Annotated in this window: 58 protein-coding genes and 1 rRNA gene (1 of these 59 running past the window's edge); 4 read left to right on the top strand and 55 right to left on the bottom strand. The window is 43.6% G+C overall.

What is annotated here, in order from left to right:
- The 31 genes from E4K67_RS18495 to yabP all read right to left on the bottom strand — a co-directional run.
- Positions 1-309 (bottom strand): 16S ribosomal RNA (locus tag E4K67_RS18495); the annotation flags it as partial.
- Positions 310-912: 603 nt separating this feature from the next.
- Positions 913-2409 (bottom strand): lysine--tRNA ligase, encoded by a 1497-nt coding sequence (gene lysS / locus E4K67_RS18500; protein ID WP_135549411.1) that lies wholly within the window; start codon positions 2407-2409, stop codon positions 913-915.
- 266 nt (positions 2410-2675) lie between these two features.
- Positions 2676-3146, bottom strand: a complete 471-nt coding sequence (gene greA / locus E4K67_RS18505; RefSeq protein ID WP_135549413.1) for a transcription elongation factor GreA — start codon at positions 3144-3146, stop codon at positions 2676-2678.
- Positions 3147-3568: 422 nt separating this feature from the next.
- Positions 3569-4534, bottom strand: coding sequence for a tRNA dihydrouridine synthase DusB (gene dusB, locus E4K67_RS18510; RefSeq protein ID WP_135549415.1), 966 nt, complete (start codon positions 4532-4534; stop codon positions 3569-3571).
- Positions 4535-4549: 15 nt separating this feature from the next.
- Complete coding sequence (locus E4K67_RS18515; RefSeq protein ID WP_135549418.1) at positions 4550-5320, bottom strand: type III pantothenate kinase; 771 nt, start codon at positions 5318-5320, stop codon at positions 4550-4552.
- A 33-nt stretch (positions 5321-5353) separates the two neighbouring features.
- On the bottom strand, positions 5354-5893 hold the full coding sequence (locus E4K67_RS18520) for a biotin transporter BioY (protein WP_135549420.1): 540 nt from the start codon (positions 5891-5893) through the stop codon (positions 5354-5356).
- Between the two features lie 129 nt (positions 5894-6022).
- The gene (locus tag E4K67_RS18525) at positions 6023-7003 is read right to left on the bottom strand and encodes a biotin--[acetyl-CoA-carboxylase] ligase (protein WP_135549422.1); all 981 of its coding nucleotides are present in this window, start codon (positions 7001-7003) and stop codon (positions 6023-6025) included.
- Positions 7004-7876, bottom strand: a complete 873-nt coding sequence (gene nadC / locus E4K67_RS18530) for a carboxylating nicotinate-nucleotide diphosphorylase (protein ID WP_135549424.1) — start codon at positions 7874-7876, stop codon at positions 7004-7006.
- On the bottom strand, positions 7842-9491 hold the full coding sequence (nadB, locus tag E4K67_RS18535) for an L-aspartate oxidase (RefSeq protein ID WP_199242591.1): 1650 nt from the start codon (positions 9489-9491) through the stop codon (positions 7842-7844). Before nadB ends, nadC begins: the two co-directional genes overlap by 35 nt.
- An 18-nt stretch (positions 9492-9509) precedes the next feature.
- A complete protein-coding gene (gene nadA, locus E4K67_RS18540; RefSeq protein WP_135549428.1) occupies positions 9510-10442 on the bottom strand; it encodes a quinolinate synthase NadA in 933 nt (310 codons plus the stop codon).
- A gap of 66 nt (positions 10443-10508) precedes the next feature.
- Positions 10509-10892 carry an aspartate 1-decarboxylase gene (panD, locus tag E4K67_RS18545; RefSeq protein WP_135549430.1) on the bottom strand — a complete coding sequence of 128 codons (384 nt, stop codon included), beginning with the start codon at positions 10890-10892 and terminating at the stop codon, positions 10509-10511.
- A complete protein-coding gene (gene panC, locus E4K67_RS18550; RefSeq protein WP_135549432.1) occupies positions 10885-11742 on the bottom strand; it encodes a pantoate--beta-alanine ligase in 858 nt (285 codons plus the stop codon). The genes panD and panC overlap by 8 nt, the downstream gene beginning before the upstream one ends.
- Positions 11743-11887: 145 nt before the next feature.
- Positions 11888-12898 (bottom strand): Rossmann-like and DUF2520 domain-containing protein, encoded by a 1011-nt coding sequence (locus tag E4K67_RS18555; protein WP_420841567.1) that lies wholly within the window; start codon positions 12896-12898, stop codon positions 11888-11890.
- A gap of 280 nt (positions 12899-13178) precedes the next feature.
- Positions 13179-13646 (bottom strand): 2-amino-4-hydroxy-6-hydroxymethyldihydropteridine diphosphokinase, encoded by a 468-nt coding sequence (gene folK / locus E4K67_RS18560; protein ID WP_135549437.1) that lies wholly within the window; start codon positions 13644-13646, stop codon positions 13179-13181.
- Positions 13643-14020: a dihydroneopterin aldolase gene (folB, locus tag E4K67_RS18565; protein WP_135549440.1), complete on the bottom strand. Its 378-nt coding sequence runs from the start codon at positions 14018-14020 to the stop codon at positions 13643-13645. Before folB ends, folK begins: the two co-directional genes overlap by 4 nt.
- Entirely contained in the window at positions 14007-15221 is a 1215-nt protein-coding gene (gene folP / locus E4K67_RS18570) for a dihydropteroate synthase (protein WP_135549443.1), read from the bottom strand. Before folP ends, folB begins: the two co-directional genes overlap by 14 nt.
- 14 nt (positions 15222-15235) lie before the next feature.
- Complete coding sequence (locus tag E4K67_RS18575) at positions 15236-15718, bottom strand: HD domain-containing protein (RefSeq protein ID WP_199242592.1); 483 nt, start codon at positions 15716-15718, stop codon at positions 15236-15238.
- Between the two features lie 204 nt (positions 15719-15922).
- Positions 15923-16618, bottom strand: coding sequence for a DUF881 domain-containing protein (locus E4K67_RS18580; protein WP_135549914.1), 696 nt, complete (start codon positions 16616-16618; stop codon positions 15923-15925).
- On the bottom strand, positions 16618-17322 hold the full coding sequence (locus E4K67_RS18585) for a DUF881 domain-containing protein (protein WP_135549446.1): 705 nt from the start codon (positions 17320-17322) through the stop codon (positions 16618-16620). Before E4K67_RS18585 ends, E4K67_RS18580 begins: the two co-directional genes overlap by 1 nt.
- A 61-nt stretch (positions 17323-17383) precedes the next feature.
- Entirely contained in the window at positions 17384-17833 is a 450-nt protein-coding gene (ndk, locus tag E4K67_RS18590; protein ID WP_135549448.1) for a nucleoside-diphosphate kinase, read from the bottom strand.
- A 150-nt stretch (positions 17834-17983) separates the two neighbouring features.
- The gene (ftsH, locus tag E4K67_RS18595; RefSeq protein ID WP_135549451.1) at positions 17984-19888 is read right to left on the bottom strand and encodes an ATP-dependent zinc metalloprotease FtsH; all 1905 of its coding nucleotides are present in this window, start codon (positions 19886-19888) and stop codon (positions 17984-17986) included.
- 79 nt (positions 19889-19967) lie between these two features.
- A complete protein-coding gene (tilS, locus tag E4K67_RS18600; RefSeq protein ID WP_135549453.1) occupies positions 19968-21392 on the bottom strand; it encodes a tRNA lysidine(34) synthetase TilS in 1425 nt (474 codons plus the stop codon).
- Entirely contained in the window at positions 21337-21807 is a 471-nt protein-coding gene (locus E4K67_RS18605; RefSeq protein WP_206752214.1) for a threonine/serine exporter family protein, read from the bottom strand. The genes tilS and E4K67_RS18605 overlap by 56 nt, the downstream gene beginning before the upstream one ends.
- A gap of 235 nt (positions 21808-22042) precedes the next feature.
- Complete coding sequence (locus tag E4K67_RS18610; RefSeq protein WP_135549916.1) at positions 22043-23803, bottom strand: formate--tetrahydrofolate ligase; 1761 nt, start codon at positions 23801-23803, stop codon at positions 22043-22045.
- 314 nt (positions 23804-24117) lie between these two features.
- Positions 24118-24882: a threonine/serine exporter family protein gene (locus E4K67_RS18615; RefSeq protein ID WP_135549458.1), complete on the bottom strand. Its 765-nt coding sequence runs from the start codon at positions 24880-24882 to the stop codon at positions 24118-24120.
- Positions 24883-24888: 6 nt separating this feature from the next.
- Positions 24889-26976, bottom strand: a complete 2088-nt coding sequence (locus E4K67_RS18620; protein ID WP_135549460.1) for a SpoIIE family protein phosphatase — start codon at positions 26974-26976, stop codon at positions 24889-24891.
- A 256-nt stretch (positions 26977-27232) separates the two neighbouring features.
- Positions 27233-27622: a S1 RNA-binding domain-containing protein gene (locus E4K67_RS18625; RefSeq protein WP_135549463.1), complete on the bottom strand. Its 390-nt coding sequence runs from the start codon at positions 27620-27622 to the stop codon at positions 27233-27235.
- A 100-nt stretch (positions 27623-27722) separates the two neighbouring features.
- The gene (locus E4K67_RS18630) at positions 27723-28034 is read right to left on the bottom strand and encodes an FtsB family cell division protein (protein WP_135549465.1); all 312 of its coding nucleotides are present in this window, start codon (positions 28032-28034) and stop codon (positions 27723-27725) included.
- On the bottom strand, positions 28009-28251 hold the full coding sequence (locus E4K67_RS18635) for a sigma factor-like helix-turn-helix DNA-binding protein (protein ID WP_135549469.1): 243 nt from the start codon (positions 28249-28251) through the stop codon (positions 28009-28011). Before E4K67_RS18635 ends, E4K67_RS18630 begins: the two co-directional genes overlap by 26 nt.
- Positions 28252-28399: 148 nt before the next feature.
- Entirely contained in the window at positions 28400-28894 is a 495-nt protein-coding gene (gene yabQ, locus E4K67_RS31595) for a spore cortex biosynthesis protein YabQ (RefSeq protein WP_135549472.1), read from the bottom strand.
- 48 nt (positions 28895-28942) lie between these two features.
- Positions 28943-29221 carry a sporulation protein YabP gene (gene yabP / locus E4K67_RS18645; RefSeq protein WP_135549475.1) on the bottom strand — a complete coding sequence of 93 codons (279 nt, stop codon included), beginning with the start codon at positions 29219-29221 and terminating at the stop codon, positions 28943-28945.
- A 161-nt stretch (positions 29222-29382) separates the two neighbouring features.
- Here yabP and E4K67_RS18650 point away from each other — a divergent pair, with 161 nt between their 5' ends.
- A complete protein-coding gene (locus E4K67_RS18650) occupies positions 29383-29625 on the top strand; it encodes a hypothetical protein (RefSeq protein ID WP_135549477.1) in 243 nt (80 codons plus the stop codon).
- A 203-nt stretch (positions 29626-29828) separates the two neighbouring features.
- Here the strand turns inward: E4K67_RS18650 and E4K67_RS18655 are convergent, their stop codons facing one another.
- The 8 genes from E4K67_RS18655 to pth form a co-directional block, all read right to left on the bottom strand.
- Positions 29829-30092, bottom strand: a complete 264-nt coding sequence (locus E4K67_RS18655) for an RNA-binding S4 domain-containing protein (protein WP_135549480.1) — start codon at positions 30090-30092, stop codon at positions 29829-29831.
- A 95-nt stretch (positions 30093-30187) separates the two neighbouring features.
- Complete coding sequence (locus E4K67_RS18660) at positions 30188-30463, bottom strand: HU family DNA-binding protein (protein WP_135549483.1); 276 nt, start codon at positions 30461-30463, stop codon at positions 30188-30190.
- A gap of 85 nt (positions 30464-30548) precedes the next feature.
- Positions 30549-32006, bottom strand: coding sequence for a bifunctional methyltransferase/pyrophosphohydrolase YabN (yabN, locus tag E4K67_RS18665; RefSeq protein ID WP_135549486.1), 1458 nt, complete (start codon positions 32004-32006; stop codon positions 30549-30551).
- Positions 32007-32168: 162 nt separating this feature from the next.
- A complete protein-coding gene (gene spoVT / locus E4K67_RS18670; RefSeq protein ID WP_135549489.1) occupies positions 32169-32732 on the bottom strand; it encodes a stage V sporulation protein T in 564 nt (187 codons plus the stop codon).
- Between the two features lie 227 nt (positions 32733-32959).
- The gene (locus tag E4K67_RS18675; protein ID WP_135549492.1) at positions 32960-33925 is read right to left on the bottom strand and encodes a peptidylprolyl isomerase; all 966 of its coding nucleotides are present in this window, start codon (positions 33923-33925) and stop codon (positions 32960-32962) included.
- A 39-nt stretch (positions 33926-33964) separates the two neighbouring features.
- On the bottom strand, positions 33965-37495 hold the full coding sequence (gene mfd, locus E4K67_RS18680; RefSeq protein WP_135549494.1) for a transcription-repair coupling factor: 3531 nt from the start codon (positions 37493-37495) through the stop codon (positions 33965-33967).
- 255 nt (positions 37496-37750) lie between these two features.
- The gene (locus tag E4K67_RS30200) at positions 37751-37927 is read right to left on the bottom strand and encodes a hypothetical protein (protein ID WP_199242593.1); all 177 of its coding nucleotides are present in this window, start codon (positions 37925-37927) and stop codon (positions 37751-37753) included.
- Positions 37928-37986: 59 nt separating this feature from the next.
- The gene (gene pth, locus E4K67_RS18685; protein WP_135549497.1) at positions 37987-38544 is read right to left on the bottom strand and encodes an aminoacyl-tRNA hydrolase; all 558 of its coding nucleotides are present in this window, start codon (positions 38542-38544) and stop codon (positions 37987-37989) included.
- A gap of 151 nt (positions 38545-38695) precedes the next feature.
- Here pth and E4K67_RS18690 point away from each other — a divergent pair, with 151 nt between their 5' ends.
- Entirely contained in the window at positions 38696-39421 is a 726-nt protein-coding gene (locus E4K67_RS18690) for a PRC-barrel domain-containing protein (protein WP_135549500.1), read from the top strand.
- Between the two features lie 15 nt (positions 39422-39436).
- Here the strand turns inward: E4K67_RS18690 and E4K67_RS18695 are convergent, their stop codons facing one another.
- The 8 genes from E4K67_RS18695 to E4K67_RS18730 form a co-directional block, all read right to left on the bottom strand.
- Positions 39437-40372 carry a ribose-phosphate diphosphokinase gene (locus tag E4K67_RS18695; protein ID WP_135549502.1) on the bottom strand — a complete coding sequence of 312 codons (936 nt, stop codon included), beginning with the start codon at positions 40370-40372 and terminating at the stop codon, positions 39437-39439.
- Positions 40373-40379: 7 nt separating this feature from the next.
- On the bottom strand, positions 40380-41750 hold the full coding sequence (gene glmU / locus E4K67_RS18700; RefSeq protein ID WP_135549505.1) for a bifunctional UDP-N-acetylglucosamine diphosphorylase/glucosamine-1-phosphate N-acetyltransferase GlmU: 1371 nt from the start codon (positions 41748-41750) through the stop codon (positions 40380-40382).
- A gap of 177 nt (positions 41751-41927) precedes the next feature.
- Positions 41928-42182 (bottom strand): septation regulator SpoVG, encoded by a 255-nt coding sequence (gene spoVG, locus E4K67_RS18705; RefSeq protein WP_135549508.1) that lies wholly within the window; start codon positions 42180-42182, stop codon positions 41928-41930.
- Between the two features lie 128 nt (positions 42183-42310).
- A complete protein-coding gene (gene purR / locus E4K67_RS18710) occupies positions 42311-43129 on the bottom strand; it encodes a pur operon repressor (RefSeq protein WP_135549511.1) in 819 nt (272 codons plus the stop codon).
- 5 nt (positions 43130-43134) lie between these two features.
- Positions 43135-43827: a GntR family transcriptional regulator gene (locus tag E4K67_RS18715; protein WP_135549514.1), complete on the bottom strand. Its 693-nt coding sequence runs from the start codon at positions 43825-43827 to the stop codon at positions 43135-43137.
- Positions 43828-43840: 13 nt separating this feature from the next.
- Positions 43841-44704 (bottom strand): 4-(cytidine 5'-diphospho)-2-C-methyl-D-erythritol kinase, encoded by an 864-nt coding sequence (ispE, locus tag E4K67_RS18720; protein ID WP_135549516.1) that lies wholly within the window; start codon positions 44702-44704, stop codon positions 43841-43843.
- A gap of 133 nt (positions 44705-44837) precedes the next feature.
- The gene (gene cphA / locus E4K67_RS18725; protein ID WP_135549519.1) at positions 44838-47495 is read right to left on the bottom strand and encodes a cyanophycin synthetase; all 2658 of its coding nucleotides are present in this window, start codon (positions 47493-47495) and stop codon (positions 44838-44840) included.
- A gap of 97 nt (positions 47496-47592) precedes the next feature.
- Positions 47593-48393, bottom strand: a complete 801-nt coding sequence (locus E4K67_RS18730; RefSeq protein ID WP_135549522.1) for a cyanophycinase — start codon at positions 48391-48393, stop codon at positions 47593-47595.
- Between the two features lie 112 nt (positions 48394-48505).
- Here E4K67_RS18730 and E4K67_RS18735 point away from each other — a divergent pair, with 112 nt between their 5' ends.
- On the top strand, positions 48506-48844 hold the full coding sequence (locus E4K67_RS18735; RefSeq protein WP_135549525.1) for a L,D-transpeptidase: 339 nt from the start codon (positions 48506-48508) through the stop codon (positions 48842-48844).
- Positions 48845-49103: 259 nt separating this feature from the next.
- On the opposite strand, the gene yabG is transcribed toward E4K67_RS18735, so the two are convergent.
- Positions 49104-49940: a sporulation peptidase YabG gene (gene yabG, locus E4K67_RS18740; protein ID WP_135549527.1), complete on the bottom strand. Its 837-nt coding sequence runs from the start codon at positions 49938-49940 to the stop codon at positions 49104-49106.
- Between the two features lie 151 nt (positions 49941-50091).
- Between yabG and E4K67_RS18745 the strand changes: the two genes are divergently transcribed.
- Entirely contained in the window at positions 50092-50940 is an 849-nt protein-coding gene (locus tag E4K67_RS18745; protein WP_135549530.1) for a glycosyltransferase family 2 protein, read from the top strand.
- A gap of 107 nt (positions 50941-51047) precedes the next feature.
- On the opposite strand, the gene E4K67_RS18750 is transcribed toward E4K67_RS18745, so the two are convergent.
- The 7 genes from E4K67_RS18750 to E4K67_RS18780 all read right to left on the bottom strand — a co-directional run.
- Entirely contained in the window at positions 51048-51653 is a 606-nt protein-coding gene (locus E4K67_RS18750) for a hypothetical protein (protein WP_135549532.1), read from the bottom strand.
- A gap of 339 nt (positions 51654-51992) precedes the next feature.
- On the bottom strand, positions 51993-52817 hold the full coding sequence (gene rsmA / locus E4K67_RS18755) for a 16S rRNA (adenine(1518)-N(6)/adenine(1519)-N(6))-dimethyltransferase RsmA (protein ID WP_135549534.1): 825 nt from the start codon (positions 52815-52817) through the stop codon (positions 51993-51995).
- Complete coding sequence (gene rnmV, locus E4K67_RS18760; protein WP_135549536.1) at positions 52801-53352, bottom strand: ribonuclease M5; 552 nt, start codon at positions 53350-53352, stop codon at positions 52801-52803. Before rnmV ends, rsmA begins: the two co-directional genes overlap by 17 nt.
- 134 nt (positions 53353-53486) lie before the next feature.
- Entirely contained in the window at positions 53487-54656 is a 1170-nt protein-coding gene (locus E4K67_RS18765) for a glycosyl hydrolase family 18 protein (RefSeq protein WP_135549538.1), read from the bottom strand.
- A gap of 168 nt (positions 54657-54824) precedes the next feature.
- A complete protein-coding gene (locus E4K67_RS18770; protein WP_135549540.1) occupies positions 54825-55526 on the bottom strand; it encodes an N-acetylmuramoyl-L-alanine amidase family protein in 702 nt (233 codons plus the stop codon).
- 231 nt (positions 55527-55757) lie between these two features.
- A complete protein-coding gene (locus tag E4K67_RS18775; RefSeq protein ID WP_135549542.1) occupies positions 55758-56930 on the bottom strand; it encodes a 3D domain-containing protein in 1173 nt (390 codons plus the stop codon).
- A gap of 78 nt (positions 56931-57008) precedes the next feature.
- Positions 57009-57671: the 3' portion of a 3D domain-containing protein gene (locus tag E4K67_RS18780; RefSeq protein WP_135549544.1), read on the bottom strand. It continues 282 nt past the right edge of the window; the window shows 663 of its 945 coding nt (coding positions 283-945); its start codon lies beyond the right edge, outside the window — the gene reads right to left on this strand; it ends in the stop codon at positions 57009-57011.

The raw sequence follows: 57671 nt of genomic DNA on the forward strand, positions 1-57671 counted from the left end.
GCTACTGATCGTCGCCTTGGTAGGCCTTTACCCCACCAACTAGCTAATCAGACGCGGGTCCATCCATAATCGGTAGCATATACAGAGGCCACCTTTCCTTAAAGACTGATGCCAATCTCTAAGATTATCCGGTATTAGCCCTCGTTTCCAAGGGTTGTCCCGGGTTTATGGGTAGGTTACCCACGCGTTACTCACCCGTCCGCCACTAAAAATTTCTCAAAGCAAGCTTCTTGAAATTCTCCGTTCGACTTGCATGTGTTAGGCACGCCGCCAGCGTTCGTCCTGAGCCAGGATCAAACTCTCCAAAAAAAGTTATTTCACTTCTCTATTGAAGAAGATGATTCGCTCATTGTTTTTTTGAAACTCCTTAGAGTTTCTCTCATTGGCTGTCCTTGTTGTTTAGTTTTCAAAGACCATTGTTCCACTTGGGCCAGAGCAACATCTTAGCATTTTCAACTTACGTTGTCAATACTAACTTACTCCGTTTCTTCCTTTTTTATGATCCCAATTGCAACACTCATTCGATCGTTATTATGTCGAACGAACAAATAGTACTATACCACGATTTAGCTCTTCTATTCAAGCACTATTATAAGTCAATATACTTGATTTAAGGTTTTAGGAGTAGTTTATCTCCATCATCCTTCGTTTACCCAATAAATACAATAATATTCACCTGAATAACGATCACCACTTCCCTCCCATAACGATAACTGGGGAGTGCCAAGCTTAAGATGATGACCAGGGACTCAAGGTTTAGGGTTAAGTAGCACGGCCAAAGATTGGCAAGGCCTGTGATGGTGATAAGGAATACTCCAGATAGTATACAGACCCAAGTTTATACTTTCAGGAAGTAAACAAGAGCTGGTCACTCATGAGCCAGCTCTTGTTTACTCCATCTTTTTTTCTATATCACTCTTCTGCGCCTTCATCTTCGTCTTGAACTGTTTCATCTCTGGGGCGCATCGTCGGAAAAAGAATAACGTCCCGAATCGACGCAGAATCCGTTAAGAACATAACCAAACGATCGATCCCAATTCCAAGTCCTCCCGTAGGCGGTAACCCGTATTCTAAGGCCTGGACAAAGTCTTCATCCATCAAATGAGCCTCATCATCCCCTTTAGCGCGTTCAGAGGCCTGTGCTTCAAATCGTTGCCGTTGATCAATAGGATCGTTTAACTCCGAAAATGCATTGGCAAGCTCACGCCCAAATATAAAAGCTTCAAAGCGATCAGTATATTCTGGCTGATCAGCATTACGCTTAGCTAATGGAGAAATTTCTACGGGATGTCCAGTAATAAACGTAGGTTGTATCAAATTCGGTTCAACAAACTCTTCGAAAAACTCATTTATAATTTTTCCACGTGTTGCATCCGCTTCAACATGAAGGCCTTTCTCTTGAGCAGCTTGATACGCTTGCTCGTCTGTTTTGATACTCCGAAAGTCTACTCCTGAATACTCTAATATACCATCTAACATTGTAAGACGGCGCCAAGGAGTTTGAAAATGAAGGTTTTGTCCCTGATAATTTATCTCTAAGGTGCCGTGTACTTTATGTACTATATGGGCAATCATTTCTTCTGTTAATTCCATAATATCTTCGAAATTCGCGTAAGCTTGATAGAGCTCCATCATTGTAAACTCTGGATTATGCTTGATCGAGATTCCCTCATTTCGGAAAGTCCGACCAATTTCAAATACCTTCTCAAAGCCGCCAACAATAAGACGTTTTAAGGGGAGCTCGAGGGCAATCCGCAGATAAAGATCGATATCAAGAGCGTTGTGATGGGTGCTGAACGGGCGTGCTGCCGCTCCCCCTGGAATTGTATGAAGTGTCGGTGTCTCCACTTCTAAAAATTCCCGTTCCTCTAGGAATTCTCTCATAACCCGTATGATTTTGCTCCGTGTTACAAACACTTGACGAACATCCGGATTCATGACCAAATCCAGATACCTTTGGCGATATCGGGTTTCTACATTCGTCAAACCATGGAACTTTTCAGGAAGCGGTCGCATCGCTTTAGAAAGTAATGTTAAATTTCGTGCATGAATGGATATTTCTCCTCTTTTTGTACGAAAAACTTTTCCTTCTACTCCAACAATGTCGCCCACGTCAAATTTCGTAATTAAATCAAACATTGTCTGCCCTAATTCATCCATTCGGATATAAATCTGGATACGTCCACTGAAATCCTGAACATGTGTAAAGATTACTTTTCCTTGATCACGCTTGCTCATGATCCGCCCTGCAACACTAACTTCCTGACCTTCTAACTCTTCGAAACGCTCCAAAATCTCAAGTGTTTTATGCGTGCGAACATAGCGATCAGCATAGGGTTCAACATTGGCTTGGCGTAACAACTCAAGCTTTTCTACCCGAATGCGCCAAAGATCGTTAGTATTATCCATTCTTAATTCCTCCATCATTTATTCTTATCTTATCAATTTTACCGAAATTATACACTACTAAACAAGAAGAGAGAATTGATCTAGGGAGTCTACCTCCTCCGAAGCAGGGTACGGTACGATTCTACTTGAGAAGTGAGAGTCTCACAATTACATAAAAAACAAAGCGCAGCATCCTGTTTTCCAGAAATACTGCCCTTCGAACAATCTAATTTTCTTACCGTATTTCGTCTTATTACTTTATAAGCAGTCCTTCAGATCAACAGTCCTTACTTGATATTTAAAATCTGATAGTGCAATATACCTGCAGGAACATTAACCTCAACGATAGCTCCTTTGGGCTGTCCTAGAACCGCTCTTCCGACTGGCGATTCATTGGAAATTTTATTGGTGCCAGGATCGGCCTCTGCAGAACCAACTATGAAGTACTCTTCTTCATCCCCAAAGTCCAGGTCCTTCAGTCGAATTTTTGCGCCTAATGCCACGATATCTGTTCCTTCAACTTCATCAATAACTCGTGCATTCCTAAGCATTTTTTCAAGAGTTATAATTCGTCCTTCGATAAAGGCCTGATCGTTCTTGGCATCATCGTACTCTGAGTTTTCACTAATATCTCCAAAGTCAATGGCCTGCTTAATGCGTCCGGCAACTTCCCGCCGCTTCACAGTTTTAGATAGTTCCAACTCTTCTTCAAGTTTTTTGAGACCTTCTAAAGTTAGAATGACTTCTTTTTCAGCCATATTTTTCTCGCTCCCTTTTCTCGTACTAGTCAGAAAGTATAAACTGACGTTTACCTACCTTCTGAAACATAAGTGCAACTAAGACTACCGCCGTCGCCTGAAGGCCTGGTGTTAGCCAAGTTCTCTTAATACTAGTCAGAAGCATAAACTGACGTTTATATACTTTCTGGAAGCATAGGTGAAACTAGGACTACCGCCGTCGCTTGAAGGCTTGGTGTTATCCAAGTTTTCTTTAGCCCGCATTGCTCGTTTTGTGATGCCACGCTACTCTAAAGCTGGTACTCCCTGTAATCTAGAAACTCCTTGAAAGATTCCCAATTACATTACTCGTTATTATAAGGACCTTGCAAAATATTGTCAAGGATGCTGCCCTTCTTCTTTGACAAGGAATACTAGCATATTTTTTCTTTTTTCAACACAAACTATTCAATACCTTCTAAGATTCGACTAAGAACTGACCGCATTTCTTCCGCTGATTCCGAATGCATAATCTCATCGCGCAGTTGGGCTGCCTTCTTAACACCTTTTATATACCACACTGCGTGTTTCCGCATTTCATTAAGACCGATTCGCTCACCCTTATAACGCAATATTCGATCGAAGTGCTGCAAAGCAACCTCCATGCGCTCTTCCATGGGTGGTGCTGACATTAAGATTCCATATTTTAAGAAATGTTGTGTACGCGGAATGAGCCATGGGTTTCCGAGAGCACCGCGTCCAATCATAACTCCGTCACATCCCGTTTGTTCGATCAGCCTGCCAGCATCTTCTGGATTGAAAATATCCCCGTTCCCAATGACTGGAATACTTACTTCCTTTTTCACTCGACCAATCCATTCCCAATCGGCATGTCCTGAGTAAAATTGTTCACGGGTTCGCGCATGAACCGTAAGCATTTGAACACCTACTGACTCGAGACTTTTCGCTAGTTCAATGGCCACGATTTCATCGTCGTTCCATCCAAGACGAATTTTAACTGTAACGGGTACATTAACCGCTTTCACAACAGCTGAAGCGATAGCCTGAGCGCGAGAAAGATCCTTTAGCAGTGCCGATCCTTCTCCATTCTTGACAATTTTCGGAGCAGGACATCCCATGTTGATATCAATGACATTGGCACTACAATCTATAGCTAGTTGAGCTGCACGAGCCATTGTTTCGGGGTCTGAACCAAAAATTTGCACGATCCTCGGTTCCGCTTCCCCACGCAAATCCAACATATCCAAAGTTCTTGAGTTTTGATAAGTCAATGCCTTATCACTGATCATTTCAGTCCAAACATACTCTCCACCCACAGCACAGACCGTTTCTCGAAAAGCCTTATCCGTCACCCCAGCTAAAGGCGCTAAAAATACCGGAACTCCAAGTTCATAGTGTCCTAACTTCATGTCTAATTCCTCATATTACAATTTTTGGTTACGTTCATAGATCAACAATAGTCCCTCAAGTGTTAAAAATGGATCTACTGTCTCAATCGTTTCCGATTCTTGAGAGATCAATTTAGCTAATCCACCCGTTGCAATCACTTTAGTTTCTGGTCCCAATTCTTCTTTCATTCGTTTGACAATTCCGTCCACTTGACCCGTGAAACCATAATAGATCCCAGATTGCATGCCGGCTACCGTATTTTTTGCAATAACAGATGTTGGCTTCACTACTTCAATACGAGGTAACTTTGACGCCCTCAGAAACAGCGCTTCTGTCGAAATTCCGATTCCCGGAGCAATAGCCCCGCCCAAGTATTCTCCGCGTTTCGATACCACGCAGAACGTTGTTGCCGTCCCAAAATCTACAATAATAAGCGGTCCTCCGTATTTAGCATAGGCCGCCACGGCATTCACAATGCGGTCAGCCCCAACCTCTCTAGGGTTGTCATATATAATAGGCATCCCTGTTTTTACGCCCGGGCCCACAACAAGAGGTTCTACTCCAAAGTACTTTCGGACAAGGGCTTCTAAAGTTGGCATCACCGGCGGAACTACTGAGGAAATAACAACTGCGCTGATTTCTTGAAACGTTAAACCGCTAAAATCGAATAAATTTTTAATAACGACCGCATATTCATCCAATGTTCGAGATTTATCTGTGGATACCCTCCAATGGTGGGTCAGAACCCTCTGATCATATACCCCCAACACAATATTTGTATTCCCAACATCAAATAAAAGAATCATACTAACGCTCCTTTTGACTAAGTGAGCTCCCTATTAGGCGGCTTTACGCCGACGAACCACTTCCTGGCCGACCCAGACGGCAATTCCTGCCTTAATTAGATCCCCCAAGATAAAGGGAACGAAACCGATCATCATAACACCAGCGACACTTGTCGGACGGTGCAACACCCAGTTTAACATTATATAAAGATAACTTAGCCCGAATAGGTACAAGGCGACAATTCCCGCCAATACGCCGAGAATTGCCCGCAGCAAGCTGCCTTCACCATACACCTTCCCCACAACATACGCTGCAGCCACATTGCCCAAAAGGAAACCAAAGGTGGGCTTGAGGATGTAACCTATTCCTCCAAACGGAGCGGCTGAGAAGACGGGCAGTCCAAAGAGCCCTAATACCAGATACACCAACATGGCCATAGCTGCATACTCTGCGCCAAGAATAATGCCAGACATCAAGACAAAAACAGGCAACACACTAAACGGAACCAAACCAGGTGACCAGTGAAGTAACATTCCTGCCAAACACATTAGGGCTGCAATTACGGACGTCATAGCTAATTTTTTAGTTTTCATAATAAGTCCCCCTTCTATTGTAAACCAGTAATATGTTCAAAGTTTACAATAGAACTTAGCAACTTACAATAACAGTCCTTCAAGTATACAAAAACCTTTTCATTTATCGTTTAATCATTCAAAAGCTACTTAAAAATACTTACCCGCTTTGGAACGTAGTTGTACTTCTCCTGCCGAAAAACTTTTTTCTCCATCGTTCGTTTCAAGAAGTAGGGCTCCATCGATGGTGATCCCCTTAAAGATACCCTGAATTACTTGTTCTCCTCGAAGAATTCTAACTTCCTCACCCAAACCAGTAGCTCTATCCGACCAATTCTCCCTTAACTCCTCGAAGGCCCTCTTTTCAAGGGATAGTACCTGTTTTTCTAAATGCTTCAAAATCCCAGCGGCCAAAATATTGAGATCTACTTCATACCCTAGAATTTCAAAAAGAGTCGTTGCGTTTAATAAAGGACTTAATTGTTCACGAGAAAAATTTACATTTATCCCCATCCCTAAGATAATTGTTTGAACGGTATTCCATTCCCCTACCACTTCTCCGAGAATTCCGGCGATTTTCAAGCCATTGAAAACAAGGTCATTCGGCCACTTGATTCCAATACGAAGAGAAAAGAGTTCTTCCAATGCATCGACAATCGCGACACTTGCAGCGAGGGTCAATTTCGAGGCGTCCGCTAAGGACAGATTTGGGCATAGTACCACGGACATCCAAAGTCCACCTCGAGGAGAATCCCACGGCCGCTGTAGCCGCCCTCGCCCTGAGCTCTGGAGCCTTGCTAAGACAACTTGACCATGAACGCTACCCTGCCTGGCAAGCTCTTTTGCTCGAACATTTGTTGATTTCAACTCATCCTCAAGGGTTATCTTGCTCCCCAACGAGGACGTGCTTAAAGCCCTCTTTAAAACCCACTCATTCAAGGCAAAAGGAGTTTTCAATAGGCAATATCCATTTTTAGACTGTCCCTCAATTTCAAATCCTTCTTCTTTCAAAACCTGAATCTGTTTCCAAATAGCTGCCCGAGTGACATTCAATTGTTGACTTATCCTTTCGCCAGACACATATTTTTCAGGGTGCTGGGCAAGAAAATCAAGGATTTGATGACGTAACATTTAGATTCCTCTTTCCCAATTCGCCCTTGTTGAAGCTTTAATGTCGCCGAGATCAAGACTAAAGTCTAGAGCTTGGACCGAATGGGTTAAAGCACCAATCGAGATCAGGTCGACCCCCGTCTCAGCCACTTCACGGAGACGTTCTTCCCCCATCCCCCCCGAAGCTTCAACGATTGCTCGCTTATCAATGTAGAGTACCGCTTCCCGCATTTCTTCTAAACCCATATTGTCGAGCATAATCACATCGACACCACAGCTTATTGCTTCCTTCACCTGGTCGATCGTCTCACACTCAACTTCGATCTTAGTCATATGTCCTACTTGATCCTTGACCCGTAGCACAGCTTCCGTTAAACCACCCATGGCTGAAAGATGATTATCCTTTAACATTACTGCATCATAAAGTCCAAATCGATGGTTCTTTCCACCACCGACTCTAACAGCATATTTCTGTAAAGTACGCCATCCAGGGAGGGTCTTTCGAGTATCTACAATGCTAACCGAGAGCCCTGCGACTTGATCGACCGCTCGTTTAGTGGCTGTGGCGATTCCTGATAGATGTTGTAAAAAGTTCAAAGCCGTCCGCTCCCCTTGCAAAATACTGCTTAAAGGACCGATTAGCTCGAGCACAACCCCTCCGACATTTACTTCATCCCCATCTTTGAGCAACCTGTGGACCTGAATCAGAGGATTCACTCTCTGAAAAACCTGCTCAACAAGCCACAAACCAGCGACCATCCCTTTTTGTTTGGCGTAAAGTTTTGCCACCCCTGTTAAGTCTATTGGCAAAATCCCGGAGCTGAGATCCCCTGTCCCGATATCTTCCTTCAGCCCTTGATCAATCATCTCCTGAAACTGGAATGTAGCGAACATAAAATCCCTCCTTACATTGCAGAGAGTGCTTCTGCCAGGGTTCGTCAATCTTCAATGGATAGTCTGTTCGATTGTGCGCACCACGACTTTCCAAACGGTCTTTTGCGGCTTGGGCAATGACTCCCCCAACCGCTAACATGTTGGCTGTTTCAAAATCATCCACACAGTGCATGGACAGGTCGTCACTCTCCCAAGCCATCAATAGCTCGGTGGCCTTCTCAAGACCCACTTCATCTCGTAAAATTCCAACACTGTTCCACATTAAATCTTGGATTTGATTCCGCAAACCTCGGTCGTTTGATTGTTTTACAAATCCATTCATTTCAGTTCTGGGTACACTTAGAGCGCCATTAGGACAAAGGACCTCTTCCCAGGAAGGCCGTTTCCCCTCAATCTTATCCCCCATTTTCTCTACGATGCGTGCCCCAAAAACTAATCCATCCAGCAAGGAGTTACTCGCTAATCGATTTGCGCCATGAACTCCATTACAAGCGCATTCCCCTGCAGCATAAAGGTGAGGAAGGCTTGTTTCTCCAAATGAGTTTGTCGCAACCCCACCCATCATATAATGGGCAGCTGGAGCCACTGGCAAAGGCGTGGTTAAAACATCCACCCCGTAATTCACACAAGTTTGATAAATACTCGGGAATCTCTCGAGGATTCGTTCTTTACCAATAGGCCGAAAATCCAAGTAAACGGGACCTCTATTCATCTCCTGCCAGATTTTCCGAGCCACAATATCACGTGAAGCAAGCTCTTTACCCGGTACACTTTCCATAAAACGTAGCCCTGCGGCGTTAATTAAATGTGCGCCTTCTCCACGCACTGCTTCCGATATGAGAAAACGGGGTGCATTAGGAATTAACAATGCCGTAGGATGAAATTGTACAAATTCCATGTCCATCAAGTCTGCCCCAGCACGCAAGGCTATAGCCATTCCATCCCCTGTGGCAACACTAGGATTGGTCGTAAAACGATACACTTGCCCTACTCCCCCAGTTGCCAGAACCACTGCATTGGCTAAATGTCCTTCGAGTTCCCCAGTTTCCTCGTTTAGAACTAGGGCACCTACAATATCCCGTTGATCGTTCTCTAATAGATCAACCACAAAACGCCCTTCAAAGGCGGTGACATTGGGGCTTTCCTTCACTTTGGCAACTAAAGCTCGTTCGATTTCCCAACCCGTGGCATCTCCCTGAGCGTGCAGTACTCTCCGCTGGCTATGCGCGCCTTCACGCGTGAAGGCAAGCGCCCCGTTCTGCCGGTCGAACTGAGCACCCATGCCCATGAGTTCTTCCACACATGGAGGCCCCTCTTCTACCAGAATCCTTACTGTCAAAGGATCGCAAAGCCCAGCACCTGCCCGCAACGTGTCCTCAAGGTGCAGTGCCGGGGAGTCTGCTTCATCAATGGCTACCGCAATGCCACCCTGAGCATGCTCGGTATTACTTTCTTCAATCTTCTTCTTCGTAAGAACAGTTACCTGAAAGTGTTGACTCGCCTTGATCGCCGTATACAATCCAGCAATTCCGCTTCCCAACACAAGTACGTCTGAGTCAAAGACCTTCACCTCAGATTTGGACCAAGAAAATAAATAACGTCTCAATATGCCCATCCCCTGCTTTTTTGCTGCTTACAAAGCCAGCATTCGATCTAGTGCTGCTTTTGCTTTAACTCGTATTTCTTCTTGCACCGTAATACGGGGAGAGAGAGCAATAAGTGCATCTCTTACTTTGTCTAACGTTGTTAGTTTCATATTCGGGCAAACCAAGCGTTCCGAAGCGAGATAGAATTCTTTACCTGGGCAAGCCTGATGGAGACGGTGTAAAATTCCAGACTCCGTCCCCACAATAAACTCTCGTTTCTCAGAGTTCTGAGCATATGCAATTAAGCCAGCCGTTGAACCTATATAGTCTGCCTCCTGGCAAACATCCTCTCGACATTCTGGGTGCACAATAACTTTAGCTAACGGATGTTCTTCTCTGGCCTTAAGAATGTCTTCCTTCGTCAATCGGTCATGCGTTTTACAGTACCCAGGCCATAGCTGAATTGGACGGTCAAGGATATTTGCAGCGTAACGACCAAGATTTTCGTCAGGGATAAATAGGATATCTTCTCCCTTTAGAGACTGTAATACTTTTACCGCGTTGGAGGAGGTACAGCAAATATCGCTCTCCGCTTTGACTTCAGCAGATGTATTTACGTAGCAGACCACCTGAACTCCGGGAACTCTTTTTTTATAAGCTCTCAAGCCCTCGGCATCCACCATGTCCGCCATGGGGCAGCCCGCGTTAGCATCGGGTAATATCACAATCTTATCTGGTGAAAGAATAGCTGCACTTTCCGCCATGAAATGAACACCGCAAAACACAATGACTTCAGCATCTGTTTTGGCTGCTTGTTGACTTAGTTGCAGGGAGTCCCCCACAAAATCTGCTATATCCTGAATCTCAGGTCTTTGATAATAGTGAGCTATGATAATTGCTTTACGTTCTTTTTTCAGTACTTCTATCTCCTCAGCTAAAGTCTGAAACAAGTCCTCGTTCATCCTCTTTCCATGATCCATAGACTGCCATCTCCTTCATAACATAACAGAATCTTTTCTAAATACTAGTCATTTCGACTCACCTTGTCAAGATTTTTGTCCATGGAGTTCTTCTGAAGCAATTTTTGTTCTAATGTTCGCATCATTGACAAAAACTACTTTAGGGTTATACTGATGGGCTACTTCATCCGTTAGCATTGCATATGAAATAATAATGACTTGGTCGCCGACTTGCACCTGACGAGCAGCTGCACCATTTAAGCAAATAACCCCTGAGTTGCGTTCTCCGGGAATAACATAAGTTTCCAGCCTTGCCCCATTGTTGTTGTTCACGACCTGAACCTTCTCATTCGGCAAGATATCGGCAGCTTCCAGCAGCGCAGTGTCAATCGTTATACTTCCTACATATTGAAGATTAGCCTCAGTCACGGTCGCTTTATGAATTTTAGATTTCATCATTGTTCTAAACATGGCGATCAACCTCCACCACTTTATTATCGATCAGACGCGTTGATCCGAACTTAACCGCTAGAGCGATAAGCACCGGGCGCTCAATAGTGGTTACTTCAGATAAGTCTCCCGCATCTCGAACTTCCACATAGTCAATTATCCCCTGGCAATGACGTGAGATTTTCTCCCGCAACTGATTTTCAATTTTCCGAGCTGATCGTTCTCCCGCTTGCAAGCATGCCTCCGCCTCGTTAAGACTCTGGGACAAAATCTTAGCTTCAAGCCGCTGTTCTAAAGTCAAAAAGACATTGCGTGAGCTTAGAGCCAACCCATCTTCCTCGCGAGCAATGGAGACAGAACATATCTCAATTGGAAGATTCAGATCGCTCACCATGCGCCGGATGACCAAATATTGTTGATAATCCTTCTGTCCAAAAAAGGCCAAGTCGGGTTGAACAATATGAAACAACTTACTTACAATCGTTGCCACTCCTCGAAAATGTCCAGGACGCTTTGCTCCACAGAGCACCGAATCCAATTGACCCACCTCAACATAAGTGACCATCGGACGAGGATACATTTCCTCAGAACTTGGATGAAAAAGTACATCTACCCCTGCAACTTCTACCAAGTTGGCATCTCGCTCCAAGTCCCTAGGGTAACTTGCATAGTCTTCATTTGGACCAAATTGTAAGGGATTTACAAAAATGCTCAATACGACGAAGGCTCCAGTTTTTTTGGCCCGCTCTACTAATGACAGATGTCCCCTATGCAAATAACCCATAGTAGGGACAAGGGCAATAACCCGTCCACGTTTTTTCTCCAAGGCAATTATTTCACGTAGCTCAGAAATATGCGTTGCTCTCTTCAAATCGCTCTCTACCTTTCTTTAAGTCGAGGTTCGAGGCTCGAACTTCAAACTTTAATTAATGTTTAAGTATTGCGCATTACTATGTTTGCTTAGGCTTTTCGACACGCTACGCTCCTACGCATAAGCCATTACCCATAATCAACCATCACTTCGGTTTTAGCAAAAGCTTTAACGCGTTTAATTCATCCTGTGGATAGCTCAATCCCTGTAGATTCTTCTTATTTTCAGCTAACTCTAACGCTTTTGACCCTAAGCACTGATAAATCTCTACCAGTTTCGGCGGCAAGTGGTCTAAGTGGCCTCGGACAACTTGCACATCTCCACGTGCAACCGGCCCAGTCAAAGCTTGGGGTAGTCCTACCTGTTCTAAATTATAAAGTGACCCTCTCATTAGCGGCAACAAGGATGCCAGAGCTTCCTCCCCACAAATCCCTGCTTCAGCAAAAAGTTCTACTGCTAAAGAAGCAAGAACCACCAAATAATTAGAAGCTACAACTGCCCCTGCATGATAGAGCGTCTTCTTTTCCGCCAAGATGTGATGTGGAATTCCGCCCAAATCCTTGACGATGCCCTCTCCAAGTTCCTCGTTGTCTCCTTCGATCCCAAAATGTGTTCCCGAAAGGATAGTCAACGCCTTCTCCACACTTGCAAAGGCCTGAAGGGGATGCAGCGATAAGCACTGTATGGATTCACTCTCCTTGACCCGTAATATCTCTGAAGGGAGTGATCCAGAACAGTGTATCCACACTTGTCCCGGTTTTACAAGGACATTTGTCAAATTCTCAGCCACCGTTCGAATCATACCATCCTGTGTTGTAATAAATAAAATATCCACTGCGGGAACAAGCTCTTCTAAAGGAAGGTGGCCTATATTTAAATAACTACGAAACCGTTCATATGAGAGACGACTTCGGGTGTGAACCCCTATACACTCATGCCCCACTTCGACTAATCGCACGGCTAGGGCCGTTCCTACAATTCCGGCTCCAATAATCCCGAATTTCATCTCGTCCCTCCTTACTCTATTAATTCTCAGTCTTGACGCTGCTCCAACGCGATTCCGCTTTCCATTCTCTCGTAGGGGCAGGGCAATTTCCTGAATTGCTCCTACGCTTCTTCTAGCTTGTTCATCGTGGTAGCTATGACTAAGAGACATAGCTCGTGCAGTTTGCGAACTAGTCTTCAAATTTGTTTACTTGAAAATAAAAAACACCTTAACTGAGAGTGAAGGTGTTTTTGTCTAACCCTCCGTCTCGGTCATTTAGATCCAAGCGGCAATTATTTCTGTATTCACTTAAGGTCTATTCGATTTTTGTATCTGCCATAAATTAGTCAGCCACCTAGAACAGTACAGTACAACTCTTTCGATATTGTCTGGTTAATTAGGTGTTGGGCACTAAGCCTTATCCCAATATCTGAAGCTAGGGCAATACATCTCAAATGCTAAGTGGGTGCACCTTTCCTTCTCCTGATACCTCCGCAATGGATCTTCCTGATGGCAATACAAGTTCTGGGGCTAGCTCTCGTAAAGGGGCAAGTACAAATGCCCGTTCTTCTAGATAAGGATGAGGCAAGATTAATTCTTTAGATTCACTAACTGTATTATCATAAATAAGCAGGTCAATGTCAATCGTTCGTGGACCCCAATGTACCAGACGTTCGCGTCCAAGTTGATGTTCAACTGCCTGACAAACGTGAAGGAGTTCCAAGGGCTCAAGTGATGTTTCAACCTCAATGACCAGATTCCAGTACAAGGGCTGGTCCATTAAACCCCAAGGTTCTGTTTCATAAATGCGGGAAGTAGCCTCAACCTTTATTAAGGGACCCGCCAAGGCAGAGATTGCCTCTTCTAGATAATGTGCTCGGTCTCCTAAATTACTACCCAACCCCAAAAAAGCTCTCATACCCTATCTCCTGCTGTCCGCCAAATCTCCACCGAAACATCTCTGAAAATCCCGGGAATCGGGGCTTGGGGTTTATGCACTTCAACCCTGACAGACGTACAGGAAAACTGCCTCAACACACGTTGCGCAATATCCTCTGCCAAACGTTCCACCAACTGGTGGCGCTCTCCTGTAACACAGGTCTTGATGACTTGATACACCTCTCCATAATGGATCGTATCTTCGACTCGATCCGAAGACCCTGCCTGGCTCAGATCTGAGAAAAGGTCCATATCGATCAAAAATCTTTGTCCTAAAACTTGTTCCTCGGGCAATGCCCCATGGTACGCATAAAATTCCAGTCCACGAAGATGAATAACGTCATGCCCCAACATAGTGACCGCCTCTCTGCATCCGCACAATGGCATCGGCCATTTGCACTGCCCTGCAATTTGCTTGAACATCGTGGACACGTATTATATCTACGCCCGCGACAACCCCTAGAATGCTCGTGGCAAGGGTACCTTCTAACCGCTCGTCCACCGAAAGATTCAAGGTTTTTCCAATCATAGATTTGCGAGAAGTTCCCAGGAGTACCGGATGTCCAAGTGTTCTAAATTCTGCCAAACGAGCCATAACCTCAAGATTCTGTTCCGTTGTTTTCCCAAATCCAATCCCCGGGTCAACAATAATTTGATCTCCAGATAAGCCATGTTCTTCTGCTAATTCGATGCTTTTCCTTAGAAAGGCCAACATATCTCCCATGAGATGGTGATAATTTGTGCCTTCTTGATTATGCATTACGATCACAGGAACCTGGTATTCTCCGACAACCCTGGCCATATCTGGGTCTCTTTGCATCCCCCAGATATCATTAATCATATGCGCCCCCGCATCGAGCGCTCTATTTGCTACGCTCGCCTTATAGGTATCAATCGAAACCGGGGTCGCAACCTGCTCTAATAGAGTCTTGAGTACAGGTTCTATGCGTCGCCATTCCTCTTCGGCACTTACGACCTCATGCTGAGGTCGCGTTGACTCAGCCCCAATGTCTATAATATCTACGCCTTCTTCAATCATGCGTTTAGCTTGAGCAATGGCATTTTCAATAGAATAGTACTTACCCCCATCAGAGAATGAATCCGGTGTCAAATTCAAGATTCCCATGATCAGGGTACGCTCTCCAAGCTTTAGTTCTGTACCTCGACATTTCAAAATACGTGTTTTCGAAGGTTCTAAGGCAGCCAACAACTGCTTGAGGTCGTGCCCTACCTTCTTTAGCCCGAATGGTTGGGCTAATATTTTGCTGGAAAGTTGCCCGAGTTGTCGTACTGTGCCGAGCAACATAACATCCGTGGCCTCTACTTTATTGATAATAACATTCCTATGTACAGCTGCATCCCCGCCTACTGACAACATCTCTTGTTTCAAGATATGGGCTACCCATAACGGTACTTGTTCTAATTTAATCGCACGCCCTAAAGCCTTTCCAGCCATATGCGCAATTCCTCCAGGATCGGAGCCAATTTGGGCCAAAGCTATTTTTGCTTCTTCCAAATTATCTAGACTAACCCAGCGCATACCATACATTTGCATTGCCTTATCCTCCCTTAATACATGACCTGATTCATGGTCTGGTTATATTTATAACATAGGTCCTGTAAGGAACAATGACGGCAATCCCTTGCCCAATCGTCAGCTAAGGCCAACGCCTCTCCTAAAGTGGTCAAATTGTCCTCTGGATGCCGACGATGTTCAAGAATTCCGTTTAAGATCACTTGAATATCGTCCGAATTAAATCGACACACTTCAAGCAAGGGGAGCGCCAATCTTGCGCTTGCCACCGCGTGATCTTCACCCGTTTCGTATTCTACCCAACGCCCAATATCATGAAGGAAAGCCGCTGCATATATGCTTTCCTTGGAGAGAAGCAACTCTCCTTTTTCCAGCAAATACGCATAAGCAATGCGGGCAACATTTAATCCATGTTCAAAACCATGCTTGCAAAAACGACGTTCCTTCTCCAACCCGTCGATCTTTTCCATATAGGAAATATAATCTTCATGTTCTAAGAGCTGGTTAACGCGAGTCATTGAATGTAAAATATTGTCCCACTCCCAACTAGAGCAAAAGCCCTGGGATTCTCCCAGGGCCAACTTCACTCATCAAACGAGCCCATGCATCCCATGTCATCGCCACGGTATTCGAACATTTCCACAATGATCATAATAGTAAGATTTCGATAGAAAAAGGGTAATTCCTGCACGTAATAGAGAATTTTCAACATCTTAGAATATTTAAGGAATCAACGGTTTCGCATGTTTAAACACATACGCTTTCTTGTAGGATGGGATACGCACTGTTTTTCTCGCAATGCTCACAGTCGAACCGTTTTGCTTTAGCACAGTAGCCTCTAATTGAGAAAAATAATCCAAGAGAGTTGCTTGATCCCCAATCGCATTCAGTTCAAAAGGGATTCCCTCTACACGGTTTATGGGCACCGTGTTCGCTAAGAAGATCGAACTTCCGCTTAGCACAATGGCCGTCGAGCTAACGACGCGTTGGCCGTTAATGCTGATTGCCTCAGCACCGGCATACTTCAAAGTGTTAATCAACCTAGCAATGTCATCTGGCGCAAGCGGAAAAGGAGCCTTACGGTCGTCAATGCTAACTTGAATCCCAGGACCCTCTACTGCTTGCGTCCCTTCGAGCATTTGCAATTGAACCAGTTCAGCAAGCAATGCAGGATCCGTTCCAACCTTCTTCCGCGCCTTCTCCAATTGTTCTACTAAGACGCGATTATCTTTTTGGAGTTGGGTATTTTGGGTCTGAGAATTTGACAGCACAGATCTCATTTGGGTCATACGCTCTGCACCAATTTGCTCTGCTGCCGAGACATTCTTTTGGGTTTGAGCCTGAAGGGATATCAGAAAGCCGAGGGCAATCGCCACAAGGGTGACAGGTAGCGCTAAGGTCCTTTTCCAATGTTGCATCATGTCCCCTCCTTAACGGGTTCTGAATACTGATAATCTCGTAGTCTGCCTGCCGGAATTACAACCTTATCCAAGACCTCGAGTGTACGGGTAATTCCATATTGTTTTTGGAGATCGGCAAGTCGATGCCAGACATAGAAGTCTAGTGCAGACGAAAAATGACTTGTTTCTCCGATGGCCTGAATCACATAAGGAGGCATTTGGCGAGACCCATTAATTTGAATATACGATCCGGCACAGAATACCTCTGTATTTGTCGTTACTCGCTGATCATTGACCGCAATAGCCTCCGCGCCCCCATTCCATAGAGCGTTCAAGATTGCGGTAATGTATTGTTCATGAATATAATTATTCTCATTTACCTCTTTAGCAATGTTCTTCGAATCATCCAGTATAATCCGTATACCTGGACCAGTAACAGCAATCAGTCCAGCATTCATTTTAGCCTCTTGAAGCTGTTGATTTGCCAAATCTGAGGCACTCTGACCCTGAGCATATTTTACTAATTCCTGTTGTATCTTAGCATTTTCGTCAGAAAGCTGTTGATTCTCTTGTTCAGATTGAATTAGACTAGGTACAGCTGTTTCTTGCTGTGTTAGTATACTGCCAGCAACTCCCTGAGTTTTAAGCAGAATAACAAAAAGAAATCCTAGCAAAATTGCTGCCAACCCAAGTAGAGATCCCTCTCTTTTCGCCAACTTCATATATCACACCTCCATAGTGTCTACTTTGGAAAAAGGACACCCCTGCGGGCGTCCCTATTTCTTATTCACTCAACCATTCATCGCCCACTTTGGGATAGTCTATAATCTCTCCGGGTTTGAAATAAAGTGCAATCTCACGTTCAGCGCTTGTAACCGAGTCCGAGCCATGAACAATATTACGGCTGACATCCAACCCATACATCCCACGAATGGACCCGGGACTCGCTTCCACTGGCTTGGTTGACCCCATTATTTGTCGGGCCGATGCCACTGCGTTTTTCCCTTGCCATACCATTGCAACGACCGGTGAAGACATAATGTAAGTGACCGTTGGCTCAAAGAACCCTTTGCCTCGATGTTCCGCATAATGTGCTTCAGCCAAAGCTCGATCCACTTGAATTAGCTTCATTCCAGCGAGCTTGAAGCCCTTTTTCTCAAAACGCTCGATAATTTCTCCGACCAACCCTCGCTGAACCGCGTCCGGTTTTAGCATAATAAATGTTTTTTCCATCCTTAACTCTCCTTTAAGTCAAAACCTAGGTGCCTTCTACGTGGACACCTTTAATTTCGCCCCTTTGCTAAGATGCATCCATCGGTTGTACTTCCATCGGTGATATTATTGGAGTTATATTGAATTCGTCTTCTACGGCTATAGTTCTACCTATACATCTTGCTGATCTTTAGGTTTTACCATATCTGGCGAACTTTCCACGTTCTTTTCTAGACTTATCGAAACCTCAGTATCGTCTCCAGCATCTACTACAACATCAAATTGGGCCATTAAAGCGGCAAAGCTTGTGACATCTAGTGTTTCCTTTTCCATCAGAGCTTCCGCGATAGCATGCAGTTTATCAATATTTTCCTTAATTAGGTTTTGAGCCTTCAGGTAACACTCATCGATGATCCTGCGCGCCTCTTTGTCAATTTCATAAGCAACAGCATCGCTATAACTTCGGTCACGTGAAATATCTCGACCAAGGAAAACTTGTTCTTCCTTGTGACCGAACGTGATCGGACCGAGTGCCTCGGACATGCCCAACTCAGTAATCATTTTACGAACTATCCCAGTGGCTCGCTCTAGGTCATTTGAGGCACCAGTACTAATTTCTTGAAGCACCAAGGCCTCAGACACTCGACCGCCAAGTAACATGACCACCTGGTCCATCAACTGAGATTTAGTCATATAATTACGATCTTCTTTCGGAAGAAGAAGCGTATATCCTCCAGCTCTACCGCGTGGAATAATTGAAACCTTGTGTAATGGATCCGTGTGAACGAGGAGTTCTCCTAGTAAGGCATGCCCAGCTTCGTGATAAGAGACGAGTTTCTTTTCGAATGGACTTATAACCCTACTCTTCTTCTCAGGTCCTGCAATTACCCGTTCTATGGAATCTTCCATTGCCTGCTGTCTAATCGTAGTTTCACTTCGACGAGCAGAAAGAAGTGCTGCTTCATTAATTAAGTTCGCCAAGTCTGCGCCAGTAAAACCAGAGGTGCGTCGCGCAAGAACTTCAAGATCGACATCTTTTGCTAACGGCATACCTTTTACATGCACTTTTAGGATCTCTTCGCGTCCTTTAACGTCCGGAACATCAACTACTACTTGCCTGTCGAAACGACCTGGGCGTAGAAGCGCTGGGTCAAGAACATCAGCCCTATTTGTAGCGGCAATAATTATAACTCCATCATTTCCGTTAAATCCATCCATCTCCACAAGAAGTTGGTTAAGTGTTTGCTCACGTTCATCGTGTCCACCACCTAAGCCAGCCCCCCGTTGCCGTCCAACCGCATCGATTTCATCGATAAATACGATGCAAGGTGCACTTTTCTTGGCTTGTTCAAATAAATCTCGAACCCGGGAAGCCCCGACCCCAACAAACATTTCTACAAAATCAGACCCACTGATGCTGAAAAATGGAACGCCTGCTTCTCCAGAGACAGCGCGGGCGAGTAAGGTCTTACCTGTTCCAGGAGGTCCAAATAGTAGAACCCCTGTAGGAATCTTGGCCCCTAATTCTTGAAATTTCTTTGGAAACTTCAAGAATTCAACCACTTCCTGAAGCTCTTCTTTCACCTCGTCGGCACCGGCAACATCCGCGAATGTCACCTTTTTCTTATCTTCTCCGATAAGTTTTGCCTTGCTTTTACCAAACTGCATCACCCGATTGCCACCACCCTGGCTTTGTTGCATCATAAAGAAGAACAATAGGACGATAACGAGTATGGGAAGCATTGTAGTAAGTAATCCCACCCACCATTGAGGTTTCGGAGGTGGATCAACTTTGTAAGGAAGACCGTGGGCATACAAATCCGCCGTAAGTTGTGGATCGTCCCCAAGTCCTACTACCACGTGCGTCTTATCATCTTTCATGGTTACTGTATACTTAATGGTATTGTCGTCAACTACAGCCGCGACGTTTTTTACTTGATCCTCAACAACAGCCCTTTTAAAAGCGTTATAATCTAACCCTACCTCTTGATTAACGGGAGGGGTTGACCATTTTATTAACACAATCGCCATTAGAATTATCAGTAAATAGATTGCAGCATTTTTAAAGAACTTCAAGTATGGTCCTCCTCTCTAGTGAGCAAACTGCTTCATTTTAAGAAGCAATTCCACATATTATACCATGCAGTATTGGGTTTTACAATGAATTCAAATTAGAACCCTCAGTCTGCAATTTGAGTACACAATAGACCTTATCAGTGCTCTGATCCGGCCGACACAAGCCACTCTGGCGAACACCTGGAATCCATAATACCTCGGCGCCGAGGGCAATCAAGGGTAGTCCATCTCTTACTTTATTAGAAACTTTTTCTTCTTGAAAAACCTTTTTTAAAGACTTATGACCAACACCCTGCAACCACATTTTGTCTCCTTGACGCCGAGTACGACACACCAACTGACCTGAAAACTGTCCTAAGAATTTCCGACTAAAAACCGCTACCTGGTTCCCAAATCTATCAGAATTTCCGTTCGTCGAGGCAAGATTCCATTCCTCAAACAATCCGATATCCAGCTTAAAATTTGGGATTTCGGTCCAACCCATGTCTAAAGCGATTTCCGGGAAGGCTAGATTCAAAACCTGTATAGGTACAGCATAACAGTTAAACCAAATTCCCTCGTCTGTAATCTTAACTGTCATACCCGGTAAATCCTGCATCCAACCAGGCTTTCCTTTTGAACCCATGATTTTCGCGACATATGTAAAGCCTAACCCTCTACGTTCTCCCGTAACCAGCATTGCGGCTTTTCGTAATAAGCGAGAAAGAATCGCTGCAGACTCAGTGAAGACTTCCCGACTTAATCCGATGGTACCTATAGAGTCTTTGATGTGATGCTGTTTCCAGGCTACCTCCACTTGCTGCGCCAAATATTCTTCATCCCAGCGTAGAAGTTCTCCCGTACGCCCAAGTGCTTCCTGAATTCGAGGATTGTAACCTCTCTCTAATTCAGGTAACAACTCAAGGCGAATTCGGTTACGAATATAAACTGGTTCTTCATTTGAACGATCAAGTGCATATGGCAGATCTTCTCGCGCACAGTAATTTAAGATATCCGTTTTCCCAAACATCAATAGTGGGCGAATGATTGAGTCCTTGCAGGGATATATTCCCGCTAATCCTGCAGATCCACTCCCTCTCAGTAGCCTATAGAGAATGGTCTCTGCTTGGTCACCTAAGTGGTGGGCTGTTGCAAGAAGGGTGCACTCCTCTTTAAGCATATCCTCTTTCCAACGAGAGTAACGCCATTCTCGGGCCGCCTCTTGGAACGATTGTCCCATAGTTTTGGCATACTTTTTTGCGTCAAAACGATGCACAATGCATGGAATCTCCCACTTCGCGGCCATATCCTGAACCAGGAGCACTTCATTATCGGACTCTTTTCGAACCCCGTGATGAACATGTGTTAATAACAACGAAATGTTTCTTAACCGTTCCTCTCGTACATATCGCCAAAGAATATGGCTTAAAGCTATTGAATCTGGTCCACCAGAGACTGCCACCATTACTTTAGCGTTTGGGGGAATTAATTGAGGTAATACGTGTGTTCGCAGTTTTTCGTATATGTCTCTCGCCCCCTTTCCGAACCAAACGCAAAGGAACTGTCGCTAAAGCAATTCCAACTGCAATTGCGCCCGCGGCGAACAACGTTTCCGTCCCGATGGTCAGTGCCCCGATAAAATCGCCTTTGACTAAAGCTAACATCGTAGAGTAAGCGCCTGCCCCCGGTACCAAAGGAATAATCCCAGGCACTGCGATGATCAAAACAGGAACGCGAAACATACGGGCTCCCCCTTCTGCCAAAAGTCCAATTCCTACAGAAGCAAAAAAAATTGCCGTATTCGTACCTCCGAGAGACCTGAAAATCAGCCACCCAAATGTACCTGCCAAAGCGCCAAGTAATAAGTAACGTACAGGAACATTAAAAACTACTGCAAATGCGAGCGAAGAAATGAAAGCCACTGTCAATTCGATAAACATTCGTTCTGTCTCCATTGCGTTTTAAATTACCAACATTTATTACCTTAACATTCTCTCCATGTAAACACAACGTCATACGTGGGACAATTCACGAATTGCCCCTACATATCTCGAAATTTACCCTACAATAAATCCAGAAACGAAGAAAAGGCCTGATTGCTCAAGGCCTTGCGAACTCTTTCTGATAATAACGTAGTAGGGCCAATTCATAATTGACCCTACTATAAATCCAGTTCTAGAACAATCCGCTAACTTTACCAGTTTGAGTATCAACATCAATTCTTCTATAAGCAGGGTCCGAACCTGTACCAGGCATTAAAGTGATGGTTCCAGCCATTGGGCAAAGGAACTTTGCTCCGCCATACACTAAGATGTCACGAATTGGAAGTCTCCAGCCTTTCGGCACTCCTTTTAAAGTAGGATCATGAGATAGGCTTAAATGGGTTTTGACCATCATTGTGGAGAAATCAGCATAATGTGAATCCGCTTCAAATCTCTTAGCCTTAGCTTCGGCTTCAGGAGACCAATCTACGCCGTCCGCTCCATAAACTTCTTTGGCAATAAGTTCAACGCGTTCCCGGAGAGGCATTTCCAACGGATAAAGGCATTTGAATTTAGACTCTTCTTTACAAGCATCCATAACGGCATCTGCCAATTCTAAAGCACCGTCTCCACCCTTGAGCCAGTGATCCGAGTGGGCACAGCGAGCTCCTGCAGCTTTGACGATTTTCTTAATTAAATCAATTTCTGCTTGTGTATCCGTATAGAAACCGTTGATACAGACAACAGGTACAATCCCAGATTTCTTAATAATACCCAGATTGTGAAGTAGGTTAATGCACCCTTTTTCCACGAGTTCCAGATTTTCAGTCGTGTACTCTTCAGGTAGAGGACGACCAGGAACCACTGAAGGACCACCACCATGCATCTTGAGGGCACGGATTGTTGCTACGAGAACTGAAACATTTGGTTTCAAGCCTCCCAAACGAGCTTTAACATTCCAGAACTTCTCAAAGCCGATATCTGCTGCAAATCCACTTTCTGTAACATGATAGTCAAACATCTTCAAGCCCAAGCGGTCTGCAATAATTGAAGATTGCCCGATAGCGATGTTGGCAAAGGGGCCAGCATGAACCATCACCGGTTGACCTTCAGCGGTATAACAAATTGTTGGATTAATAGTATTACGCATCCATGCGCACATTGCGCCGTCAACTTCTAAGTCTTTGGTCGTAACTGGCTTACCTGTTTTACTATAGGCAACAATAATATTTCCAATCCGCTCTCTTAAGTCGGGAAGATCTTTGGCTATTGCCAAAATAGCCATTAACTCTGACCCAACAGCAATCCCAAATTTCGAAGTCATTTGGAAACCGTCTTTTTTACCGCCGATACCAATTATAATATTTCTCAAGCCTTGAGCTGCAAAGTCAATAATCCAGCCCATTTCTACATTTTTAGGGTCTATATCCAAACGTGTCAAACCCCGTTTACCTAGCTCTTCGTCCGTATAGTTAGCCTCATGCTGCATCCTAGCATTCAGGGCAACCATACAAAGGTTGTGGGCGTTCATAATATCATTGATATCTCCAGTAAGTCCCAAAGAAAACTCGGTCATCGGTATTAATAGAGCGTTTCCGCCGCCAGCAGCGGTTCCCTTAATATTCATAGTTGGGCCACCAGACGGTTGGCGAATTGCCCCGCCGGCATTCATGCCCCTCTTGGCAAGTCCTTCGATGAGACCTATGGTCGTCGTTGTTTTTCCCTCTCCTAATGGAGTTGGGGTAATCGCTGTGACTTCAATATAATTTCCATCTGGTTTATCTTTGAGACGACTCATCATTTTCAAAAAGTCTACTTTTGGTGTTCTTCCATAAGGAATCAGTTCATCTTTTTCTAGTGACAGTGTTTTGATCAATTCTTCAACCGTAGGCATGTTCTTTTCGGCTTCTTCGGCAATCTGCCAATCTTTTAGTACCGTCGCATCCCAAGCCATTAAATCCGCTCCCTTAATCAAATTTATACTCTTCCTAAAAATAGTAACCAGACCCTTACCCATTCCACCTTAGTTATCATCCCTACCTATCTAAAAAAGTGGTACGTCTATCCCTCTGCCTAATCGTGAAAAGTATGTCCATAAACGTACTTTTCATTAAAAGGTACTTCATAGGGTTAGTCGTATTTTTTACCAATTTTAAATATTTAGTTTTTTTAACCTAAGGCTAGGGCAACCCAATTAGAGACATGATAACTTAATTCGACGCATATTTCTGATTTCCTGCTTATAGCATAATTTATGTACTTGAGTCTTCAAGGTAAGATTCCACCAATCCACAAATAAAATGTCAAAACTGCCCCAACTCCAGACGCAATGGAAAGCGCGACTCCAAACGCTTCTGCCCCTCGAATCAATGCCGAAATAAGATCTTCAAATAAGGCATCCCTGACTGAGGTCGTAATCGCTAAGCCTGGTACCAATGACATAATTGATCCAATGATGGCCAAGTCAAATTCAATGCCTGGCCAATACTGTTTTATAGCAAGATTCACAACTGTTGTCATAACCCCTGCAATTGCTAGCGCCATAAAGTATAGAACTTCTTGTTTCTGGAGAAATTCCATTACTAACATAACTAATAAGCCAGTCACACCCGCCACAAAGACGGATTCTATATGAGCGCCTAATAAATAGCCAAAACTAGCACTACCTATTGCCCCTGCTAGGAGACGAATTCCTGTTGGATATCTCCTAGGCAATCCATCTACCTTCAGAAGCTCATTATACGCAGTTTCTACCGTTAAAATACCTGCTGAAAGTTGCCGTGAAATCCGGTTCACCTCAAGTACTTTAGCAAGGTTCAACCCTCGGTTATGAATTCTAACAATGCGTGTATGAGTCTGAATCCCAACGTTTACAGTACAAAATATCCCTTGTGGAATGACAAAGACGTCAGCCATATTCCCTCCTCCAGCCAGGGCCATGCGCATCATAGTCTCTTCGACACGAGAAGTTTCCCCGCCATTCTCTAAAATCAACTGTCCTGCTAGGAGGATAAGATCGGTAACATCCGACATAAAACATCACTCATTCCAATAGTTCTTTCTAATTGCTAATATAATACCATCATCATCTAAAGCCCCCCCGCTCAAGCGGCGAGCTTCCTGCCCGATAAGTTCTGTGATATCTTGGGATTTTTCTATCGTTATGTTCTCTAGAAAATCTCGAATCCAGTCTGTCCCTTCCTTTAAAACGTCCTGTACACCATCTGTCAATAAAATTAACGTTTCCCCGCTCTGCATCTCCAGCTCAATAACAGGTATATCTATCTGATTTAAGATACCCGCTGGAAGACTAGACGATGCAAACGATTTCACGCCATCATTGCCGAGTAGATAAGAGGCGGACGCACCCACTTTAACTAGCTTCACATTAGCAGATTCTAAATCCAAAATCGCCATATCAATCGTTACAAAACTTTCTTCTGGGGAACGCAGAACGAGAATTGAGTTTAGGGCTTGAATCGCACCTTCAGGGTCAAACCCTGTGGTAAGAAGCTGCTCAAGGAGGGACAGCGCAGTAGCACTCATCTTAGAAGCATTTTCCCCCACACCCATTCCATCGCTTAAAATAAAGGCATGCTGGGTTGTCGAGAATGCTATAGAAGCATAGTTATCTCCACTCATTCCATTTCCAGTTTTCGTAAATGTAGTTAAACCCACATCAAGAAAGTGCCGACGGCGACGAGCTAAATTTGATGGTTTTACGACTTCCCAATTGTGCTGTGTATGAAGCTCTTTAGCTAGATTCCCGATGACCTGCGAAACGTTAAGAAACTGACGAGACAAAGCCTCTTGATTGAGGAGCAGGCGGCGGCGCCATGTCTCCTGGCTCTTTTCTTGTTCAATGATAAATTGCACGCCCAATAGCATTTCCTTCAGTCGTCCGCAATGACGTTTCCATTCGATCGGTAGAGATTGTAATTTGACATCTGTTTGGTTTTCTACCAAACCAAACAGCTCAAAGAAAATATGGTAAGTTTTATAAAACTCTCGATTCCAACAAGCCTCCATGGTCGGGCACGAATGGCACACACGCTCTACCAAAACATTCATGAGTTCAGGAACTTCTGGGCGCATCTCAAACGATTCTGCCTCGGACGCTTGATAGCTCAGAGCAATTTGATCAAAAATTTCTGCCAATGCCTTAACCTTGGTAACAGTGGTTTCTACCTCAGGAATTACCTTAGGCTTCAGAAAATTCTTTTGGGGAGTTGCTCCCGGCCATAGAATAAACAGAAATAAACCAATTGTAGAGGAAATAAGCTGAGAATATACTGCCTCTTGTCTCAAAAAGACTGTAAGCATCAGCATAACAGCAATAAAAGCAGTTCCTATTCCTAATTTGCCAAACCGTCGAAATGCACCTGTACAAAAACCAGCTAAACCGTAAATCCCTGCATCCATTAAATTTTGAGGATTTATAGTGGTTAATTGGGGCATAAAACCCAGTATTGCTCCAACTCCTGCCGAAGTTCCCGCTCCATACCTTTCAGAAACAAATAAAATAAAAAAACTTAATAAAACAATTGAGAGGTTTATGTCCATCACCTGTACACCTTGGAGGCCACTAATCACTCCAATAAGTATAAAAAGCCAGGCGATTCCTTGTTCACGCTGGAATTCACCTCTCCAAATAGCCTCCTGATGACACATTGCATACCAAAAAATGATTGAAAACCCTCCAGCCAATATACTATGAAGTCCAACTGAGAAAAATTCATAAAGATCTGGCTTTGCAAAGCTTATAGCTAGAGAAGAAATGAGGGCTACCACTACACCAGTCAAGGTAACCAAATATATCCCTTCGTGCTTTTTTTTGCGCATAGGGGGCATAATCACTGTCAAAGCTGCTAGCATAGCTATAACTTGTAATGTAAAGGACATATCCCCCAGTGAAATAACACCAATGAGAATACCGAGAATACCAAATATTACCCCACTCTCTCCCCTTATGAGCAAGACTGCCCCGAATGCAACTCCAAAGGGATGGAAGCCCAAAATACTACCTCTCGCCAATAGTGCTCCTAATAATAGTGGAAAAAACGTACTTTCGATTGAAATCCTGCTACGCAGGCCTTGATCTAGTTTCAACGTTGTCCATTCTGCCATAATATCACCTCTTAACCATTTTATGGTAATATTATAACTCACATATTTGGCAAAGCTTGTCTAGTCAAGTCACTTATGCCCAACAACTTTCGACGTGGTTCATAACTAATCTCTTTATATTGTATCATTAACCCTTAGGCTCTCTTAAAAGTATCGACATTTACTAAAGGAAACTTAATATAATATAAATCTTTGTCGGAGCTCCTTAAACTAAAATTAACTTAAAATAAAAAAACCGCCTTCCGGCGGTTTACAACTAAGATCTACTTGAACCTCTGCCTCCACGTTTAGAGTCTGTAGCACGACGAAATTCTGTCTGACGCTCATCACTGTCTTTTATAAACTTAGCCAACTTATCCTCAAAGGACACGGTCGGTGGAAGACGGCGTTCACGACCCACATTACGAACAGGAGGATTTGCTTGTTTAATTGAGAGTCCAATTTTTCCTTTTTCATCGACATGAATGACTTTTACCTTAACATGATCCTGTTCTTTTAAATAATCTCGGACGTCCTTGACATAGGCGTCAGCAACTTCCGAGATATGTACGAGACCGGTTACTCTATCCGGCAACTCAATAAATGCTCCGAAGTTCGTGATCCCAGTAACGACTCCTTCAACAATACTGCCAACGTCAATGGCCATACGAAGTAAACTCCTCCTTGTGATGATATATCTATATCTTCTCTATATTATATGCAGTAAATTTCACGCCTGTCAAGGTTAAGAAAAGCAATGTGGGGTACTAATTCTTGGGAGAAATGAGAATTTCGCCTCGTTTTACAAGTCCTAACTGCTCTCTGGCTAATTTTTCTATGTAGCTTGGAGTGTTCAATTGAGTAATTTCATCGTGTAGAAGTTTTTCCTGTTGAAGTAATAAGACCTTTTCTTGATTTAATTGGGCTAACTGTGCTTCTACGTTAGATCGCAGTTTCCATATTTGCCATGTGGAGCTTCCGACTACAGCGACCATAAAGCATAGAACAAAGATAGTACCCAAACGAAGTCGAACCCTCGGCCGATTTTGAGTATTAATCTTCTGACGAGTCCTCTTCATCCAGATCTCCTCCCCCTAAACCAAGCTCTGCACCTGGAATAATGCAAACAATCTCGTACCCTTTGCTTCTTGCACGGGTCAATAACGTTGCCACCGAACTTTGACTAATATGGAGCTGTTTAGCGATGTTTTCAAAAGATTTTCCACTTTCTTTAAGGATCACCGCTTGGCGTTCCCGAAAGCTTAGTTTTTCCAAACCTCGAATTTCTATTTGCACTGTGGCACACCCTTGCTGAAAAGTTATACACACGTGTGGATAACCTGTGGACAAATTACTTACATATCATCTACAAAACATGGACAAATTATCAATATAGCTCCATTATAGCTATTCCCCCTTAGGTAATCAATCCCTCTGAGAAAATTCACCCATTAGTCCTAGGTGGTATACGGCTGTTCCACCACCTTTTCAGCCTTCTTTTAGTATGGATGATTACGTCAAGAAGGAAAATCTCTCCGATCCGATAGACAAGCATGCTAAACCATTTCAATATTGCATAGGGCAGTCTCATGATCAAAACTATCCCTCTTATTGGAATCATAATACCTCTGTGGATAATTCCTGCGAGGTAAGTCATAACCCGATAAATTCCAAAGAAGAAGCGTACGAAAAAACGGCTCAACAGTCTTAAATATAGAACTAAACCTAGCAGACAACCCCAAATAATATAAAAACGAAAGGCTAGAGCATTTGCCCTTTCAAAAAAGCGGAAAAGAATAAACAGTGCAACTAGTGAAAAGAGTACATCGCCTATAAACGTCAGAACCTGACCCCAGCCTTGCCAACGACGAAAAGAACGATAAAAGTCGAAAATTAATCCAACGGCTGCCCCAGATACAATTACCCAAAAAAACGTCACGAATTCTGAGATTGCGCTTCCTCCTTTCTTCTAACGCGGGAGGCCTTGTTAACGAAAAATTCGGTTCATCAATCCTTGACGTGAGCCGCCATTCGTATTTCGTTGATAGATTAAAGCACCGACATGCCCTTGAAGATCAATTTTACCTTCCTCAAGATTAAGCAGTTTGATGCCAAGCTGTTCCCCTTTGATACTCAATATTCCAAGTTCAGTTTCCAGAACAATTTCCTTGGGGTCAAAGGACTGCACCTTTTTAACGCCGGTCAACGCAATTTGTTCGCGATTTTCCATGACAAGGCGATGTCCCTTGCTCACTTTGTCCACCATGCCCCATCCCCCTAACTCTTTTTCTTCTTAACCCTATTCAACTTGCACGTCCTTTAGAAGTGAGAAAGTGTCTTAGCAGTTTCGCATCATCCTACGCCGCAAGGTATTCCTATAGGGACACGGCTTCGGCGAGGTGGGAAGCTCTTGGGGGGCTGTTAGCGTTGACGCAAACTCAAATGTGGGTGCAAGTTTTGGGGACTGTTCTTTGGCTTGCATTTTCTCGCCGTTGCACCTGTAAGAACAATTTAATGTATCCATACGGGTGTAACGGCTTAGTCGACGCGGTGGAAGAATGTGGAAGGTTTATGGACGTTGTTTGCGTTTTGGACGCAAACACGCTTAGCGTGCTCTCTAAGCAAAGAGACTTCCCTAAATGGGTAATGGGAGGGATACTTATAGTCTAGGAGTTTTAAAGGCGATTTGGGCGTATCTGGCGCTATTTTTGTTCTTGACGCAAAATACGCCATTCGTGTTTTTAGCACGAAAAGCGTATTGGATACTTTCTAACCATCTTCCTTATCGATTGTAACTAGGCCAAGATGACAGGATTGTTATTTTAGAACTTTAAAATTTGAATTATAAGAGAAAAAAGACAGAGTCTTTAATCTTAAGACTCTGTCTTTCGCTCATCGCGAATCAATTCATAGAGAGTGTGTGCTTCATTGGCCCTTACACTGTTCGGAATCGCCAATACTTGGACTTCAAGAATATGACTTCCCATTTCTAGAGTGATACGGTCCCCGATCTTTACTTCTGCTGAGGGTTTAACAACCCGTCCGTTAATTCCGATCTTTTCCCCCACACAGACATCTTTGGCAACCGTTCGTCGCTTGATCAGGCGAGAAACTTTTAAGTATTTATCGATGCGCATGCATTCACATCCTTCTCAACACAAAGCTGTGTTTTTTGATATACAAAATCAGGTTCCAGAAGCTGGAACCTGATTTTGTAAAAATGTCCGAAGACTCATTTTTGGACTGCGTCTTTAAGAGCCTTCCCTGCTTTGAAACCAGGTACTTTGGCCGCTGGAATCAAAATTGTTTCCTTAGTTTGGGGATTTCTTCCCGTTCGTTCTGCACGATCTTTTACTTCGAACGTCCCAAAACCAACCAGTTGAACTTTTTCACTTTGTGCCAAGGATTGCTCGATTGTAGCAAAAACGGCACTAACAGCCTTTTCTGCATCCTTTTTGGACATGTCAGCTTTCTCAGCAACAGCGCTAACTAATTCAGCCTTATTCAAAAATAGTCCCTCCTAATAACTGATCTTATCACGACAATTTATATTTCGCGATAAATAATCAATTCTCCTGCTTTTTTAATTTATATTAGATTAATTTACCACTTTTTTCTTTGGATTTAGCTTTTTCCCAAAAAATGTCCATCTCGTCTAGAGGTAATTTTTCTAAGTCCAGACCGTCTTTTCGGGCTAAATCGACCATATTCAGAAAACGACGTTGAAACTTATGTATGGTATCCCTTAGTACGTCTTCCGCATCAAGCTTCAAGAAACGAGATAAATTGACAATTGAAAACATCAAATCACCAAGTTCTTCACGTATTCCTATACCATCAGACAAGGCACTTTTAAGCTCTTGTAACTCCTCCTCGACTTTCCCCCAAGGCCCATCAATCTCTGACCAGTCAAACCCGACCTTGGCCGCTCTACGTTGCGTTGAGGAAGCCCACATGAGTGCTGGTAGGCCTAACGGGTCATTAAAAAAGACTAGCTCAGCATTTCCGTCCGTTTTCTCTTCCTGCTTAATTCTATCCCAAGTACGGATCACATCATCAGCGCTCTCTACCTTCTCCTCTCCGAAAACATGAGGATGCCTGCGAATCAGTTTTTGAATAATCTCTTTCAGCACGTCTTGAATATCAAAGTCTTGATCTTCTGAGGCAAGTTGAGTATGAAAAACGACTTGCAATAATAAGTCTCCCAACTCTTCACACAAATTATACATATCCTTTTTCTCTATTGCCTCAAGAACTTCATAACTCTCTTCGATCAGACACGGTTTTAACGTATCATGTGTTTGTTCTCGGTCCCATGCACACCCTTGATCAGAACGCAATAAGGCCATCACTTTAATCAATTTAGATAGTGAGATAACCTCTGAATTAGGCGGTAAAACTATGGTCGTCAAATGATCGAACGTTCCATGATCCATCTCGAATAGTGGAAGCTTGTCCACCTGCTCTTCAGGGGTTCCAAGGGCTTTTGTAATATACACCCATGCCTCATCAGGGTAAGAACTCATAAGATCCAATTTGACCTCTGAGGCTATTAATTTATTATACACTTGAGGAATTATCAGCCATTCTTTCCCCGTGAGTCCTACATCTTTTAGCGCATCATTATTTCGTATTAACACCCCATCAATAGGATCGAACTTTAAGACTCTAAAAATCTCATCGACAAAGCTCATGGCCGGATGAATCACTACCTCATATTCTTGTGCGAGCTTTTCCTCAATAAGTTGTACAGTCTTCTCAGCGACCATGGGATGTCCTGGTACCACGTAAATAACATCAGTGCCCTTTTTTAGTTCTTTACGTAACTGTTCGGTAATGCTTTCATAAACCTCCTCGAAAGAAGGCTTTGTGGCATAGATCTCATCAAACGATTCTACACATATACCCTCGGCCATCAATTCCTGAACACAAGGATGTTCTGCAGTTCGAGCAAAAATTCTCTTCGCACCGAGTATTCGACGGTAGTTTCCTAGAGTTAACTGTTCAAGTCCAGAAGGGCCTAAGCCCATAACATGAAGACACGAGGACATTTTTTTCACCTCCTAGAAGTATTTTACCATAAACTAATCTCTTCCGGTATACAGAAAACTTGGCTGACACCAAGCATTCAGTCAATTATACTTTCTACCTAGTAAATAAAATAAAGCGGCAAGACCGCTTTATTTTATCTTGTTCCTTCTCGAATCTTAAGGTTATTGTTCCATCTGCTTTGCTAAAAAACCAGCGGCAGTCTCGACTAATTTAATCTCCAACTCTCCCATTTTCATATTAGGCTCCTTGGACATAAGCATCACGGCGCCTATCGGATCCCCTTGGGAAATAATCGGGGCAATGACTTCACTTGTATACTTACATTTGTCGCCTTCTTCATTTTCAGGACAGCTTTTACATAAATCATGTTCCCCAATAGTTCCAATATTAATAGTCTTCCTTTCCTCCATGGCTTGTTCTATAGCAGGTCCTATTGCTTTGTTAAGGTACTCTTTCTTTGATGCTCCCGATACTGCAATAATTGTATCACGATCTGTAATACAAGTAATATGCCCAGTTGCCTCGAAAAGCGAGTCAGCATATTCTTTGGCGAATTCCCCCAACTCACGAATGGGAGAATATTTTTTCAGGATGACCTCCCCTTCCCGATCTACAAAAATCTCTAGCGGATCTCCTTCCCGAATTCGAAGAGTCCGACGAATTTCCTTTGGAATAACGACACGACCGAGGTCATCAATTCTTCTTACGATACCTGTTGCTTTCATAACGTACTTTCCTCCTTTTGTCGTTCCCGAAAACTCATTTAGCACTTGCATCTTGAACCTTAAATTCAATGATAGTATATATCTAGGGATTGCCATTTATTCATTTTTTTCCAATGTAAAACAAAAGAAGGCAATTATTTTTAATTGCCTTCTTTTGTAGTCGTTTTCCATTTAGTATTATTGTTGCCTTTTTGTTCCGCCCTGTCAGGAGATCTCGTGCTGCTACATTAACTTGCAGGCTCATATCCTTTAGCATACTCGGTCTTTGCCTTCTTTTGCAGATCGTCAAAATATGTCTGGAACTTCGTGTCTTTAGCGGTATTCAACGCATCTTCTTTAACACGATCTTTTAACTTCTCAAAGTCTGGGGCGACCTCAGGCGTATGCGTTTCAGCAAAGATAACATGATAACCAAATTCTGTTTTTACAGGGGCAGTAGAAAATGTACCTACTTTTTGGGCAAATACAGCTGTTTCAAATTCAGGAACCATTTTACCCTTAGTGATGGTTCCAAGATCGCCACCTGATTCTTTAGCTCCCGGCTCAGTAGACTTCTCTTTGGCAAGCTGTTCAAACATAGGAAGGATCGCGGCTTGGTCCTTAACTGCTGAAAGCTGCGTAATAATTGCCTTCGCTTCGTCTTCTGTTTTCACTAGGATGTGACGAGCTGTTACACTTTCGGGTTGGGTATAATTAGCTACGTTTTTATCAAAAAAAGCCTTGGCATCAGTGTCATTAATTTCTTTGATGTCCCCCGTTACCTTCTCATAAACCGTCAGGAAATTCTTTAATTCTGCTTCCGTCATTCCCTGTTGTTTAAGTGTATCTTGGAATTTAGCATCATCCCCAATATTTTTTTTGATGATATCTTCCTGCTCTTTTATTTTTGCGCCCTCTGGATCAAGCTTTTGGGCCTTTATTTCCTGAGCAATAAGTTTTCCCTCGATCATACGAGCTAATAGCTGGCTTTTAATCTGAGGCAAGGCTGCTTTGCCTTCCTCGGTGTCAAATTTCATACCTAGTTTTTCATAAGTCTTTTGCGCTTCAGCAACTCTTGTCTCATAATCCTTAATCAGAATTGATTCCCCGTTAACTTTTACCGCCCATTTACCGCCAACCAACGAAGAACACCCCGTGGTCACAAGTATCAATGCAAGAACTCCCAATATTATCCCCACCTGAGACTTTCTCATTTAGACACACCCTTTCAATTTTGACATGAGAACAGTATATCAAGGAGTCGTCCTTGAAGCAATATTGCAAAATGTTGAGAGCACTCGTCTTACGGCCTCAATCACTTCTTCTTGCCCAAGCGTGCGGATACGAATTTTACACTCTAGATTCCCACCGCTCACCGACTTGAAAGACAAAGGATAAGGGGACGCCGAGGCCACTGCCATCAAGTTCTCACCCGTCATGCCCATATCTGCTGCAAAACGAATACTAACATTTTGTTTGGCTTGTTGAATTTGTTCAATCTTCAAAGAACTTGCTAGGAATTTGATCCGAATTATTGCGATTAGGTGCTCAACTTCACGCGTAGGAGTACCGAAACGATCCACCAATTCGTCAACCATCTCGCTGAGTTGATCCTCATCCCGAACCATAGCCAGCCGTTGGTATAACGATGCCTTAGCTTGGCTGTCTACAATATAGGGATCCGGTAAAAAGGCATCCACCTGGAGCTCAATACTCGGTTCGATGACTTCTTCGACCTTTTCTCCCCGCAGTTCCTGAACCGCTTCTTTAAGCATTTGACTATACATTTCAAACCCCACCGCTGCCAAATGTCCATGCTGTTGGGCACCAATCAAGTTTCCCGCTCCACGAATTTCCAAATCTCGCATGGCAATTTTAAATCCCGCCCCAAATTCTGTAAATTCGCGGATAGCCCCCAGGCGTTTCTCTGCAATTTCTGTGAGAACTTTTTGTGGTTTATATAAAAGGTAGGCAAACGCTTTGCGGTTGGACCGTCCAACACGCCCGCGCAACTGATAAAGCTGGGATAACCCAAAACGATCGGCCTCATCGATAATAAGAGTGTTTACATTAGGCATATCGAGTCCCGTTTCGATAATGGTCGTAGAAACTAGGACATCCATTTCCTGCTCAAGAAAATCAAGCATAACACGTTCCAATTCTGTTTCGCGCATTTGGCCATGAGCAATACCGCACCGAGCCTCGGGAACCAACTGACTCAAAAAATGGGTAACTTTGTCCATATCCTCCACTCTATTATGCACATAGAATACTTGTCCACCACGTTGAATCTCACGCCTTATGGCGTCACGGACTACATCAGCTCGAAATTCTGTAACATACGTTTGAACTGGATACCGACCTTCAGGTGGGGTCTCAATCACGCTCATGTCCCTAACTCCCACCAATGACATATGCAAAGTCCTTGGGATTGGGGTTGCCGACAAAGTCAGCACATCAACGTTACCTTTAAGTGTTTTCAGTTTTTCCTTGTGGGCAACTCCGAAACGCTGCTCCTCATCAATAACCAATAATCCCAAATCCTTAAACTTGACGGCATCAGAGAGAATACGGTGCGTTCCTACAATGACATCTATTCGCCCTTCTTTAAGACCTTCCAGTATTACCTTTTGTTCTTTCTGAGACCGAAAACGGCTTAGCATTTCAATTGTAATCGGATATCCTATAAACCGCTCCTTAAAGGTATTAAAATGTTGTTGAGCCAAAATAGTTGTGGGTACGAGGACTGCTACTTGCTTACTATCCAACACCGCTTTAAACGCCGCACGAAGGGCAACTTCCGTTTTCCCATATCCAACATCTCCGCAGAGTAAGCGGTCCATCGGACGTGGACGCATCATATCAGTTTTTACATCCACAATGCTCTGAAGTTGATCCGGCGTCTCTTCGTAAGGGAATTTCTCTTCAAATTCATTTTGCCACACATTATCAGGAGAAAAAGCAAAGCCTTGGATAGCCTCCCTCTTGGCATAAAGCTTCACCAAATCAATCGCCATTTCTTTAACGGCACTGCGTGTTTTACTCTTTACCTTGTACCACTCAGTCCCCCCGAGTTTGTATAGTTTGGGCAAGGTTTCCGCAGCACTTCCCAAATACTTTTGCAGGAGATGAAGTTGATCCAGAGGAACATAGAGCCGATCTTCTCCGGCGTAGCGGATTCCAAAGTAGTCCTTTTCGATGCCTTCAACTGCTAAACGCTCAATGCCGGTAAATTGACCGATCCCGTGGTGAGCATGAACAACATAATCTCCTGGTTTAAGATCCGAGATAAACATACTCTTTGGAGCAGGTTTGCTAGGCTTCTTACCAACAACCTTGCTCTCTCTCTTATAGATTTCAGTTTCAGTCAGAATGACTAGTTTTCCGAGCGGTAACTCGAAGCCATGGTCGAGGGAATATGGGTAAACATACACATGTCCTTCTTCAATAGAATCCTTAAGTTCTTTGCGAGATGCCGTCAATCCACGATCTTTTAATCCCTGAATCAAACGCAGGGCATGATCTTCATCGCCAACAAACAGCGCCACCACATTTCCTGCATTCTTTCGGTGCTCTATCTCCTCGACTAACTTACTTGTTTTTCCCATAAAGCCCGTCAAGGGGCGGGCGTTGAGGTTGAAAATTCGCTTTGGGGAGAGCCCTGGCGCTTGCCTTAAAAGCGTTGAAAGATTGATCAAAGGATGTCGCTCTCCGTGGCTTAGAATATCATTGTAGTCGATAAACTGAGTCTCAGGATGAACAAACCCCTCACCGTGTTCCAGCTGGTGAGTGAATTCTAGTAAACGCTCGTTAGCTTGAAACTCTAACTTCTCTTTTAAGCGTAACGGCTCGTCTAATACAATAAAGTGATCCTCTGAAAGATAAGAGAAAAAGGGGACGAGTGGTGTATTAACTAAGCTTAGAAAAGAATAAATATTTTCATCTAAGATCCCCTGTTCAAGCCTTTCTTCCAGAAAATTAACTTTACTGCGTAAGCGTTCAGCCGCATCTTTCCTACCCGCACGTTCAAGACGACCGGTCGTTTTACGAGCTTCTGCGCGAATTGCAAAGCGAAGTTGCGCTAGTTCTTCCCTCGTGACAACATATTCCATGGCAGGAGAAATACGCACCTTGTTCAAAGAGGCAATGGATTTCTGAGTGCTAACGTCAAACGTCCGAATTGAATCAATTTCCTCATCAAAAAATTCAATGCGCACTGCCTCTCCGTCTAAGGGTGCAACGTCCAAAATCCCACCTCTTAAGGCGAACTGCCCTTTCCCTCCAACTGTCTCTATCCGCTCATATCCACCAGAGGTTAATGCCGTAAGAACCTCAGGTAGGGCATAACTCTCCCCTACTTCAAATGTTAACGTATACTCTGTCCAGCGGTCCAGAGGGAACACACGCCGTTCCACTGCAAGGGCAGAAGCAACGACAGTACATTTGCGGTTCTGAGCCAGTTGATTCATGACCCGAATTCGGTCTGCAGTAGTTTCTCTACTTCTACCCAATACTTCAAAAGGGAGCCACTCTGTTGTGGGTAAATGTAGAATGGTATCTTGAGGGCACCAAGTCCGCAAATCGTTAGTCCACTTTTGGGCCTGCTCTTCTGAATATGTTAAGATCAAGCCATTCTTAGACTTTTGTAATAGCTGAGCGACAAAGGCTGCCTTTTGGCTTCCTGTTAAATCGCAAATCATTTGGGGCCATTCCCCATAGTTTAGGGATTGCTCAATCTCTTTAATATCAAGTCCCTGTCGAATATAGTCATGAATTGTATTCAAGCCGCGCTTCCTTTCGGGTAACAAAAAAGATGAACGTCCGATAAAGGACCCCCATGAGCGATATTCGCTATTCGCTATTCGATGGATTTTTACCAAGCTTCAAACCATGAATTACGATTTTGTTACCCCTAATCTGGTAAAGGCACGATGCATCGTGCCCCTATAAATCCCTGGACCCGACGTTATTTCTGAAACAATAGTGTGGAGGTTAGGGCACAATACATCGTGCCCCTACAACGCCGCTTTTTGCCAGTACTAATGATAAATATTTCTAGGCGCCATTTCCATGTCATTTAGGCAACTTGGGCAAAGAGCGTATGCGACATTTCCAACAATATCCATTATAGGGTCAGCGCTATTGTTGGTCAAGTCATCTAACTCAATCTCACCAATAATTCGATCACAGGCATGACATAACTTTAATATCATCATACTAAATTCACCCCCTAGCTAGTAGAATTGCCCCTAGCAATGAAGGTTATACTCCTTTATTAACGATGATATAAATTCATGGCCCGATCAGTTTCCCCTTTAATCCATAAGTTCGTTGCCTTTTCTGCCCGTCCTAATACCTCATCTAACTGCATCGACTCCTCATCAGCAAAGGGAGAAAGGACATAACGTGCAGGGTCGTATTCTCTAGGCGGACGACCTACACCCAATTTTAACCGCCAGAACTTTTCCGTTCCTAATTCAGCTAGAATGGATTTAATCCCGTTATGCCCCCCCGCACTTCCCTGATCACGAAGACGAATCTTTCCTAGCGACAAATCCATGTCATCATGTACAATCAGTAAATCACTGCCGGTAATTTTATAAAAATTGGTAATCTCTCTAACTGCACGGCCGCTCAAATTCATAAACGTTTGTGGTTTTAAGAGCAATAATCGCTCCCCTTCCACTTTTCCCTCCGTCCATAATCCTTGGAACTTCGCACGGAATTGAAGCTTATACTCCTCTGCTAGCAAGTCCACCAATAAAAATCCAATATTATGGCGCGTCTCTGCATATTGAGGCCCGGGGTTACCAAGACCGACAATAACCTTCAAACTAATCTCCTCCATAGCATATTCAACCGCTTAACTGAATACATCTTTAAGTATAATCAACTATCTTCGCCAGTGTACCGTTCGGCTAAAGACAACATGGAACACCCGCTCATAGAAGTGGGATTCTTAAGTGGATAAGGAGGTGAACAATATGAAGCCCAGTAGAAAATATTTATCATTACCTATCATTTCCCTCCAGGAAGGGCAACAAATTGGTTACGTAAAAAGCTTAATTCTTGATGCCAGTGCCAAGGCTTTAGCTGCCATTGTAGTAGACCGGAAGGGTTTTTTCAAGGATCAGCGCATTATACCCTATTCCAAAGTTGTCAGTGTTGGCGAAGACGCGATCACCATTGACAAGGAGTCTCACGTCGAAAAAACCTCAAGTCTTCCTGAATTATTAGATCTAGTCAAAGAAAAATTGACCATCATAGGGACAAAGATGGTCACAGAAACAGGTAAAACACTTGGAATCGCCGAAGAATATTATGTCGACCCAGAAACAGGTAAAATCACCCACATAGAAATTTCAGGCGGTAAAATCGAAGGCTTCTTGAGCGGTAAAGCGTGGATCTCTGCAGAATACATTACAACCATTGGCCACGATGTGATCATTTCACAAAAAGATAGTGAAAACACTCTAACCGTCGCGGACAAAGGACTCAGTGAATCCTTTAAAAAGCTCATGCACTCAACGTCAAATCTGGCCTCAGAAACAACCCACACCATCAGTAGCTACTTCAAAAAAGATAAAGTTAGAACAGTTTCTCCCCCTGATTCAGATAAGGAACTGGTCATCTTCCCTGAATCAGACCCTATCCCACCGGTCAACCAAACTATTTCTGAAATACCCATACCTAAAGAACCCCTGGGGTAATACCCCAGGGGTCTTTTAACTAAAGAGTTTACTGACGGAGAGATCTTCGTGAATGCGAACTATGGCTTCACCCAGAAGCGGAGCAACAGACAACACCTTAATTTGGGGAATCATTTTCTCTATGGGAATTGTATTCGTGACAACGAGTTCACGAATAACGGAGTTTTGCAGACGTTCTATAGCAGGCCCTGATAAAACTGGATGGGTACAGCACGCATAAACATCCTTAGCACCCCGTTCGACCAGAGCATAAGCACCCTGTGTAATTGTTCCAGCAGTATCAATAATATCGTCGATCATGATAACGGTTTTACCCTTTAGTTCACCAATAACATTCATAATCTCAGAAACATTGGGTTCTGGCCGCCGTTTATCGATAATAGCAAGTGAGGCACCAATACGTTCAGCCAAATTACGAGCTCTCGTAACTCCACCTAAGTCTGGAGATACGACACAGAGATTATCGAGCCCCTTCTCCTGAAAATACTCAGCCAAAATCGGGACCCCAGGCAAGTGGTCCAATGGAATGTCAAAGAAGCCTTGAATAGCTGGAGCGTGTAAGTCCATGGTTACGACACGATCTGCCCCTGCTGTAGTAATCAAATTCGCCATTAATTTAGCCGTGATCGGATCACGTGCTCTTGACTTGCGTTCTTGACGGGCATATCCATAATATGGCATAACTGCAGTAATACGGCGCGCAGAAGCACGACGCATTGCATCAATCATAATCAGCAATTCCATGATGTTGTCATTAGTTGGATAGCAGGTGGGTTGAACAACATAAATATCCGCACCTCGTACGCTTTCATCAATGGCCAGACAGATTTCTCCGTCTCCAAAACGTTGGATTTTGGCTTCACCAAGCGGAACTCCGAGATAGTCTACAATTTCCTGTGCCAAAGGACGATTGGCGTTCCCACAGAAAATTTTAAATTCTTTTGCTGCCATGGGTCTTTTAGCCCCCTATTTCATCTTTTTGCTTATGCCAATGTTCCTTAGTTACCTGCGGGCTCCGCTCAACGGCCAAGGCCCTTGCCGGAACATTCTTCGTAATAGTAGAACCCGCACCTGTAACAGCATATTCTCCAACTTCAACCGGAGCAACCAAGTTTGTATTACTGCCGATGAAGGCATAATCGCCGATTTTAGTAGGATGCTTGTTGACCCCGTCATAGTTACAAGTGATTGTACCTGCTCCAATATTCGCGGATCTTCCCACGTGTGTATCTCCAATATAACTCAAATGGGGTATTTTTGCTCCCATTTCAACATAACTATTTTTTATTTCAACAAAATCCCCTACTTTTACTTCCGCTTCTAGTTTTGTACCCGGTCGTAAATAGGCAAACGGACCAATGTGACAACGTTCGCCAATCACCGTATCTTTGGCCACAGTGTAGGTCACTTCCGAGCCACAGCCTACCGTACAATTCTCCAAACTAGTCTGAGGTCCAATAACAGCATCCTCTTCAATCAGCGTTTTGCCCATTAAGCGGGTAAAGGGTAAAATTGTGACGTCCCGAGAAAGCTTTACCTCCGCCTCAATAAATGTTGAAGCAGGATCCACAAGCGTAACCCCTTCAGACATCCAATGATCAAGAATTCGCTCTCGCAAAATTCCTTCGGCCTGAGCTAATTGTGCCCGGCTATTAATGCCCAGTGCTTCATTGGAATCTGGGGTACAATACGCTAGCACCTTCTCTCCATTTTTTATCAGAACATCAAAGACTTCTGTTAGATAATATTCTCCCTGCGCATTTTGAGTTGTGATTTTTGCCAGTGCTTCCTTAAGTACGGACCCCTTAAAACAATACGTCCCCGTGTTAACCTCTTTGATTTGTCGTTGATCAACTGAGGCATCTTTTTCTTCCGCAATTTTAGCAACGAATTCACCATTTTTAATAACTCGGCCGTAGCCAAACGGTTGTTCCATAAAAGCTGTTAATACCGTCGCGCTAACCCCTTGAACTTCGTGTAGCTCAATAAGTTTTTTTAGTGTCTCGGCTTTAAGCAGTGGTTGATCCCCGCTTAAAATTAAAATGGTCTTAGCGCCATCCAAATAAGGAAGAGCTTGCATTACTGCATGTCCGGTTCCTAATTGTTCAGTTTGAACAACGAGCTCTGCACGTTCTGAAATGCGGGTCTCAATTTCCTCTCGTCCATGTCCGACAATAACCAAGGGACGTTCAATCCCAACTTGGGTTACACTGTCTAAGACATGTTCAATGAGCGTTTTGCCTGCTAATAAGTGCATGACTTTTGGCAGCTTTGATTTCATTCTTGTCCCTTTACCCGCAGCCATGATCACCGCTAACAAATTATGCATGTCTAATCCGCCTCCAGCTTTAGTCTAACCTTCTAACTCTTTTTACATTCCAAAAGTAATTCATTCGTCAAATTAGGTTAAAAATCCTTCTTTAGCCCTAAAGTTTAATATACTATTGAAAAAGGAGACCTATCTACAAGGTCCCCTTTCCATTTCTGATAACGACTATAATTGTGACTATATGGCTTCTTGATATGCTTTTAAGACAGCCGACTGGATTACTTCTCGTGCTGCAGCAGAAATGGGGTGGGCGATATCACGAAATTCTCCTTCAGGTGTTTTTCGGCTGGGCATGGCTACAAAAATCCCATTCATACCTTCAACAACTTTAACATCATGGACGACAAAAGCATCATCAAACGTCACAGAGACCACTGCCTTCATCTTTCCTTCCGTGTTAATCTTCCGAACCCGCACATCGGTAATATTCATTATGAATCACCACCCTTCAACTGTGCTCCAGGCTTGTCCATAATGATATTCTCTGTATGGTAAAAAAATCCTGCTTTAAATCCAAGAAAATTTCGTGAAAGTATCGAAAACTTAGCTAGTAAAAAGTCTTAATAGCTAACCACAGGAACAACTGAGGTCTTACCTGTATAAAAATCCAGTTCTTTTAGCTGTAAAAGAGATAAATACCCTTCAACAAGTTTGGGTTCTTCTGTCATCCGGGCCTCCACCAATACCCCAATTCCCACGACGTCTGCTTCGAATTCAGTCATCAAATTTCTAATCCCAAGAGCGGTTCCACCCGCCTTCATAAAATCGTCAATAACAAGGACACGTCGCTTGGGCTCTAACGCTCTTCGTGAAAGTGACATGGTTTGAATACGCCGAGATGATCCAGAAACATAATTAATGCTTACCGAAGAACCCTCTGTCACTTTATTTCCAGTTCGAATGACCACCATGGGCAAACCTAAGGCCTCTGCAGTTACAAGGGCAAGTGGAATTCCTTTAGTTTCTATAGTGACAACAACATCAGGCAATTTATCTCTGAAAGCACTTGCAAAAATAAGGCCTAGTGGACGTAAAACGGAGGGATCAAACAGTAAATCAGTCATATACAGAAAACCACCCGTGAGAATTCGTTCTTTGTTGCTCAGAAGTTCAGAAAGCCTGCTTAGGAATTGCTTTGCTTCTTCAGGTGCTATTTCTGGAATATATCTCACCCCACCTGAGGCTCCAGAAACTGTTTCAATGTGACCCTGCCCTGATAGGATAAAGCTCTCTTTGACAGCCATTAAATCCTCACTGATTGTGGACTTGGCCGTACCAAACCGTTCTGCAAATAAGGATAACGGAGTCAGGACATTCGGTTTTAACATCAACACTTGGGTGATGGCCACCATCCGTTCTGCTCTTTTCATCTTCTCCACGCTTATTAATCCACCTTATCCGGATCATTCTTTACACTCAGCGTTCCAAACATTACATTCTCAGCCGTAACAATGTGTGCTATGGCCAAGGATTGTGCTTCCTCGCTATCATGATTTCTCAAGGCCTCAACAATCATCCTGTGTTCATCAATAGCAATTTTCATCCGCCCTGGAACGGCAAGTGAAGTTGTCCTGAAACGTTGAATCTGTTCACGTAAATTTGCTAAAATTTGAATCAGCCGTTCATTGCGGCTTGCTTTATAGACTAAGGCATGGAAATCAGTGTCAGACTTCACATGTTGCTCTAAGTCTAACTCACCTTCTCTAGCTCCATAAAATAAAGCCCGTTCCATTTGTTCCAATTCATCATCCGTAATACGTTCAGCCGCAAGTCCTGCTGCCAGTCCTTCTAGCGCAGAACGGATCTCAAAAACATCCGCGACATCTTTCAACGAAACGCCAGCAACATACGCTCCTTTACGCGGAATCATGACGACGAAATTTTCAAGTTCTAGTTTTCGGATTGCTTCACGTACTGGGGTTCGGCTAACCCCCATTTCTTCGGCTAATTGTATTTCCATCAATCGTTCCCCTGGCTCAAGAGTCCCACTCAGGATCGCCTCGCGCATAGACTCAAAAACAATCTCTCGCAGGGGTTTATACCCGTCTAGTATAACCGGTAGTAATCGCTTTTCCATAGGTTTCTCTCCTTTATCCTATTTCATCCACTGTTCTCGTAACCCAAACGTTTTTAAAGCCTTTTTTTCTCAACCGTGCCGCGACTTCTATGGCATGTTGTTTTCCTTGCGCAATCCCGAATACACAAGAACCGCTTCCAGACATTAAGGCCCCATAACAATCTAATTCGAGTAAATGTTGCTTAAGCACCAAAATTTCTGGAACCATTTGGGCCGAGACTGGCTCTAAATCATTATAAAGCAAGTCAACAATCTGCTGCTTCGTCTTCTGTGCTAAAGCCTTTTCCCAATCAGTTTTCGTCAGATACCCACTCTGCCCAACTAAATCAAATCGTCGGTAAGCTTCCCTAGTATTCACTCCAGAAAACGGTTTGGTCAAGACAAGATCCAGTTCGGGAGCTGTGGGCAATGCTTCAAGCCGCTCTCCCCGTCCGGTTGCCCACATAGTTCCACCATTCAGACAGAAGGCGACATCTGCACCACATTTTCTCGCCAACGTTAAAAGTGCTTCCCTACCTAAAGGTTCCCCGTAAAGTTGATTTAATAAACGAAGCGTTGCCGCTGCATCCGTGCTCCCTCCAGCTAGTCCGGCCTGTACGGGAATATTTTTTACAATCTCAATTTCTAGTCCTTCGAATCGGCCAAGTTGTTCGAGAAACAACATCGTTGCCTTATACGCTATATTTCCCGGACCACTTAATGCTCCACACCGACATACAACCTTCTCACCATGACGCCGAACCCGGACAATATCGTGTAAGGCGATCGATTGCATGACACTTTGTAGTTCATGATATCCATCTTCCCGAATTCCGTGGATTGCTAAAGCCAGATTAATCTTGGCGTAGGCGAACGTTGTTAGAAAAGATTGTTCCATTTACACTGCCCTTTCCGAACATTACGAATGCATTTCTTTTTATTATACATATTTTTTGGGTGGAGTTCCAGCACTTATCTTTGAAAAAGTACTGATTTAAAAGAGACGAAGATAATCCTCGTCCCAAAATAGTCTAAAATTCTCCACCAACAGCCCATTCAATCTGCGCTGATTCAGAGGAAAGCGCCTTTTCTAATTCCAAACGCAGGTGGATCTCTTCTTCGATTGGTTCAATATGTTCATAGAACATTACGAAAGTGTCCCCCGGTACACAACTATCCAAACCTCTCCTAAAGGCCTCTATTTCCGTAAGAACGACCTCAATTTTATTTGGATGCATGCCACTTCGCACTGCTTCATCATAGAGAAGTTGCGCAATTTCCCCTGGAAGACGACCGCGTAAATCAGAGTCTTCTCTAATAATTAGACGTTCAAAACCAAGGGCTGCAATACGCCCCACTTCACGTACCAACGTATCAGGCCGATCACCGGGCACCGTGATACAGCCCACAAGGGAACCGGATTTAAACTGTTTTAGTGTTTTGGCAACTTCTCGAATTCCAGCGGCATTATGGCCATAGTCAACAAAAACATGCACTCCGTTCAACTCATAAAGATTTAGCCGCCCGCGGTTGTGCTCCGCATCTGATGAAAAGCTTTGCAATGAATTCCGGATTGCTACAGCACTTAACCCCAAGGCCCACCCTGCTGCTACCGACGCTAAGACATTATAAATATTATGCTTGGCCAATCCATTCCAAGTCACAGGAATCTGTTTCACTGAGCAGATCCGACAACAACTTGAACCTTGACAAAGCAAAATCATGCCCCGCCGCACAAAAACAGCTGTGCCACCTTTCCCCAAATGTTTACGAACCCAAATATTATCTTTTTCAGTGCTAAAATAAATTACTCGTCCCTTAGTCCGCATTGCCATTTGCACGACAAGAGGGTCATCAGCATTCAGCACAACATAACTATGCGGCTTGACAACCTCTGCGACCAAACTCTTTACATGGGCAATATCTTCAAGTGTCTCAATGCCATACTGGCCCAGATGGTCATCAGAAACATTTGTAACAATCGCTACATCCGCATATTCATACCCTAAACCTGCTCTCAGAATCCCGCCACGTGCTGTTTCTAGAACCGCAACCTGTACATCAGGATGTCTTAAAACAGTCCTAGCACTCTCCGGTCCGGTCATATCCCCTTTAACCCATAATTTTTGATTTATATAAATTCCATCCGTTGAAGACATACCTACTAGAAGCTGTTGATCTGTTAGTAGTTTATTAATCATGCGGGTCGTGGTTGTTTTCCCATTCGTTCCGGTAATCGCAATGATGGGTATTCTTCCATTTCCAGAAGGAAGCGCTTGCTCCACGATCGCTTTACCCACATTCCTTGCTTTACCCACGCTGGGAAAATGGTGCATGCGAATACCCGGCGCAGCATTGACTTCGATAATATGTCCATTTTTATGGCGGTAGGATGCTTCAATATCTTCAATCACTAAATCAATCCCAGCAACATCCAAGCCAATTAGTTTTGAGGCATAGACTACTAAATCTACATTATCTGGATGCACATGATCCGTCACATCCTCAGCGATTCCCCCAGTACTCAAATTGGCACTGTCACGCAAATATACTATTTCTCCTTGTTCAGGAACGGATGATAGCGTTAATCCCTTTTGCGTGAGTGTTAAAAGTACCACAGGATCAATTCTTAGTTTAGTTAAAGCCTTCTCATGATCCTCGCCCCGCAATGGATTCTCATTGGTTTGACCCACTAACTCCGAAATTGTTAATAAGCCATCCCCGATTACATGAGCGGGAATTCGTTTTGCGGCAGCAATTAAACGTCCGCCAACCACAACTAGGCGATAATGCAGGCCCTCAATATATTCTTCGACAATGACCCAATCGCCATAAGTCTGGGCAACCTTGAACGCAGCCCTAACTTCTGCTTCGTTCCTTATTTGGAGAGTAACTCCTTTTCCCTGGTTCCCATGCAAGGGCTTGATCACAACAGCAGTTTCCATATCACGAAATGCTACCACTGCTTCTTCCTCTGTACTAACAATATGTCCCCACGGTACGGGAACCCCTCCATCGCTCAATATCTTCTTGGTCATTTCTTTATCACAAGCAATGTCAACCCCGATACTTGAGGTTGCACCCGTGATAGTCGCCTGGATACGTCTTTGATAACGCCCATACCCTAATTGCAATAAACTACCCTCATTGAGACGATGTACTGGGATTCCACGTTCTTGACATGCTTCAACAATCACTTGGGTTGAAACCCCCAATTTGTAGTCCGCCGTCACCTTAAGAATTCGATTTACAGCTTGCGCAACATCAAAGGGTTCCCTTTCCAAAAGGGCTTTTACACAACAGAAAGCCTGTTTAAAACCCTCAACGGCTCCTTCTTTGTTTTCGTAATTAAAAATAATTTCATAGCAACCCGGCTCTTCTAAAATGGCCATAGTTTTACCATATTTAATGGATTGTCCAGCTTGTGTTAAAAGATCTATGGTCACATGTTCAATGACGTGACCAATAAGGGTACCCTCTTGTAACCGCTCGAGGAAGCCACCACGTTTACCTCGCGAACAATAATGGTCAGCCAATGTCGGTAAACTTTCCACGAGGCGCAGCCGGAAATCTCCCAATTCATTACTAAATCGTTCTGTCCATTCTTGGAGATCCACAATCGCACGAATAATTGGCCGATGGCTGTAAGCATTAGCCCCTTCGATTGCTTGGATTTCTCTAATCTCCATGATGATGTTGTTCCCCCTTCAGTAACAATGGATAATATACTCCCCTAGTTTTAACCTTTTTTTCTTATGATATTCTCTATTCCGACCATAAATATGACTAAAGTAGAGATACCCGACGCTTTAGATCAAAACCATAGCCTTCAGAAAGCACATGCATCGAAATCGGACTTAAAACCAGTGCTTGGCCAGGAGTTGTTTCCGAAACGTTGGTTGTGGTTGAGGGAGATGCATCGACGACGGTAACAGTATTACTTCCCACCACCGAAAACCGCGCATCAGACTGAACTAAAATCGCTGTATCTTCGTCAATTCCAACACCTAAAACATATGGATTTTGAGAGATTGCCGATAATAGTCGGCCAATTCTCCCTCGTTGAGCGAAGTGTTGATCGATCACAACCGAGCGAAGTAATCCCAATCCTGGTGCCATTGTTAAGGTATTTTTCTTTGCTGTTCCTGCTTCCCCTCCGACGATCATGGTATCCGACATAACCGAGGCCCCCGCGCTCGTTCCAGCAATAATGACCCCTTGTTCGTAAAGCTGTTGGAGCATCCGACCAAGTAACGTACCCCCTAGCAAACCAGTAATCCTTAGTTGGTCACCTCCAGTAAAAAATACCCCCGTTGATTTTTCAAATTGCTTCCCAATTCCTTGGGTATTAGCCTGGGTACGGTCTGAGACATCCAGGACCTGTACCTCTTGAGCTCCTAACTCTAAAAACAGAGCATGGTACTCAACCCCTACTTGGCGTGGATATTCAGTTGCAGCCGTCAAGACCGTAATACGACTTTCCCGCCCCCCTGACTCCTGAACAAAACGCTTAAGAATTTTACACTCTCCCTTTTTATCCTCTGCTCCACCGATAATAAGCAGCTTCCCTTCGACATGTTCGGCCAAAAATGATCCCTCCAATCCGTTTAGTTTGGTTAAATTTTGCAAAGAACATTCAGGAATAGCGCACATACCATGAGATAGAAACTAATTATCATAGTAAAGGAGGCATAGCTCAGTGCCCTACCATTCAATCTTCATCCATACCTCTAGCCGTAAACTTGAGCTTTATGAAGGAAACCGATTGATCCGTCATTATCCAATCGCAGTTGGTAAAGGAGCAACTCCCACCCCCACCGGTCACTACACCATTGCCACGAAAACAGTATATCCAGGCGGTGTCTTTGGTAGTCGCTGGATGGGACTTTCTATCCAAGGTTATGGGATTCACGGAACAAATAATCCCGCAAGCATTGGTCAAGCCGTATCCAAAGGATGTATCCGCATGCATAACCACGACGCCGAAAGCCTATTCCAGCAAATCGAAATTGGAACACCCGTGATCATTCAACGATAACGTGTTTAGGGACGGTCCTTGTTCGTGTTGAGGGGCCCGGTCCTTTTAACACGCACAAGAGAACCGTCCCGGGGCTGTGTGAAAGCTCAGTCTCCAAAATTCTAAGTGGTTACAACAATCAAAAAGCGTCCCATTTCACTATCAAAGTGGAGTGAGGATGCTTTTTGATGAATATAGAAGCAAAAGTGGAGATGTGAAAACAACACAAACAAGTTTTAGCACAGCCCCGTTAATCTAGACGATTCATGAATCGCCCCTACTAGTAAGGACTCCTGGGGTACCCCTTCCGCATCTGGCCTCGCGTCTCGATCCCTCCAACCCCATCCGTCCCCGTAATCGTATGCATAAGAATATCCTTCACTGAAACTATTTGATCCATAGGGGTAAACGCAATTCTTTCCACAACAAAAACGGGGTCAAAAGCATGGATCAGCATGCGTTTGGGAGATGAAGCGAAATTTGCCCCTGCTGACAGAATAGCTTCATAGTTAGACTGACAAGCTCCTGCAAAGATCACCAACGTATCCCTATCATGCTGAAACCGTCGGGCTTCCAGAACAGACTCCACAAAATAGCGCGAGCTGCGGTAACTGTCCATACTATGAAAATCTTTTTTCCCTCTTATGAAAGCGTCATGTCCGGTTAACACCAAAATGTCTGTCGGATTCTCTTGTAAAATTTTTCGGATAACTTTTGGTTGTTCAATCTCGGATTTACAAATCCCCTTGGCTTGGATTCCCATTTGCTTATACGTTTTAATACATTGACTTAAATAATCCTGGTCACCATCAACTTGTAACACCCGTCCCGGAATCTCAAAGAAGTCACTTTTATCATCTAAATCAACTTTTCTTTGGCTAGTCAATTTATTCAATTTCTGATAAATCATCTTATTATCCTCACGCTCATAGTTGGCGACTTCAACTGGACTCTTCGCAATAAGGTCAGAAATTGGTGCATCAGCTAGTAGCCTTAAATTAAGCCCTTTGAGTATGGCCTTAGCTTCGCCTGCTAGATTTACATGTATCTGATCAACATGAAAGAAAATATCCTCTTGATGTGAGAACCGTGCCACAATATCGCCGACATGAAACATAGCCAAACCTCCTTTTCGTGGTTCGATATTCGTTGTTCGTTGTTCGAACTAGGAATATCGAACTACGAACCCCGAATTGCTATATACTATGTCGAACTTAATCAAACGGCATATAGTATAACAAGTAATGATTAAACGGAGGTGCTCAAAGATGTTCGCGGTAGTCATACCAGCCAAAAATGAAGAAAAAAGTATCTTGGCAACTTTGACCACCATTCTACGCCTGCCTGTCAGGTACATCATTTTGGTTATCAATGGTTGCACAGACCAAACATTTAAACTTGCTCGCTCAATCCCAGATACTCGACTTCATATCCTGTATTTTTCTGACCCCTTAGGTATCGATATACCACGAGCAATCGGAGCACTCTATGCACGTCACATAGGAGCCAAGGGGTTACTCTTTGTCGATGGAGATATGTCCGGAGATATCTATCAAAATCTCCTTACTCTCCTATCTTCGGTTGAATCAGGGATCGATGTCGCCTTAACAAATTGTTATCCCTACATTCCTCATCGCCATAAACTTGCCAATCTCGTTCTAAAATTCCGTTCTAGGTTAAACCGCGAACTTGATCTCTTCAAAAGTCTAGGTCTTGCAACTCCCACACATGGACCTCATGCGCTTTCCCAACGTGCAATGCACGCACTTCCTCTCGAAGCGATTGCAATTCCCCCACTTACCTTGTACTGGGCAAAGAAAATCGATCTAATTATCAAAGTAGCCACATCCATCCCTCATGAATCACTTCACTCTCCAAGAAAGCATCGGCGCCATGCTCGTTTGATTGCTGAAACCATTATTGGGGATTGCCTAATGGGACTATCACTAATTCAAAATGAAACTCCAACTAGATCCATAGGCAAACACAAATTGATAGGTTACCACCTCGAAAGGCGTTTTGATCTTCTTCAGCGCTGGGAGCAGGCTCTAAATTCAGAAGATATGTTTTTTGAACAACATGTCATCATTCCTGGATCTTCCTCTAGCCCTATCTAGGAAAACTTTAGAGCACTTTCAAAGTTAAGGGGAAATAACAAGTGAGATCGTTTTGCTAGAATAATATGCAAATAGTTAAAAGGGCAGGAATCCTAATTCCTGCCCTTTTAACCATTTGTCACCGAATCCTTCTTTAGATCAATACCACTATTCTTTAAATAATCCTCTATCTTTCCCTTTTCCTCCACCTTAACGTGCACAGTCGGTTGCAATTTTTCTTCCTGCACCCCTGTCCACTTCAAGTAAATCTGTTGATTGTATGATTTCTTCAAGATAGGATCTGTATACTGTAAGTCTACGACAACATAATGAGGGTTAATATTAAATTGTTTGGGATAAATCTCATCACTAGGTACGGTCATAACTAGGCTTGATGAGGCATCCTTGGGAATTTCGTTTACTATCGCTGATTCATCATAAAGAATCGGCTTTCCTGTTAAACGATCATCGAAAACAATCGTCTCGCTGGATAGATCATTCGCTGGATGCATTCCCACATTGGTAAATTTTAACTCAAAACTAAGTTCAGTACCCAGATTAACTATAGGTGACTCTCTTAAGATGAAATACGGTCGCGCTGTCTCCTGTTGTGCTTTCCATGCAGCTACTGTTAAATAGACCGTAATTAGTGCCGTTAGTGCTAACACTGTCGTTGCTATCGTCGCTATAATATTCGACCATTTGAGAAAGCGCTTCTTGCTTGCTTTTTCCAACCTAGGCTCACCCTCCGTTAACACCGAACGTCCTAACTCTCAACGCTTGCTTCCGTTAATTATATGTTTAGGCCTCCTTATCGTTCGGAAATTTCTCAAATTTTATGCCTAAAATAATAATTCTTTAAAATAATAATAAAACAGGCTCGAACCAGAGGGGAGCCACGAGACAGGGGGACGGTTCTTCTGTCTTACCTTAAGTCAGACAAAAGAACCGCCACCTTGTCTGGCCAGACTAAAGAACCAACCCCCTTGTTCCTTCTCACCCCGCGCGCTCCTCGTCTCCGTGAAAGAAGTCTCAACTGCCAAGTAAATTGGCTGTTGAGACTTCTCATTTCTTTATTGAAAGGCTTTTGTAAGTACCTGAAATTCTTCAATACTTAGCGATTCTGCTCGACGCCCATCCGCGATCCCTGCCCCTTGCATGCGTTCGATAACTTCTTCTTTTTTCAGCCCTAAGCCCCCAGTTAGAGAGTTTCCCAAAGTCTTTCTACGCTGACTGAATGCCGCTTTAACCACTCGGAAGAAACTCTTTGTATCCACGTTGAAACCAGGGTATGGTCGAAGGTCTAATCGAATCACGGCCGAGGTTACTTTTGGCGCAGGCCAAAATGCACTAGGCAAAACATCCATCACTTTTGTGACTTGGGCTGAAATCTGGACCGCAATGGATAAAATGCCGTATGTTTTACTTCCCGGTGGGGCCGCAATCCTGTCAGCAACTTCTTTTTGCACCATAATTGTCATCCCACTTAATCGATCTGCTTGCTCCAGAAAATGCATGATCAGTGGGCTTGTAATATAGTAGGGCAGATTTCCTACTAAATACCCTTTCTTCTCTCCCCATAGTTCAGACAGGTCTAGTTTTAGAGCATCTTGATTGACAATCTCTATAGATTGTCCACTCAGTTCTTTGTTTAAAATTCCAATTTTATGGTTATCCAATTCAACCGCCCACATCTTATGAACCCTTGGGGCAAGGATCCGGGTTAACACACCCAGACCCGGCCCGATCTCAACGAGTGGGACATCAGGCTCTAACGTACTGGCTGAAACAATGCGGTCGATAACTTCATCACTCATAAGAAAAACTTGTCCCATTGATTTATGAGCGCGTGCCCCATTTTTTACAAGCCGTTGCGTGTATTCAGCTGCGCTCTCCATGCTTAACCTCCTCTACCGCTTGAAAAAATAACTCGCGAGATATCCCAAAACGGTTTAATCGATGAAGGAATTGTTTTGCATTAGTATCCCCTATCCCTAGCTTGCTCCCAAGTGCTAACCTATATTCACTCGCCCGAATCGTCCCCATAAGCCCCACTGTCAATAAATCCTCTATCGTAAACTTCTCAACAAGAGTTTCCTGTTCTTGTTGAATATGTGCAAAGGCGACACAAATTTCGTGTACTGATGCATTCTCTACTCCAATATCCCCTTGTTTGGTAGCTGCTTTCCGGGTTAAGTAAACGTGTTTCGCCTGAGGTACCTGCGCCCGGATACGATTGCGTATCTGCTCACCCACAGTATCAGGATCCGTAAAAACAATCACCCCTTGACGATTCGCCATTTCTGCAATGTACTCCAACTTTTTCTTGGTAAGACCGTAACCTTCCGTCCAAATGATATCGACTTCCCCGAGGGCAAGGCGTACCGCATGTGCGTCGTTTTTTCCTTCTACAACAATAAGTTCCTTTATCATCCAATATTCCTCCGCTTCTAACTCCTATATCTTAACCGAGAATTTGAAAAGACTCAAATTATTTAGATAAGGGCACGAATAATCGTGCCCTTACGTGAAAATTTATGAACAAGTAGGGGAACATGCCTACATTGTTATTTCTTTTCTTTCGTTTCTTTATTTGTTCCATACGTTTTTATAAGCTGATCCCAGATTGCAGGATCCTCCATCCCTAAACGCCAAATGGCAACACCGTGCAACTTGTGTTTGAGCGCGCTATCCATTTTCGCCCTCAAACTAGCGATATTCTCAAAATACACCTCGTGTCGAACTCCGTTTGCCGTATAGATAAACTGTGGAACTTTTGCACTTGGATCGAGAATGATCTCTACACCATGCTTTTTGGCCCGCTCAACTGTTTGAGTATACGAAAGGTAATCTGGTAAAGTCGGTTTGTTAGATCCCCAGTCAAAGGAATAAACAGGGAGACCCATTACAATCTTTTCTTTAGGTATTTTCCCCACAGCAAACTTTATAACACGTTCTACCCATCCTTCAGAGGCAACGGGCCCTTGAGTTGTACCCAATCCATGTTCATCATATGTCATAAGAATAATTTGGTCAGCAGCCTTTCCAATTGCCGCATAATCATAAGCACCTGACCACAGATCAGAAGGGTAATCCACAAATTTAGCCGGAATTGAAATGTTCAAGATTTTGTCTTTGGCCTTTAACGCTTTACCAAGTTCAGCGACAAAAGCAGAAAAGTTATTTCGATCTCCAGGAGGCGTCTTTTCAATATCCACTGAAATGCCGTCCCAACCATCTTTCGTCGTGAGGTTGACTAGATTTGTCACTAAATTAGCTCTAATTTCAGAGTTAGATAAAACCCGATGAGCTAAATTTGCATCAAAGCCGACTGACCCAGTTAAATTCATGTTATGCACTAAAGCATACGCTTTACTGCCATTCTTTTGGGCCGCTTCTTTAATTTTCAGATCAACTTTACCACTTGGAACAACTTTACCGGTTGCATCAAAGGCGTACCAGAAAAACGCAACTTCATCAAGTAGTTTATTATTTTTTTGCATCGTTTCTTTCGAGCCTGGCACAGGTCCTTCTTGATCAGTATAGAATCCCATAACCACTCGTTTCTCAGACCCCAATACGGAATCTCGTGTTGCACCAGCTTCAGCCTCCGGCGGTTTTTTATCTTGCGAGGTTTGCTCTGGGTTTTGTGGAACAGGAGACGGTACATTGCAACCTGTCAAGGTAAGTCCCAAAATCAGGGCACTGCTCATCATAAAAGTCAGAAACCTTTTCATGCACGCTTCAACTCCTTAATCTAGTTTCAATAACTGACTTTATTTTCCCCGCTTCAAAGAGCGTTATGTATAATAATAATAATCGTTATATTTATCCTATTTAGGGATTAAATATAAAAAAGACACGATACATCGTGCCCTTTATCATTACCTATCTTAAAAACATCCTTAGATGAAAAAATTTGCAATTCCTTTGGCAATCGCGCGCGCTAATTGTTCTTGGTACCAAGATTGCTGTAGTTTCTTTTGTTCCTTTAAGCTCGATAGATAACCCACTTCTACAATCACGGAGGGCATACTTGTATTCTTAATAATGTAAAAATCCCCAGGTTTTGCAATTCTACGATTCATTCCTGGTATTTTAATCACTTCTTGTTGAATTAATTCAGCTAACCTTTTACCAGCTTCAGACTGATAATGATAAAACGTCTCTGAACCAGATTCCAGTCCACTTGCCGTTGCATTAACATGGAGGCTAACAAAAATATCTGCATTAGCCTCCTTCGCCATCTCAATACGGCGATTTAAGTCAATCTGTTTTTTTGATGTTTTTCCTTTAACCCCCTCAGGTACATAATCAATATCTTCTTCCCGTGTAAGAAAAACTCCAATTCCGCTCGGTCCAAGCATTTCCTTTACCTTTTGTGCAATCTGGAGATTAATAGATTTTTCATAAACGCCCTGCTTTGTAGTTGCCCCTGGGTCGTATCCCCCATGCCCCGGATCAAGCATCACTACATGGCCCTTCTCATAATGGCTAACTACAGCGGTCGACCCCTGCCAAAGAACAGAGACCACCAGCATACTCATAACACCCAGGACAAGTAATATCGCCTTTTTATTTCCCGGTGTCCCCACATATTTACCCATCCAATACTCCTCCGTTTCATGGTTTCAATTAAAGAGTATGTGAGGATGAATAAAGTTATACTTCTTGGAGGATAAAGGAAACTTAGGGCCAGCGCCAAGCCATAGGCGCTGGCGGTCGCCTGAAGGCACTTAACTTTCATGATAGTACTTAAACGTTAGTTTAGTACAACAAGCCTCCGCTAAATATGCGAAGGCTTGTTGGTATTAATGTGGGGTTTTTAGTTAAACTAGTTACTGAACATATACCATAACGTTCCTGACACCATATGATAATGCTGCCTCTGTCGAATTCATATATAAGTCGATGCGGTTCCCTTTTATTGCGCCTCCAGTATCTAAAGCGCGTGCCTGTCCATAACCCTCAACATACACATTCTCCCCGAGACGGATTACTGAGGGATCAACGGCAATAACCCCCCAACGAACGGACGCTCCTGTTTTCGTTGTCCCTCCCGGTATACAATAAGCTGTCGCTCTCATCACATAAGCTCGCTTAAAATTAATCGTTGTCCCACCCCGGGAAATTGAAGTTTGTGCCCCTCGAGAAATCACTTCATTGGTTGGTGGGGTAAGTACTCGCTGACCAAGTATTTCTCGATCAACCTCTTTTCCATCTTCGAACGTCAGTTTAACCGTTTGCTCTTGAAGACCCTTCGAGCCTCGACTGACAATTTTGTCGGGTAATCCAACGGGATAATCTGCCGGCTGTGTAACATTCTGAAATGGAATCTCACTTTTTACGGTATCAACTCGTTCCTCAACTCTAACCACCTGGACCTGCTCACTAGGCACTAGCATATGGTCTAAGGGCAGCGAAACCTTATCTTTAATTCCCAAGACGATACCTAGTTTGGTGAGTGCGTCAGCGACGGTTCGTGGCGCTATATAGGTATCTATCACCTTACCATCAGCACGAACCAAAATGGGGATAGCCCGTCGCACCTTAATTTCCATTTGATCTGTCACAGCTGCTGTTCGTAAGGTACTTACTTCATCCACGTCTTTTATCTGAAGTCCGTAACGCTCTGATAAATCAACAAGCGCTTCTCCAACTGTTTTCGCCGGTGTTCGTGTCATAAACGTTTGATCATCAACCAAAAGATGAACTGGTATACTCCTCGTTACTTCTACCTTTAATCCCTTGGTGACCAAGGTATCGCGAGATGGGTTTACAATATCCTCCGGGTATGATTTTAAGTTCGAATGAGCAAGTGCCTCACCCACCGTCCCGTAGATCGTGGTAACGTGTACGGTTTGTCCGTCAATATGAGCCTCAATTGTTTTGGCATTGTAGGCAATTGTCACCGTTGCAATGAGTAATACTGCACATGCAAAAACAATAATCTGAGCTTTATGAGACTTCCGAACTAAGGCCAAAACCTGAGTTCGAGTTAACTGAAACATTGAATCCCTCCAAATATATAATATGGTCTAGCAACCTCATTTTAATAGATTAGTAGTCAGTTGTCAAAACAATTTACATTAATTGGGTTCTAATACATAAATATGAACAGATTTCCTCCCCCAGTCCATGCACTGACGGAGGGTTGGGAAGAACACATCAATTTTATTTCCACGTATTGCTCCACCTGTATCTGCCGCTATAGCATACCCATACCCTTCGACATATACTTTACTCCCCATTGCAATGACCTTAGGATCAACCGCGATCAAGCCTTCTCTCGGCTCTACGCCTGTAGCTGTTTTATTTCCGGTATATGTATAAGCTGTCGATTCAACATTTAAGGTTAATCTAACATTCATTTTAGCCAATTCAAGGGGTTCTTTTGCAGCTGGTTTGGGATTTTCAATAATCACTTTTTTCTTCGGAACTGGTTTAGAGTTCTGATGAATCACTTCAGTCTTAGGACTTTTGAATTCAATAGAGGAATGTACTTGCTGATCGCTGATTTGTCCATTGACCTCAAACGTCTTTACAACCTGACGCAAAATCCCGTTTTCCCCCTTTTCCTGGATTTCTCTCTTTCCCGGCAGAAGTTTATCCGACTCTACATATTGCGTGTCGAAAGGAATTTCTTTGTCTACTATTTCAATTTTACTAGATATCCTTTCAACATTTTGACTGGATATTCCTTGACTCGTTACACCTGAATTTGATTCCTCTTGGATGGATACACTGCGGCT

The sequence above is a fragment of the Desulfosporosinus fructosivorans genome (genome assembly GCF_004766045.1).
Classification (GTDB): Bacteria; Bacillota; Desulfitobacteriia; order Desulfitobacteriales; family Desulfitobacteriaceae; genus Desulfosporosinus; species Desulfosporosinus fructosivorans.

Coding starts and splice junctions, on each gene's coding strand:
- lysS (WP_135549411.1), bottom strand. CDS start 2,409: ATGGATAATACTAACGATCTTTGGCGCATTCGGGTAGAAAAGCTTGAG.
- greA (WP_135549413.1), bottom strand. CDS start 3,146: ATGGCTGAAAAAGAAGTCATTCTAACTTTAGAAGGTCTCAAAAAACTT.
- dusB (WP_135549415.1), bottom strand. CDS start 4,534: ATGAAGTTAGGACACTATGAACTTGGAGTTCCGGTATTTTTAGCGCCT.
- E4K67_RS18515 (WP_135549418.1), bottom strand. CDS start 5,320: ATGATTCTTTTATTTGATGTTGGGAATACAAATATTGTGTTGGGGGTA.
- E4K67_RS18520 (WP_135549420.1), bottom strand. CDS start 5,893: ATGAAAACTAAAAAATTAGCTATGACGTCCGTAATTGCAGCCCTAATG.
- E4K67_RS18525 (WP_135549422.1), bottom strand. CDS start 7,003: ATGTTACGTCATCAAATCCTTGATTTTCTTGCCCAGCACCCTGAAAAA.
- nadC (WP_135549424.1), bottom strand. CDS start 7,876: ATGTTCGCTACATTCCAGTTTCAGGAGATGATTGATCAAGGGCTGAAG.
- nadB (WP_199242591.1), bottom strand. CDS start 9,491: ATGGGCATATTGAGACGTTATTTATTTTCTTGGTCCAAATCTGAGGTG.
- nadA (WP_135549428.1), bottom strand. CDS start 10,442: ATGGATCATGGAAAGAGGATGAACGAGGACTTGTTTCAGACTTTAGCT.
- panD (WP_135549430.1), bottom strand. CDS start 10,892: ATGTTTAGAACAATGATGAAATCTAAAATTCATAAAGCGACCGTGACT.
- E4K67_RS18555 (WP_420841567.1), bottom strand. CDS start 12,898: ATGTCTCTTAGTCATAGCTACCACGATGAACAAGCTAGAAGAAGCGTA.
- folK (WP_135549437.1), bottom strand. CDS start 13,646: ATGAGAGCTTTTTTGGGGTTGGGTAGTAATTTAGGAGACCGAGCACAT.
- folB (WP_135549440.1), bottom strand. CDS start 14,020: ATGTTGGGGCATGACGTTATTCATCTTCGTGGACTGGAATTTTATGCG.
- folP (WP_135549443.1), bottom strand. CDS start 15,221: ATGCAAATGTATGGTATGCGCTGGGTTAGTCTAGATAATTTGGAAGAA.
- E4K67_RS18575 (WP_199242592.1), bottom strand. CDS start 15,718: ATGACTCGCGTTAACCAGCTCTTAGAACATGAAGATTATATTTCCTAT.
- E4K67_RS18580 (WP_135549914.1), bottom strand. CDS start 16,618: ATGCAACATTGGAAAAGGACCTTAGCGCTACCTGTCACCCTTGTGGCG.
- E4K67_RS18585 (WP_135549446.1), bottom strand. CDS start 17,322: ATGAAGTTGGCGAAAAGAGAGGGATCTCTACTTGGGTTGGCAGCAATT.
- ndk (WP_135549448.1), bottom strand. CDS start 17,833: ATGGAAAAAACATTTATTATGCTAAAACCGGACGCGGTTCAGCGAGGG.
- E4K67_RS18605 (WP_206752214.1), bottom strand. CDS start 21,807: ATGTTTATCGAATTGACAGTGGCTTTCATTTCTTCGCTCGCATTTGCA.
- E4K67_RS18610 (WP_135549916.1), bottom strand. CDS start 23,803: ATGGCTTGGGATGCGACGGTACTAAAAGATTGGCAGATTGCCGAAGAA.
- E4K67_RS18615 (WP_135549458.1), bottom strand. CDS start 24,882: ATGTCGGATGTTACCGATCTTATCCTCCTAGCAGGACAGTTGATTTTA.
- E4K67_RS18620 (WP_135549460.1), bottom strand. CDS start 26,976: ATGGCAGAATGGACAACGTTGAAACTAGATCAAGGCCTGCGTAGCAGG.
- E4K67_RS18625 (WP_135549463.1), bottom strand. CDS start 27,622: ATGGCCATTGACGTTGGCAGTATTGTTGAAGGAGTCGTTACTGGGATC.
- E4K67_RS18630 (WP_135549465.1), bottom strand. CDS start 28,034: ATGAAGAGGACTCGTCAGAAGATTAATACTCAAAATCGGCCGAGGGTT.
- yabP (WP_135549475.1), bottom strand. CDS start 29,221: ATGGTGGACAAAGTGAGCAAGGGACATCGCCTTGTCATGGAAAATCGC.
- E4K67_RS18655 (WP_135549480.1), bottom strand. CDS start 30,092: ATGCGCATCGATAAATACTTAAAAGTTTCTCGCCTGATCAAGCGACGA.
- yabN (WP_135549486.1), bottom strand. CDS start 32,006: ATGTCCTCGTGTCTTCATGTTATGGGCTTAGGCCCTTCTGGACTTGAA.
- spoVT (WP_135549489.1), bottom strand. CDS start 32,732: ATGAAAGCAACAGGTATCGTAAGAAGAATTGATGACCTCGGTCGTGTC.
- E4K67_RS18675 (WP_135549492.1), bottom strand. CDS start 33,925: ATGAGAAAGTCTCAGGTGGGGATAATATTGGGAGTTCTTGCATTGATA.
- E4K67_RS30200 (WP_199242593.1), bottom strand. CDS start 37,927: ATGATGATATTAAAGTTATGTCATGCCTGTGATCGAATTATTGGTGAG.
- E4K67_RS18690 (WP_135549500.1), top strand. CDS start 38,696: ATGAAGCCCAGTAGAAAATATTTATCATTACCTATCATTTCCCTCCAG.
- E4K67_RS18695 (WP_135549502.1), bottom strand. CDS start 40,372: ATGGCAGCAAAAGAATTTAAAATTTTCTGTGGGAACGCCAATCGTCCT.
- glmU (WP_135549505.1), bottom strand. CDS start 41,750: ATGCATAATTTGTTAGCGGTGATCATGGCTGCGGGTAAAGGGACAAGA.
- spoVG (WP_135549508.1), bottom strand. CDS start 42,182: ATGAATATTACCGATGTGCGGGTTCGGAAGATTAACACGGAAGGAAAG.
- E4K67_RS18715 (WP_135549514.1), bottom strand. CDS start 43,827: ATGGAAAAGCGATTACTACCGGTTATACTAGACGGGTATAAACCCCTG.
- ispE (WP_135549516.1), bottom strand. CDS start 44,704: ATGGAACAATCTTTTCTAACAACGTTCGCCTACGCCAAGATTAATCTG.
- cphA (WP_135549519.1), bottom strand. CDS start 47,495: ATGGAGATTAGAGAAATCCAAGCAATCGAAGGGGCTAATGCTTACAGC.
- yabG (WP_135549527.1), bottom strand. CDS start 49,940: ATGTTTCATGTCGGCGATATTGTGGCACGGTTCTCACATCAAGAGGAT.
- E4K67_RS18745 (WP_135549530.1), top strand. CDS start 50,092: ATGTTCGCGGTAGTCATACCAGCCAAAAATGAAGAAAAAAGTATCTTG.
- rsmA (WP_135549534.1), bottom strand. CDS start 52,817: ATGGAGAGCGCAGCTGAATACACGCAACGGCTTGTAAAAAATGGGGCA.
- rnmV (WP_135549536.1), bottom strand. CDS start 53,352: ATGATAAAGGAACTTATTGTTGTAGAAGGAAAAAACGACGCACATGCG.
- E4K67_RS18765 (WP_135549538.1), bottom strand. CDS start 54,656: ATGAAAAGGTTTCTGACTTTTATGATGAGCAGTGCCCTGATTTTGGGA.
- E4K67_RS18770 (WP_135549540.1), bottom strand. CDS start 55,526: ATGGGTAAATATGTGGGGACACCGGGAAATAAAAAGGCGATATTACTT.
- E4K67_RS18775 (WP_135549542.1), bottom strand. CDS start 56,930: ATGTTTCAGTTAACTCGAACTCAGGTTTTGGCCTTAGTTCGGAAGTCT.